The 57,671-nt window shown below is 45.8% G+C and carries 48 protein-coding genes and 1 pseudogene (2 of these 49 cut by a window edge); 35 read left to right on the forward strand and 14 right to left on the reverse strand.

The window, feature by feature from the left end:
- Nucleotides 1-146, reverse strand: the beginning of a protein-coding gene (locus DN730_RS08825) for a LysR family transcriptional regulator (protein WP_115467752.1). The gene continues 757 nt to the left of window position 1, outside the view; 146 of the gene's 903 nt are visible here — the first part of the coding sequence; the start codon lies at nucleotides 144-146; its stop codon lies off the left edge, out of view.
- Nucleotides 147-295: 149 nt separating this feature from the next.
- Here DN730_RS08825 and DN730_RS08830 point away from each other — a divergent pair, with 149 nt between their 5' ends.
- The 9 genes from DN730_RS08830 (at nucleotide 296) to DN730_RS08870 (ending at nucleotide 8,967) form a co-directional block, all read left to right on the forward strand.
- The gene (locus tag DN730_RS08830) at nucleotides 296-1,309 is read left to right on the forward strand and encodes a hydroxyacid dehydrogenase (protein WP_115467753.1); all 1,014 of its coding nucleotides are present in this window, start codon (nucleotides 296-298) and stop codon (nucleotides 1,307-1,309) included.
- A gap of 3 nt (nucleotides 1,310-1,312) precedes the next feature.
- A complete protein-coding gene (locus DN730_RS08835) occupies nucleotides 1,313-1,990 on the forward strand; it encodes an RraA family protein (protein ID WP_115467754.1) in 678 nt (225 codons plus the stop codon).
- 117 nt (nucleotides 1,991-2,107) lie between these two features.
- Nucleotides 2,108-3,061 (forward strand): Bug family tripartite tricarboxylate transporter substrate binding protein, encoded by a 954-nt coding sequence (locus DN730_RS08840; protein WP_115467755.1) that lies wholly within the window; start codon nucleotides 2,108-2,110, stop codon nucleotides 3,059-3,061.
- A 65-nt stretch (nucleotides 3,062-3,126) separates the two neighbouring features.
- Nucleotides 3,127-3,585: a tripartite tricarboxylate transporter TctB family protein gene (locus DN730_RS08845; protein ID WP_115467756.1), complete on the forward strand. Its 459-nt coding sequence runs from the start codon at nucleotides 3,127-3,129 to the stop codon at nucleotides 3,583-3,585.
- 12 nt (nucleotides 3,586-3,597) lie between these two features.
- Nucleotides 3,598-5,097 (forward strand): tripartite tricarboxylate transporter permease, encoded by a 1,500-nt coding sequence (locus tag DN730_RS08850; RefSeq protein WP_115467757.1) that lies wholly within the window; start codon nucleotides 3,598-3,600, stop codon nucleotides 5,095-5,097.
- A 128-nt stretch (nucleotides 5,098-5,225) separates the two neighbouring features.
- Nucleotides 5,226-6,197 (forward strand): TRAP transporter substrate-binding protein DctP, encoded by a 972-nt coding sequence (gene dctP, locus DN730_RS08855; RefSeq protein WP_115467758.1) that lies wholly within the window; start codon nucleotides 5,226-5,228, stop codon nucleotides 6,195-6,197.
- 1 nt (nucleotide 6,198) lies between these two features.
- Nucleotides 6,199-6,720, forward strand: coding sequence for a TRAP transporter small permease (locus DN730_RS08860; protein WP_115467759.1), 522 nt, complete (start codon nucleotides 6,199-6,201; stop codon nucleotides 6,718-6,720).
- The gene (locus tag DN730_RS08865; RefSeq protein ID WP_115467760.1) at nucleotides 6,720-8,012 is read left to right on the forward strand and encodes a TRAP transporter large permease; all 1,293 of its coding nucleotides are present in this window, start codon (nucleotides 6,720-6,722) and stop codon (nucleotides 8,010-8,012) included. Before DN730_RS08860 ends, DN730_RS08865 begins: the two co-directional genes overlap by 1 nt.
- A 4-nt stretch (nucleotides 8,013-8,016) precedes the next feature.
- Entirely contained in the window at nucleotides 8,017-8,967 is a 951-nt protein-coding gene (locus tag DN730_RS08870) for an SMP-30/gluconolactonase/LRE family protein (RefSeq protein WP_115467761.1), read from the forward strand.
- 52 nt (nucleotides 8,968-9,019) lie between these two features.
- Here the strand turns inward: DN730_RS08870 and gcvA are convergent, their stop codons facing one another.
- The 3 genes from gcvA to DN730_RS08885 form a co-directional block, all read right to left on the reverse strand.
- Complete coding sequence (gene gcvA / locus DN730_RS08875) at nucleotides 9,020-9,925, reverse strand: transcriptional regulator GcvA (RefSeq protein ID WP_115467762.1); 906 nt, start codon at nucleotides 9,923-9,925, stop codon at nucleotides 9,020-9,022.
- A 245-nt stretch (nucleotides 9,926-10,170) separates the two neighbouring features.
- On the reverse strand, nucleotides 10,171-11,661 hold the full coding sequence (locus DN730_RS08880) for a CoA-acylating methylmalonate-semialdehyde dehydrogenase (RefSeq protein WP_115467763.1): 1,491 nt from the start codon (nucleotides 11,659-11,661) through the stop codon (nucleotides 10,171-10,173).
- 65 nt (nucleotides 11,662-11,726) lie between these two features.
- Entirely contained in the window at nucleotides 11,727-12,884 is a 1,158-nt protein-coding gene (locus DN730_RS08885) for an iron-containing alcohol dehydrogenase (protein WP_115467764.1), read from the reverse strand.
- A 463-nt stretch (nucleotides 12,885-13,347) separates the two neighbouring features.
- Here DN730_RS08885 and DN730_RS08890 point away from each other — a divergent pair, with 463 nt between their 5' ends.
- The gene (locus DN730_RS08890; protein WP_115467765.1) at nucleotides 13,348-15,864 is read left to right on the forward strand and encodes a CoA transferase; all 2,517 of its coding nucleotides are present in this window, start codon (nucleotides 13,348-13,350) and stop codon (nucleotides 15,862-15,864) included.
- A 162-nt stretch (nucleotides 15,865-16,026) separates the two neighbouring features.
- Complete coding sequence (locus DN730_RS08895; protein WP_115467766.1) at nucleotides 16,027-17,760, forward strand: BCCT family transporter; 1,734 nt, start codon at nucleotides 16,027-16,029, stop codon at nucleotides 17,758-17,760.
- A gap of 216 nt (nucleotides 17,761-17,976) precedes the next feature.
- On the opposite strand, the gene DN730_RS08900 is transcribed toward DN730_RS08895, so the two are convergent.
- Nucleotides 17,977-18,633: a cupin domain-containing protein gene (locus tag DN730_RS08900; protein WP_115467767.1), complete on the reverse strand. Its 657-nt coding sequence runs from the start codon at nucleotides 18,631-18,633 to the stop codon at nucleotides 17,977-17,979.
- Between the two features lie 235 nt (nucleotides 18,634-18,868).
- On the opposite strand from DN730_RS08900, the gene glnT reads away from it, so the two are divergent.
- From glnT to DN730_RS08925, 5 genes are all read left to right on the forward strand, one after another.
- The gene (glnT, locus tag DN730_RS08905; RefSeq protein WP_115467768.1) at nucleotides 18,869-20,203 is read left to right on the forward strand and encodes a type III glutamate--ammonia ligase; all 1,335 of its coding nucleotides are present in this window, start codon (nucleotides 18,869-18,871) and stop codon (nucleotides 20,201-20,203) included.
- Nucleotides 20,204-20,246: 43 nt separating this feature from the next.
- A complete protein-coding gene (locus DN730_RS08910) occupies nucleotides 20,247-21,146 on the forward strand; it encodes a class II glutamine amidotransferase (protein ID WP_115467769.1) in 900 nt (299 codons plus the stop codon).
- 12 nt (nucleotides 21,147-21,158) lie between these two features.
- Nucleotides 21,159-21,842: a GltB/FmdC/FwdC-like GXGXG domain-containing protein gene (locus DN730_RS08915; protein WP_115467770.1), complete on the forward strand. Its 684-nt coding sequence runs from the start codon at nucleotides 21,159-21,161 to the stop codon at nucleotides 21,840-21,842.
- 18 nt (nucleotides 21,843-21,860) lie between these two features.
- Complete coding sequence (locus tag DN730_RS08920) at nucleotides 21,861-23,189, forward strand: FMN-binding glutamate synthase family protein (RefSeq protein ID WP_115467771.1); 1,329 nt, start codon at nucleotides 21,861-21,863, stop codon at nucleotides 23,187-23,189.
- 269 nt (nucleotides 23,190-23,458) lie between these two features.
- A complete protein-coding gene (locus DN730_RS08925) occupies nucleotides 23,459-24,715 on the forward strand; it encodes an ammonium transporter (protein WP_115468033.1) in 1,257 nt (418 codons plus the stop codon).
- 90 nt (nucleotides 24,716-24,805) lie between these two features.
- Here DN730_RS08925 and DN730_RS08930 read toward each other — a convergent pair whose 3' ends face one another.
- Entirely contained in the window at nucleotides 24,806-25,564 is a 759-nt protein-coding gene (locus DN730_RS08930; protein WP_115467772.1) for an IclR family transcriptional regulator, read from the reverse strand.
- A gap of 174 nt (nucleotides 25,565-25,738) precedes the next feature.
- Here DN730_RS08930 and purU point away from each other — a divergent pair, with 174 nt between their 5' ends.
- The 7 genes from purU (at nucleotide 25,739) to DN730_RS08975 (ending at nucleotide 34,169) form a co-directional block, all read left to right on the forward strand.
- Nucleotides 25,739-26,599: a formyltetrahydrofolate deformylase gene (purU, locus tag DN730_RS08935; RefSeq protein WP_115467773.1), complete on the forward strand. Its 861-nt coding sequence runs from the start codon at nucleotides 25,739-25,741 to the stop codon at nucleotides 26,597-26,599.
- Nucleotides 26,600-26,618: 19 nt separating this feature from the next.
- Nucleotides 26,619-27,476, forward strand: a complete 858-nt coding sequence (folD, locus tag DN730_RS08940; protein WP_115467774.1) for a bifunctional methylenetetrahydrofolate dehydrogenase/methenyltetrahydrofolate cyclohydrolase FolD — start codon at nucleotides 26,619-26,621, stop codon at nucleotides 27,474-27,476.
- A gap of 34 nt (nucleotides 27,477-27,510) precedes the next feature.
- Nucleotides 27,511-28,758, forward strand: coding sequence for an FAD-dependent oxidoreductase (locus tag DN730_RS08945; RefSeq protein WP_115467775.1), 1,248 nt, complete (start codon nucleotides 27,511-27,513; stop codon nucleotides 28,756-28,758).
- A gap of 10 nt (nucleotides 28,759-28,768) precedes the next feature.
- The gene (locus DN730_RS08950) at nucleotides 28,769-29,077 is read left to right on the forward strand and encodes a sarcosine oxidase subunit delta (RefSeq protein WP_115467776.1); all 309 of its coding nucleotides are present in this window, start codon (nucleotides 28,769-28,771) and stop codon (nucleotides 29,075-29,077) included.
- Nucleotides 29,074-31,989 carry an FAD-dependent oxidoreductase gene (locus tag DN730_RS08955; RefSeq protein ID WP_115467777.1) on the forward strand — a complete coding sequence of 972 codons (2,916 nt, stop codon included), beginning with the start codon at nucleotides 29,074-29,076 and terminating at the stop codon, nucleotides 31,987-31,989. The genes DN730_RS08950 and DN730_RS08955 overlap by 4 nt, the downstream gene beginning before the upstream one ends.
- On the forward strand, nucleotides 31,989-32,579 hold the full coding sequence (locus DN730_RS08960; RefSeq protein ID WP_115467778.1) for an aminomethyltransferase family protein: 591 nt from the start codon (nucleotides 31,989-31,991) through the stop codon (nucleotides 32,577-32,579). Before DN730_RS08955 ends, DN730_RS08960 begins: the two co-directional genes overlap by 1 nt.
- A gap of 1,302 nt (nucleotides 32,580-33,881) precedes the next feature.
- Nucleotides 33,882-34,169, forward strand: coding sequence for a hypothetical protein (locus DN730_RS08975; RefSeq protein WP_158541193.1), 288 nt, complete (start codon nucleotides 33,882-33,884; stop codon nucleotides 34,167-34,169).
- Between the two features lie 257 nt (nucleotides 34,170-34,426).
- Here the strand turns inward: DN730_RS08975 and DN730_RS08980 are convergent, their stop codons facing one another.
- A complete protein-coding gene (locus DN730_RS08980) occupies nucleotides 34,427-35,161 on the reverse strand; it encodes a GntR family transcriptional regulator (protein WP_211313858.1) in 735 nt (244 codons plus the stop codon).
- A 99-nt stretch (nucleotides 35,162-35,260) separates the two neighbouring features.
- Here DN730_RS08980 and DN730_RS08985 point away from each other — a divergent pair, with 99 nt between their 5' ends.
- The 6 genes from DN730_RS08985 to DN730_RS09010 all read left to right on the forward strand — a co-directional run bounded on the left by DN730_RS08985 (nucleotide 35,261) and on the right by DN730_RS09010 (nucleotide 40,971).
- Nucleotides 35,261-36,247: a TRAP transporter substrate-binding protein gene (locus tag DN730_RS08985; protein ID WP_158541194.1), complete on the forward strand. Its 987-nt coding sequence runs from the start codon at nucleotides 35,261-35,263 to the stop codon at nucleotides 36,245-36,247.
- Between the two features lie 77 nt (nucleotides 36,248-36,324).
- Nucleotides 36,325-36,846, forward strand: a complete 522-nt coding sequence (locus DN730_RS08990) for a TRAP transporter small permease (protein WP_115467782.1) — start codon at nucleotides 36,325-36,327, stop codon at nucleotides 36,844-36,846.
- Nucleotides 36,843-38,120 (forward strand): TRAP transporter large permease, encoded by a 1,278-nt coding sequence (locus DN730_RS08995; RefSeq protein ID WP_115467783.1) that lies wholly within the window; start codon nucleotides 36,843-36,845, stop codon nucleotides 38,118-38,120. The genes DN730_RS08990 and DN730_RS08995 overlap by 4 nt, the downstream gene beginning before the upstream one ends.
- Nucleotides 38,121-38,123: 3 nt before the next feature.
- Nucleotides 38,124-39,125 (forward strand): phosphoglycerate dehydrogenase, encoded by a 1,002-nt coding sequence (locus tag DN730_RS09000; RefSeq protein ID WP_115467784.1) that lies wholly within the window; start codon nucleotides 38,124-38,126, stop codon nucleotides 39,123-39,125.
- Nucleotides 39,122-40,057 (forward strand): dihydrodipicolinate synthase family protein, encoded by a 936-nt coding sequence (locus DN730_RS09005; protein WP_115467785.1) that lies wholly within the window; start codon nucleotides 39,122-39,124, stop codon nucleotides 40,055-40,057. The genes DN730_RS09000 and DN730_RS09005 overlap by 4 nt, the downstream gene beginning before the upstream one ends.
- Nucleotides 40,054-40,971, forward strand: coding sequence for a ribokinase (locus tag DN730_RS09010; RefSeq protein ID WP_115467786.1), 918 nt, complete (start codon nucleotides 40,054-40,056; stop codon nucleotides 40,969-40,971). Before DN730_RS09005 ends, DN730_RS09010 begins: the two co-directional genes overlap by 4 nt.
- 275 nt (nucleotides 40,972-41,246) lie before the next feature.
- Here the strand turns inward: DN730_RS09010 and DN730_RS09015 are convergent.
- The 7 genes and pseudogenes from DN730_RS09015 to DN730_RS09045 all read right to left on the reverse strand — a co-directional run.
- Nucleotides 41,247-41,822: pseudogene (locus DN730_RS09015) on the reverse strand (IS3 family transposase); the annotation flags it as partial.
- A 416-nt stretch (nucleotides 41,823-42,238) separates the two neighbouring features.
- Nucleotides 42,239-43,189, reverse strand: a complete 951-nt coding sequence (tal, locus tag DN730_RS09020; protein ID WP_115467787.1) for a transaldolase — start codon at nucleotides 43,187-43,189, stop codon at nucleotides 42,239-42,241.
- Between the two features lie 71 nt (nucleotides 43,190-43,260).
- The gene (tkt, locus tag DN730_RS09025; protein WP_115467788.1) at nucleotides 43,261-45,276 is read right to left on the reverse strand and encodes a transketolase; all 2,016 of its coding nucleotides are present in this window, start codon (nucleotides 45,274-45,276) and stop codon (nucleotides 43,261-43,263) included.
- Between the two features lie 181 nt (nucleotides 45,277-45,457).
- Nucleotides 45,458-46,408: a D-ribose ABC transporter substrate-binding protein gene (locus DN730_RS09030; RefSeq protein ID WP_115467789.1), complete on the reverse strand. Its 951-nt coding sequence runs from the start codon at nucleotides 46,406-46,408 to the stop codon at nucleotides 45,458-45,460.
- 97 nt (nucleotides 46,409-46,505) lie between these two features.
- Entirely contained in the window at nucleotides 46,506-47,558 is a 1,053-nt protein-coding gene (locus DN730_RS09035) for an ABC transporter permease (protein ID WP_115467790.1), read from the reverse strand.
- Between the two features lie 27 nt (nucleotides 47,559-47,585).
- Nucleotides 47,586-49,127 (reverse strand): sugar ABC transporter ATP-binding protein, encoded by a 1,542-nt coding sequence (locus DN730_RS09040; RefSeq protein WP_115467791.1) that lies wholly within the window; start codon nucleotides 49,125-49,127, stop codon nucleotides 47,586-47,588.
- Nucleotides 49,124-49,774 carry a DUF2291 family protein gene (locus tag DN730_RS09045; RefSeq protein ID WP_115467792.1) on the reverse strand — a complete coding sequence of 217 codons (651 nt, stop codon included), beginning with the start codon at nucleotides 49,772-49,774 and terminating at the stop codon, nucleotides 49,124-49,126. The genes DN730_RS09040 and DN730_RS09045 overlap by 4 nt, the downstream gene beginning before the upstream one ends.
- A 637-nt stretch (nucleotides 49,775-50,411) precedes the next feature.
- On the opposite strand from DN730_RS09045, the gene DN730_RS09050 reads away from it, so the two are divergent.
- From DN730_RS09050 to DN730_RS09075, 6 genes are all read left to right on the forward strand, one after another.
- The gene (locus DN730_RS09050) at nucleotides 50,412-51,965 is read left to right on the forward strand and encodes an FGGY-family carbohydrate kinase (RefSeq protein ID WP_115467793.1); all 1,554 of its coding nucleotides are present in this window, start codon (nucleotides 50,412-50,414) and stop codon (nucleotides 51,963-51,965) included.
- 75 nt (nucleotides 51,966-52,040) lie between these two features.
- Nucleotides 52,041-53,573, forward strand: coding sequence for a glycerol-3-phosphate dehydrogenase (locus DN730_RS09055; protein ID WP_115467794.1), 1,533 nt, complete (start codon nucleotides 52,041-52,043; stop codon nucleotides 53,571-53,573).
- A gap of 9 nt (nucleotides 53,574-53,582) precedes the next feature.
- Nucleotides 53,583-54,515 (forward strand): sugar phosphate isomerase/epimerase family protein, encoded by a 933-nt coding sequence (locus DN730_RS09060; RefSeq protein WP_115467795.1) that lies wholly within the window; start codon nucleotides 53,583-53,585, stop codon nucleotides 54,513-54,515.
- 116 nt (nucleotides 54,516-54,631) lie between these two features.
- Complete coding sequence (locus DN730_RS09065) at nucleotides 54,632-55,588, forward strand: sugar-binding transcriptional regulator (RefSeq protein ID WP_115467796.1); 957 nt, start codon at nucleotides 54,632-54,634, stop codon at nucleotides 55,586-55,588.
- A 543-nt stretch (nucleotides 55,589-56,131) separates the two neighbouring features.
- The gene (locus tag DN730_RS09070; RefSeq protein WP_115467797.1) at nucleotides 56,132-56,908 is read left to right on the forward strand and encodes a DeoR/GlpR family DNA-binding transcription regulator; all 777 of its coding nucleotides are present in this window, start codon (nucleotides 56,132-56,134) and stop codon (nucleotides 56,906-56,908) included.
- On the forward strand, nucleotides 56,905-57,671 hold the 5' portion of the coding sequence (locus tag DN730_RS09075) for a triose-phosphate isomerase (RefSeq protein ID WP_115467798.1). Its footprint extends 19 nt past the window's final position; only the first 767 of its 786 coding nucleotides appear in the window; its start codon is at nucleotides 56,905-56,907; the stop codon falls past the right edge of the window. The genes DN730_RS09070 and DN730_RS09075 overlap by 4 nt, the downstream gene beginning before the upstream one ends.

Raw genomic sequence — 57,671 nt, forward strand, 5'->3', positions numbered from 1 at the left:
TCGAAGAGCTGTGTTCTAAGTTCTTGTTCTAGCGAAACTACTTGCTGCCCAACAGCGGCCGCAGTCAAATTCACTTTTTCTGCCGCCTGCGAAAAGGTCTTGTATTTGTGGATCGCTAACAAAGTTTTAAGGTGTCTTGTATTCATAAATAAAGATAACCTTTATATATTGTAAAATATTATTCGATATACTAAAGCAAATGTTTCTCGTAGTCTATTTTCATCGAATCTCAGACGTCCTTACTTAGTGTTTGACGTTCGGGGTGATTGTTTTTCTAAACGATGATAAGAAGAATATGGCAACGAAAAATATCCTTGTTACAGGGCCTGGGCTGGCGCCTAGTGCTACCAAATTCTTGGAAGAAAAGGGTTACACCCCTATTCATACTCCTCCTTATGCAGACAGTGACACCATTGCTAGCTTACTTCGTGAGACTCAGGCTGTCGGTGTTATTTCGCGCATGGGCCGGCTTGATGCTGAAACGCTTGATGCAGGTCTTCCTCACCTTAAAGTCATTGCAAAGCACGGTGTTGGTGTAGACAACATTGATATCGACGCGGCTGCGAAGCGCAATATCCCTGTTGTTGTTGCAACCGGCGCAAATGCTGTTTCGGTGGCTGAGCATGCGATTGCTTTGATGTTTTCTGCTGTTAAGCGTGTTTTGCCGCTTGATGAGAGTCTACGAGCTGGCCGCTGGGAAAAGCCTGGATTTTCGGGAGTAGAGCTGGCAGGCAAAAATATGGGTCTATTTGGTATGGGTGCGATTGCGCAAGCCACAGCTAAAATGGCGAAAGCTTTTGGCCTTAACCTATTTGGCTATGACCCTTATGCGAGTGATGAGGTGTTTGCAGAGTACGGTGTGACACGCTGCGACAGCATTGAAGAGATGCTAGTGAATAGCAATGTTCTTAGCTTGCATTGCCCGTTGACTGATCAAACTCGCGAGATCATTAACGCAGAGAATATCGCGCGAATGCCAAAAGGTAGCTACATCGTCAATACCGCTCGTGGTGGGTTGATTGATGAAAATGCGCTGGTTGCAGCGATCCAGTCTGGTCATTTAGCTGGCGCTGGTCTTGATACGTTTGCCGTTGAGCCTCCATCAGCGGATCACCCTTTCCTTAAAGAAGACGCCATTGTGGTGACACCCCATATTGGTGGTGTGACAACAGAAGGCAGCACTCGCGTTAGTGAAGATGCAGTCGCTGGTGTCGTAGCGATTGTCGAAGGTGATCGTCTACCCGCTCATCGCATTATTAACCGCAAGTTGTTAGCAGACCCCGCACAGTTCGTGCAGCAAGGAGAATAAGAAATGTCTATTGGTTTTCAAATATTGAACCGTGAACGCAAAGCGTCAGAAGAAATGATTAAAGCTTTTACTGGTCTTCCAGTAGCAAACGTCTCTGATTCAATGAACCGCGTCTTCGCTGCTGGCCCTACATTACGTCCAATGCATGCTTCTGGTGCAATGATCGGTTCAGCGATCACTGTTAAGACACGTCCAGGCGATAACTTGATGCTTCATAAAGCTATTGATATGGCGGAGCCAGGTGATGTGATTGTTGTTGATGCGGGCGGTGATTTAAGTAACGCATTAATGGGTGAGTTGATGCTAGCTCATGCGATTAACCGTGGTGTTGCTGGTTTTGTATTGAACGGCGCTATCCGTGACTTGGATGCGTTCGTAGAAACAAACTTGCCTACATTTGCCGCTGGTGTCACTCATCGTGGTCCATACAAAGACGGCCCTGGTGAAATTAATGTTCCTGTGAGTATTGATGGCATGGTGATTCACCCAGGCGATATCGTCATTGGTGATTGCGACGGTGTACTAGCGGTTCCACTGGACCACGCGGAAGAGGTGCTAGCTAGCACGATGGCGAAGCAGGACAAAGAAGTGAAACAAATGGCTGCGATTGAAGCGCGTACAAATGACCGCAGTTGGGTTGATGTCGCGCTAAAAGAAAAAGGCTGCAAGTTTCCAGAATAAAACGCAATTTTTCGCTAGGAGGGTCATTTGAACCCCCTAGCGAGCGACGTATTTGAGCCTTGGCTCAATTTATGGGGAATCAATCCCAACTACACGCAAAATCTCAGGAGAAGACGCATGTTCAATTATAAAAAGAAAGCTGCGCTTATGAGTGCCTTGTTATTCGCATCGGGTGCTGCATTGGCTGATTACCCAGAAAAACCCATTACTCTAATTGTTGGTTTTTCTGCAGGTGGTGGTACGGACGTTATGGCGCGTAATGTTGCACCATTTGTTGAGAAGTACCTAGGTAATGATGCCAGCATTGTTGTGAAAAACATGCCCGGTGCCAGCGGACAAATCGGTATTACCGAAGTGGCCCACTCTGACCCAGATGGTTACACACTGGGTACGTATAACCTTCCAGGTATGATGGCTCGTACATTAGACCGTGAAGCGAAATACTCAGCTGACAGCTTTACCTTCCTTGCGAACATCGTTAGTGACCCGAATGTCATTGTAACGTCTAAGAAAACAGGTATTACCTCTGTTAAAGAATTGATCGATGCGGCTCAAAAAGCACCGGGTTCAATCACAGTGGGGATGTCGAGCCTTGGTGGTGATGATCATCTTGGTTTAACGAAATTCCAAAGTCTGACTGATACTAAATTCACCATCATTCCGTTTAAAGGCTCGTCGGCAGCACGTACTGCCATCCTAGGTGGCCATGTTGCAGCGGGTGTTTTGAATGTGTCAGAAGTTGCGGCGTTTAAAGACGAGTTGAATGTGATCGGTGTAGCGAAAGCTACGCGTTCTGAGTTTGCTCCGAACGTGAAAACATTCAAAGAGCAAGGCGTGGAGTTTTACAACGGAGCATTGCGTGGCTTTGTAGCGCCAGCAGGATTGCCAGCAGACGTAGAGCTTAAACTGCTTGAAGCGTTCTCTAAAGCAGCGAGTGACCCTGAAATGTTAGCCAAAATGAAAGCGACAGCCAACCCAGTTGAAGCGTCTATCGGGTTAGATTTCAAAAACCTGAACAATGAACTTTATGATTTGGCAAAACAGGCGTGGGAAACCACTCCTTGGAAATAAAACTTTTTGGTGCGGGGTGAACGTTCCCCGCACCTTTTTTTTATCCTTTTGAATAGTGGCTTGTGATGAATAATAACAATTCAAAACCATTGTTGCGGCCGATGATAGTAATTGCATTCTGCATTTTTATCGCATCAGCTGCGTTCCTCATTCCTGCGTTGAAGCTAAACGGTAACGCTTCGCTATTACCTGTTGCCATGCTTGTAGCGTTAATGGGGCTGTCAGTCATTCTAGTCGTGATTGACGTCAAAAAGGCTCTTAATAATAACGAGCCTCATAAACCGGCTCTTCAATCACCTTCGCGTGTCGTCGGAGCCTTATTGTCGGTTTTTCTCTTCGTCACTTGCGTAGATTTCTTCGGATTTTATTTAACAACCGCGATTTTCGTACCGGTGACGGCTTACCTTTTTGGCTGCCGCAGCTTAAAAGTCCTTCTTGCTTCCGATGTGATCGTGGTAGCAGGCATTTATCTAATCTTTAGTGTTGCGATGTCTAAAGATTTTCCAATGGGCTCAATTTGGTAAAGGCGACTGATTATGTACATGGATCTTATTTCTGCGCTACCAAGCGTGCTCTCATTTGATAACTTTTTTGCCATCGTAATCGGTGTTTTGTCAGGTATTGCTGTGGGTGCAATGCCAGGTTTGAGCGCTACGATGGCTATTTCTGTACTTGTCCCTTTTACATTTGGATTAGATCCTTTGGTTGCTTTAGGGCTCATGGCTGGTATCTACAATGGAGCGATGTATGGTGGCGCTATACCGGCTGTTTTACTTCGTATTCCAGGCACCCCAGCGGCCGTAGCGACCAGTTTTGATGGGTATCCAATGGCTCAAAGTGGCCGTGGTGGCTTCGCTTTGCAAGTCGCCGTTGTGTCCTCCGCGATTGGCGGTATCGCCAGTGCGTTAGCGCTAATGTTGCTGGCACCGCCATTAGCAAAAGTCACTCTATTATTTGGCCCAGCAGAAGTATTTTGGATCGCTGTATTTGGTTTATGTAGCATCATTTTCCTTCTGGGTGAAAGCCCTATTAAAGGCCTAATCAGCGCTTGTTTCGGTATCTTTGTCTCAATGGTCGGGGCTGATCCCATCACTAGTGAAGACCGCTTTACGTTTGGCCAATTGGAACTGTTAGACGGTATCAATATGGTTATCCTGCTGGTTGGTCTATATGCCATGCCTCCGGTAATCGATTTGCTGGAGCAGCCACTGGATACAAAAGAGGCGGGTAAAGCACTGAAAACCGAATCTCTATTACGTAGTTTTCCAAGAATGTTTCACTTCTGGAAGACTTGGCTACGCTCCTCACTCATCGGTATCTGGATCGGTATATTGCCGGGTGCAGGTGGTTCGATGGCAGCATTCATGTCTTATAACGAAGCGCGCCGCGCGAGTAGTAATCCTGATGAGTGGGGTAAAGGTGAGCCAGAGGGTGTTGCTGCATCCGAGACAGCCAATAACGCAGACACTGCTTCCGCGTTGATTCCAGCACTGACGTTGGGTATCCCTGGCACTGCAGTAGCGGCGGTTATGTTGGGCGGTTTGTTGGTTCATGGTTTGCAGCCTGGCCCGATGTTGTTCCGCGATAACCCAGATATTGTCTTTGGCTTTATGTGGCAGTTCCTATTCGGCGCGATTCTGCTCATTTTCCTAGGCGGCTCTTTGGCAACAAACAGTTTCGCTCATCTATTGAAACTGCCTCGTCCAGTGCTCGGTGCCATCATCATCGTATTGATGTTTATCGGCGTGTACTCGATTAATGGGCGGATGTTTGATGTGTATTTGATGCTAGGTTTTGGCTTGATTGGCTATGTGATGGATAAGTTTAAATTCCCATTACCACCCGTCGTACTTGGCTTGATCCTAGGTGGCTTTGCTGAAGAAAACCTACGTTTAACCCTATTGATAGGGCAAGGACAATGGTCATCACTGTTTGCCAACACAACGAGCTTGGTGTTGGTTGCAATGACTATCGCGGTAGTAGTTGGTCCTATGATCAAGCGTCGCGTTGTCAAGGCTCGAAAATCTGAAAGCTAATAAATAAAAGAGTATAGGAGGGGCTGGCACTTAGTGGAGTCAGGCTCTCTTTTCGTAAGTGGCCATGGAACTCATTGGCTAATGTTGTAAACAATAATAAATATATCGCAAATGTTACGGAGACTGATATGAAATTGAAAATGATAGTTGCCAGTGCTGTTATGGCTTGTACGGTTGCTGCGCATGCAACAAGTTGGACTGGGTATACCTATTCTTCTGTATCGACCACTGCTGCAGTAAAAGGTATGACTCGGATTAGCGAGCGTGTTGCCTCTGAAACCGACGGCGATTTAGACATTAAAATTCACCTTGGTAAAACCCTCCAAATTAAATCTTCTGATATCACTCAAGCGGTTGGCGATGGCATTGTTGATTTCGCTGCAGATTATTTCTTTTCTGGTAATGTCCCGATTGCGCGAGTATTGAACTTGCCAATGCTGATCGAAAATGATCAAGAATGGCAAAAGGCTTATGCTGCCATGCTACCAATGCTAGAAGAGTCGTTTGCGCAGCAAGATGTTGTATTGTTGGGGGGGTACCGCTACCCACAACAAGTATTCTTCACGACATTTCCTATCGATGAGCTAAGTGATATAGAGGGCCACAAAATCCGTGTTACGTCACCTGAGCAAGGTAAATTTGTCGAGACATTTGGCGGATTGCCAATTACGTTGTCGGGCAGCGAAGTACCAACAGCTCTAGAGCGCGGTGTCATTGATGGCGTTCTAACGGCTAGTGCAGGCGGGGCGAAGAAGTGGCATGAATTCTTACCCAATAACTATCGTTTTGCTGTGAACTACGGCAATTCCATGATTATTGCGAACATTGACTCGTTTGAGGATTTAGATAAAGACGAGCAAGCGACGTTACGTGACATTGTTGCGGATGAAGGTGACAAAATTTCTGCTGAGTTCATTGAAGATGAGAAAAAGCAGATGGCTTTCCAGCAATCTAAAGGTATGAAGATCACTATGGTTGCAGACGGCGATGCACAAAAAGCACGTGACCTGCTTCGTCCATACTGGTCTGAGTGGGCGAAAGAGAACGGCCCTCAATATGAGCAGGCTTTGTCATTAGTGCTAAAGGCGATTGGTAAGTAATATGCATTCCGAGCAACCTTTACAAGGTGCGGCCCCCGCCGCACCTTTTTTTAACCTTTTGGGTAAAAGTGTGGGCGTCGTGACCTCTTTGATCCTCAGCGCATTGGTGTTGCTGGTATCGTTGGAAGTCTTTTTACGAGCAGTGTTTGGCTATTCACTTGGGTTTGTTGAGGAAGTCACGGGCTACTTAGTTGTGGCTCTGACTTTATTCGGTGCAGCAATGGCAGTGAGAGCTAATTCACTGTTCCAAGTGCAGGTGGTGTTTGAGGCATTTCCACCCTCAGTAAAACGGTTGCTTGGCACTTTGTTTGCGCTTATAGCCATTGCCATTTGTGTGGTGTTGGCGTGGAAAACATTTGATCTAGTTGGCAGCTCCTTTAGTCGTGGAAAGTTTGCCCCCACGGTTCTACGTACTCCTTTGTGGATTCCACAAACACTTTTGCCACTGGGTTTTGTGGTCATTGGGGTCTTTTTAGTAGAACACCTGCTTATCTTATTACGTGTGAAGGAAGGTGATCGATAATGGAAGGCATTTTGATATTTGGCCTTCTTGTTGGCTTGATCGTTGGTGGTATGTGGGTCCAGTTTGCTGTTGCCAGTGCTGGTCTGACATACCTATGGGCCATCAAAGGGTTCGCAGGCTGGAAAGCGTTAGGTATTGTTAGCTGGGGGTCAGCAAATAGCTTTACTCTGGCCGCTATTCCGCTATTTATACTCATGGCAGAAATCTTATTGGGCTCGGGGCTTAGCTCCCGTTTGTACAACGGTGTTTCTCCATTTGTTCGCCGTTTGCCTGGTGGTTTGTTGCATACGAATATCGCGGGTAGTGGTATTTTTGCAGCGATCTCGGGTGGCAGTGCACCAACTGCGGCAGCGATGTCGACGGTGGCGTTACCTGAACTGTCATCACGTGGCTACAACATTCGCTTAGTGTCAGGCTCATTGGCGGCAGGGGGGACGTTAGGTATTCTGATCCCGCCCTCAATCACTATGATCATCTATTCAACGTTTACTGAAACGTCCATTGCACAACTATTCTCTGCAGGTATGTTGCCAGGTATTTTGCTTGCTGCATTTTATATGGGGCTAATAATGATTCGTTGTACGTTGAATCCAAGTTTAGTGCCAGTGGATAAAAGTAAGCTGACATTTAAAGAGCTCTACACCGCATCACTTGACGTACTTCCATTTCTAATGCTCATCTTCATCGTATTGGGTAGCATTTATGGCGGTATTGCCACGCCGACTGAAGCGGGGGCTGTAGGCGTGCTAGGTGCGATGCTGGTAGCAGGCATTTATAAACGTTTAAACGTTGCCTTGTTACGTAACGCGCTCACTCGTACGATCAAAATGAGCGGTAATATTTTGTTTATCGTTTTCACCTCAATGATCTTCGCCTACGCGACGGCTTTGTCGGGAGCCGGTGAGACATTAGTTAATTATCTCCAAGAAGCAGACGTTTCGCGTTTCGCTTTTCTTGTGATTGTCATGGTGATTTTTGCAATCTTGGGTTGTTTTATGGAAGGCCTAGGTATGATTGCGATCATCGTTCCGGTCATTTTCCCAGCCTTGATGGCCTTAGACATAAACCTCATTTGGTTTGGTGTGTTTGTTGTTATTCTGGTGGAACTGGGTCAACTGACTCCGCCGCTGGGTGTGATCTTATTCGTCGTCGCTAGCTCGTCAAAGAAAGTGAAAGTCGAAGATGTCGTCATGGGAACACTGCCTTTCTTTATCGTGATCGTGGCATTCCTTTTCCTATTGATGGCGTTCCCAGAGATCGCTTTGTATTTACCCTCATTAACAACAGGTTGATAACATGACGTATCCTCTTCCAGAGCCTGCCATTTTTGATGCAGAAGTATTTACTGAGTTGCCAGAGTCTTTGCGTCGCCCTAATTGTTCTTCTTACTGGGCGACTCGTAATAAACGAGGCGCTACGGTAGACAGTTTCATTGAAGGTCCATCATTTGATCGAGACGGCAATTTATACTTTGTTGATATCCCATTTGGACGCATTATGCGAGCGGACCCTGCCGGGAAAGTGGTTCAAGTTGCTGAATACGATGGTCAGCCAAACGGTCTAAAAATCCACAAGGACGGACGTATTTTCATCGCCGATTTTCAGAATGGCATTATGCAGCTCGATCCGAAGTCAGGCGAGGTGAAAGGTGTTCTGAAGGACTGTGATTCAGAAGGCTTTAAAGGGTGTAATGATTTGCACTTTGGCCCAGATGGTTCGTTGTACTTTACTGATCAAGGTCAGACTGGACTGCATGACCCGACTGGCCGGGTATACCGCTGGCAGCCTGAGACGGGAGAGTTGACCTGTTTGATTGATACGGCTCCAAGTCCCAATGGTTTGGTGTTGGATGTAAACAGCCATGTACTGTATCTAGCCGTCACGCGCGCTAATGCGGTATGGCGTTTGCCGATGTCGGAAAGCGGGCGTGTTAACAAGGCGGGTCTGTTTTTACAGTTCAACGGCGGGCGCGCAGGTCCTGACGGGTTGGCATTAACAGCCCAAAATGGCGTTGTCGTTTGTCAAACGGGTATGGGCTTAGTTTGGATTCATGACAATCTAGGTCGCCCCGTAGCGGTGGTTCGATCTCCAAAAGGCTTGGGTACCACAAACTGTGCGTTCGGTGGTAAAGATCTGCGTACGTTATATATTACCGAGTCGGATAGTGGGTCGATTCTGAAAGTTGAGTTTCCAGAAGAACTCAATATTTCAGGGCATCCGATGTATTCCGGTTACATAGGTAGCTAGCGTTTAGCTACCTAACTCCTCCACTTTATGGCAGGCTTTAAGCATAAGTTTATTAGTGCGCCCAATGACTTTTAGCCTGTTCAACCTCTTCTAAAATCCAAGCGCGAAATAATTCCGCATGCGGATGGTCAAAGCCCTTATTAGAGCTTAGTAGATAGAATGCTTCGCTAGTCGGTAGCTTTTGTTCAAATGGGGCTACGAGTTGTCCTGTGGAGGTCATTTCCTTAATCAAAGAGCTACGACCTAATGCGATCCCTTCGCCAGATTTGGCCATTTCAAAGGCCGATATCAAGGTGTCAAAGTGGATGCCTTGAGATGAATCAATATGTTGAAATCCTGTTTTATTAAGCCAGTAGGCCCACCCTTCGTTGTAACCGTCTACATGTAACAGAGTGTAGTTGGCAAGCTGATTTGGGGTGATCAATGGTACCGGAGTACTTAACAGTGAAGGGCTACAGACAGGGATTAAGTAGTCCCAAGTGAGTCGATCGCACTGCATGCCAGGCCAATCCCCCATCCCGTAGCGAATTTCCATATCTGACTCTCGATCAAGGTTCTCTGCCCAAATATTAGTAGGTAGTCTCAGATTGACTTCAGGGTGAGCCTTCCGAAAACGCCCAAGCCGAGGCGCTAGCCAAGTTGTAAAGAAAATCAGACTAGAGCGAATGGTTAACGGCCGCGTCTGCCCTTGGCCAAACAGTTCGTCTGTTACTTCCGCTAGTCGTTCAATGGATTCATGAACAATAGGGACATAAGCTCGCCCAGACTTTGTCAATTCTAGGCCTCTTGGTAAGCGTTTAAAAAGCTGGGTACCTAATTGCGCTTCTAAACCTTTTATTTGTTGGCTGACTGCTGCTTGAGTCATGTTAAGTTCTTGAGCTGCCTGGGTGAAATTTAGGTAGCGAGCTGAAACTTCGAATGATCTAAGCCAATTTAGGGGAGGAAGTTTTTTTTTCATTTTTATTCTACTTAAGTTTACTAGGTTTGGAGTATTTAAATGTGCGCATTGCCAGCCATTCAAATCCTAAGTAACAACGCTTGAATTATCGTTTTTATTAGTCTGTTCATATCTAACTATCTGCGCCATATCACTTCACCAAAACGACGTATTAAAGCCCAAGTAGGCTATCTATTTCTGAGCCCCAAAGCAAAAAAACTAGGCCAGTAGATACTGACCTAGTTTTTTATGGCTTAGTTCATCTACTAGCTTGGGAACGCAAAGGAAACACCTTCGCGCACGCCGCTAGAAGGCCAGCGCTGAGTGATGGTTTTACGCTTGGTGTAGAAACGTACGCCATCAGGACCGTATGCATGAAGATCACCAAACAGTGAACGCTTCCAACCACCAAAACTGTGGTAAGCCACTGGCACTGGAAGTGGAACGTTGATACCAACCATACCTACTTGAATGTGGTTAGAGAAGTAGCGTGCTGCTTCACCGTCACGAGTGAAGATACATGTACCGTTACCGTATTCGTGGTCGTTAATAAGTTGCATTGCCTCTTCCATGGTTTTAACACGAACAACTTGCAGAACAGGTCCAAAAATTTCTTCTTGGTAGCTTTGCATTGAAGGCGTCACGCCATCGATAAGTGTTGCGCCTACAAAGAAGCCATTTTCATAACCCGAGATACTCGGCTCACGGCCATCAACGACTACTTTAGCGCCATCCGCTTCAGCGCTGTTGATGTAACCGACCACTTTTTGTTGATGTTGACGGGTAATCACAGGACCAAAGTCGTTGTTTTTATCGCTGTACTCACCGACCGTTAGGTTTTCCATAGCGGTTTGCATTTTCGCGACTAACGTATCAGCAGCATCATCTCCGACCGCAACAGCCACAGATAACGCCATGCAGCGCTCGCCTGAAGAGCCAAATGCCGCGCCTAATAGTTGGTTAACCGCGTTGTCCATGTCTGCGTCAGGCATTACAATCGCATGGTTTTTCGCACCACCTAATGCTTGGCAACGCTTACCATTCGCACAAGCGGTTGAATAAATGTATTCCGCAATAGGCGTGGAGCCAACAAAGCTTACGGCTTTAATTCGATCGTCAGACAACAGCACATCAACCGCTTCCTTATCACCATTGACAACGTTTAGTACGCCATCTGGCAAGCCTGCTTCCTGTAGCAATTGAGCAATGTATAGCGTTGAGCTTGGATCGCGCTCCGACGGTTTCAGAATAAAGGTATTGCCGCATACAATGGCCAGTGGGAACATCCACATCGGTACCATAGCAGGGAAGTTGAAAGGCGTGATACCAGCGACCACTCCTAATGGCTGAAACTCGCTCCAAGAATCAATGTTTGGGCCAACGTTTTTGCTGAATTCACCTTTTAGTAGCTCCGGTGCGCCACACGCATATTCTACGTTCTCAATGCCGCGTTGCAGTTCACCTGCCGCGTCATGACATATTTTACCGTGCTCTTCACCGATCATTTGGCAAATTTTATCTGCGTTTTGCTCAAGTAATTCTTTAAAGCGGAACATAACACGCGCTCGTTTTAGCGGTGGTGTATCGCGCCAAGCAGGAAAGGCTGCTTCTGCTGCGGCAATGGCTTCTTCTACGGTCTCTTTAGGTGCTAGCGCCACCTGCTTGGAAACCGAACCAGTAGCAGGGTTATAAACATCTTGCATACGCTGTGCAGTGTTTACTAATTGACCATTAATTAAATGTCCGATCGTGTTCATTACTGTTCCTCAAATTTTGTTTGCATGGCATTTAGTTATTTAGGTAAAGCATCAAGTCGTTGCTTTCACCAAAGTTGTTTATAGATGTCGATGATTTGTTCGGCTGTTGGCACGATAGGGTTATTATTTGGCGAACCTGAGGCCAACGCTTGCTCTGCCATGGTTGGCATTAGATCGAAAAACTGTTGTCGATCGATGCCAAATTGCTCAGGTGTTGGTACCTGCAACTCGTCATTTAAAGCGCGCAGTTCTGCGATAAGTTTACGATTGGCTTCTTGATCAGAGTCCGCTTGAGTTGCTACGCCAATCGCGCGAGCACAGTCGGCGTATTTTTCTTCCGCACTTGGAATAGAGAATTCAGTCACCGCTGGCAATAACATGGCATTAGAAAGTCCATGAGGAACGTGAAATGCTGCACCAATAGGTCGGCTCATTCCATGTACCAAGGCCACAGAAGCATTAGAAAAAGCAACACCTGCGAGCGTTGAACCCAACATCATAGCTTCTCGAGCTTGGTTGTCGCTGCCGTCGTGATAAGCACGGCGTAGATTAGGCCCGATCAACTTCATTGCAGCAATGGCTTGACTATCACTATATGGGCTTGCTTTTTTGCTGACGTAGGCTTCCATTGCATGGGTCAAAGCATCAATACCTGTATCGGCAGTGATTCGAGCGGGTAAACTCAGCGTCAGTTTGTAATCGACAAGCGCCGCAATTGGCATAAAACCAACACCAACGCACAGCATTTTTTCGTCGTTGGTCTCGTCGGTAATGATGGTGAATCGTGTTACCTCTGTGCCTGTTCCTGCGGTGGTGGGAACAGCAATGATAGGAAGGCCCTCTTCGTTTACGATTCGCGGGAATTTATAGTCGCGCATTTCTCCGCCAAACTTCCCGAGGATACTTATGGCTTTCGCGCTATCTATTGGGCTGCCGCCCCCTAAAGCAATAATGCTGTCGTAACTACCATTACGAACGGTCTCTACACCGGCTTGTATAGAGCTTACGGTCGGCTCAGGTACCGTATCATCGAAGACTTCTGAGATGATTTGATGCTCTTCTAAGCAAGATTGAACTCGTTTAGCGTAGCCAAGTTCAACCATCATTTTATCGGTGATGATGAGAGGGCGAGAACACCCCAAACTGCCTAGAATGGTCGGAATTTCTAAACTGGCATTTTCTCCTACCTGTAATATGCGAGGTAGAATGATTTGGTTAGACATATCGGCTCCACTTATTGTTATTTTATTTGTCTATCTCTAAACGCCTTTAAACCATATTTGTTGGCGTTAGGACACACCCAGATTCACCGCAACCATAGGCTACGAAACAACGTCATTGTTATGAATAAGTTGAGGCCTTTAAAGCAATAAAAAATCACCCTTAGTGCTAAGTATTTTTATAGCTGTGCCTTTGTTACCCCCTCGCCAAAACAATATTTCTATTAATATCAGTAATTTGCGTTTTTAGTAGGTTTTACAGTCTCTTAGGTATAAAAAAAATTCACCCATCGATCTCGTTTTTATTGCTAGTAGCCGCCTAGGCCCAATTCTAGTATGCCCCCTGTGCTGATGTTAGCAGTACTGATGAGGTGGCCTCGCCCCGATAACAAAAATAAGTCAATAAACACATACGTACTGAGCTTCTCAATATAGCTGGGAGCTCTTTTACATAGGATCAATAGAGATGAATAATAACAATCAACTACCTCTTATTGGTGTCCGAGTCGTGGACTTTGGACAACAAATTGCTGCTCCAGCTGTTGCCATGACGCTCGCCGACCTTGGTGCAACAGTTATTCATATTGACCCGCCACAAGGCCCACAATGGGATAGTCCCGCAAACGCAGTATTAAATCGTAACAAGCTGTGTATCACCTTAGATTTGAAAACTTCGAAAGGACTTGATGAAGCACTGCAATTGATTGATCAAGCAGATATTGTTATCGAAAACTTCCGTCCAGGCGTTTTGGCGAAGCTGGGGATTGATTTTGAAGAGTTGAGAGAAATACGTCCTGAGCTCATTACTTTATCAGTGCCAGGATTTGCAAGTAATGACATGTTGAGGAGAGAGTGGAAAGCGACTGAAGCGATCATTGCGGCGACGTCTGGCGCTTTCACTGACATGGGTTTTAACCGCGTGCTAATGGGGATAGAGCCAAGTTTTTCTCCAGTGCCTTTAGGGTCTTCCTATGCGATTTCGCTAGCTGCCAGTTCAGTTGTTATGGCGTTGTATGAGCGAGCTAACACTGGACATGGTGATCATATCGAGGTGCCTGTCGCGGCTGCGCTGATGGAAGGGCTTTCTTATAACTCATTTGTTATAGATAAGTTGCCAGAGCGCTACAAAACTATGCGTGAGCATGAAATAGAGCACCGTCAAATGTGTAACATCGATATGAATCTGAGTTACGAGGAGTTGCAAGAGTACTTGGATCCATTCTTCCGTACCTATGATTGTGCTGATGGTAGAAAGTTTTACTGTGTTTGTCCGTCACACCGCAACCACGCGAAACGTGCTCTGCAGGTTCTAGGTATTTACGACGAGGTGATGGAAGAAGGGTTCCCAGAAGTGCAGGACTTGCATGCACCCATCGCTGAATGGGATGGCGAAACGTCACTAGGCGTCTATCCGCTACCCCCTAAATGGGCCAGAGTCATCTCTGAAAAAATGAAGGCCGCTTTTCTTACCAAGCCAGCCAGTGAATGGGATCGAATCTTTGGTGAAACGGGAATCCCTGGTGCGTCACAACGTACTACTAAAGAGTGGCTAAATGACGAGCATACGAACAAGGCTGGTTTAATCATAGAGGTCAATGACCCTGAATACGGTTTGATGAAGCAACCTGGGCCCTTAGTTTGGTTTGAACACAATGCGTCAGCTTTCATGCAGGCGAAGGCGCGAGAGTTTGTCAATTTTGACATTGCTCTGGATCGTTTGTGCAGCGCCATATCTCCATTTACCCAAAGCCTACCTCGAAGAGAAGAGCTTGCTAACAGCCCAGAACCGAAAGGCTGGCTAGATGGTAAGAAAGTACTTGATCTGACTAATGTAATTGCTGGCCCACACTCGGCAGCTTTTTTAGGAAGATTTGGTGCAGAGGTTATTAAGTTAGATCCTGTGAAACCTCTATATGATCCGCTTATTGGATGTCTATACAGTTTTCAAACTGACATGGGGAAAAAGAAAGCGCTTGTTAATATCATGACTGATAAAGGTCGTGAAGTCCTCAATCGTCTGATTAAGTCAGTTGATTTGGTTCTCATTAATGCGCCTGAGCGACAGCTTGCACACCTTGGTTTGGATTCAGAGAGCCTACTTGCGGTTAACCCAAATGTTCTATTTTGCCGTTTAGATTGTTTTGGTGGACCACTTAGAGGGCCCAAAACGGACTACATCGGCTATGACGACATCATTCAGGCAAACAGTGGCATTATGATGCGATTTGGCGGAAATGAAACGCCTGAAGAGCATGCACACGTTGGAACGTTGGATGTTAACTGTGGCTTTGCTGCAGGCATGGGAATGGCGCTTGCTATGTACCATCAATTGATAACGGGTCAAGTTAGCCGGGTTAGAACTTCTCTTTCTGCGGTGACAAATATGGCGCAAATTCCGTTTATGTTTGATTACGAAGGTAGAGGCCCATTTGATGAAGCGTCAGGCCGCGAAGTGTTAGGCAATCATCCTTTGTCGCATTTTTATGAAACAATGGATGGTTGGATCTTCCTTGATTCTGATCACCGTGAATTTGAAAAGTTGAAGTCGCTAGAAGGCTTAACAGAGCTTGGTGACACGCCGGATCTGCATGAGTATTTGAAACATGCCTTTAAGCAAGCTGCCACGTCGCATTGGCTTAACTTACTTAGAGGGGCTGATGTTGCGGTAGCAGAGCCAAATTCGATTGAGACTTTGCGTCATGACTACAGCCGTATACACGACGGAGAAGTCGGTACGCATTTTGGTAGCTATGCGTTCTCTGTCTACCCAGATCACCCAAGTGGCCACTGTTTCACTCAAATTGATCACTATTCAATTCGACCAACTAGGGCGGCATTAAAGGCCATTGCACCCACTGAGAAGTTTGGGCACTCAACCAAAGAAATCTTAGCGAATGTTGGCTATAGCGAGTCTGAAATAGCCTCCATGATCGAGTCTAACGTTGCCAGCTTAGGCTGGAGTAAAGAATATCTGCCCAGTTAGCTGGGCAGTTATTACCAAAGGAGCAAAGGAGGATTGAAATTTTTGCCCATTTCTGTAAGACATTAATTTTGTTATGAAAAGACCCCATTTTTCTAGTTTGTGATGTCTGGTTTAGATTAATAGGATAACAGTGGTACAATAAAAAAAATAACGAGGTTACTAATGCTTAAAGATAAACAAATCGATGCCCTCATATCCCAGAGGGGAATACTAAAAGGGCTCAATGTGACCCTTGGAATAACCGCTCTAGTGATGGTTGTTGTGTTTATTCTCTATACTATTTTGCTCGGTGAAGTTGCTAGTAAGCAGTTCATTGGGCTTAAAGGCTGGATAGAGGAAACTCTGGGTTGGTATTACATCATTGTCATGCTGCTAGCGTTCGTTGTGTGTGCGACGTTAATGGTTAGTAAAGTGGGTGGCATACGATTAGGACGAGATAACGAAAGGCCAGAGTTTTCTAACTTTGCTTGGTTCTCGATGCTTTTCGGCTGTGGTACTGGTGCCGGCATGCTTTTTTTCTCTATGTCAGAGCCCATGATTCACTTTGCCAGTGGATGGAGTGGCGGTAACCCTTTCATGAGTACCGAAGTAAAAACTGCCGTGAGCAGTTTTTTCGAAGCGAAACAGGCAGCACTTGCGGCAGGCTTGCAGCCTGGCGATGCTGGCTTTCCTATTCCTAATGATCTAGTCGCTGAAGCGGCTGTAGGCGGTTTGACCCTTACAGTATTCCATTGGGGAGCTGTTGCGTGGGCAATGTATGCGATTGTCGGTTTGTCGTTAGCGTATTTCTCCTTCCGTAAAGGGCTTCCACTTTCTATTCGCTCTGCATTGTACCCTTTAATTGGTAATAGAATTTACGGACCGATTGGACACGCTGTGGATATCCTAGCCGTTTTCGGCACCATATTTGGTATCGCTACGACTCTTGGGTTAGGTGTAGAGCAGATTAGCTCTGGATTGATTTCACTAGATATTTTGTCTGAAAGATCCACTACGGTTACCGTTCTATCCATTGTCTTTATTACGATAATTGCGACGTTGTCAGCGACAAGTGGTGTTGCCAAAGGCATCAATATGCTTTCGCAGTTCAACAGTTACATCTGTATCGCCATTATTTTGTACTTCTTACTGGCGTCAAGTGGTAACTATTTGATTGCAAACAGCTTGACGACTTTAGGTGATTACGCGTCTCAAGCGATTTCGATGACTCTTTGGACGGCACGAAGCAGTGAAGAACAAACATGGCAAGGTGGCTGGACGATCTTCTACTGGGGATGGTGGATTGCTTGGTCTGCATTCGTTGGTATGTTCATCGCGCGTATCTCTCGTGGTCGTACGATCCGTGAGTTTGTAATGGGTGTGGTATTCATTCCAACAATAGTCTCGTTAGTGTGGTTCAGTGTTATTGGTTCAGCAGGTATTTATGAGTCCATTTATGGTGCAGACATGAGTATCTACAATACATCTGTTAACAACTGGGATTACGCTGGCACCTTATTTACCGCGTTTGAGGTACTTACTCCTGGTGTTGCTGCGACGATTGCAAAAGTCTGTGCGTTGATTGTCGTAGTTGTATTTTTTGTTACCGCAGCAGATTCTGGAACGCTAGTGTTGGGTCGTTTGTTGTCTTTTGGTCGTCGCCCTCCAATTCAACAGCGTATTCTATGGGGTAGCTTGCTGGGTGTGGTAACGCTGATGATTCTTCTAATGGGTGGAACTGAAGCGCTGAAAGCTCTGCAGGCCGCATCAATTGCGGGAGCGCTGCCTTTTACCTTTGTTATCATCGCAATGATATTTGGTCTAGTGAAATCGCTACGCAAAGACAGTGAAAACTTTGTCGCCGATGAAGAACAAGTAAAGAAATTAGTAGAAAGGGAAATTGCTGACCTTTCATAGAAAGATCATTACAAATTTATTGTTTTGACTTTTGTCCAAAAAAACCCTTACCAACTTATTGGTAAGGGTTTTTTTATTGATATTACATTTATGATCAAACCCTATAACGCCTCCAACCTGTAGAACACATTTTATCTCGATTGCTGCCATAGATAGGCCAGCGCTACTTCTCCGTAAAAGCTCGTGTATGGGGAAGGTTTAATTTCTAATCACGGATTAACTTTCTTGATGATCGTGTGTGATGAGCGATAGCAGCTTGATTGGGACCTGTAGTAGTTCTTCCGGACCGTGAGGAATACCTGAATCAAAAAAGAGAGAGTCTCCTTGCTCTAAATGGTAGAGCTTATTGCCATGTCGATATAGGATCTCGCCTTCCAAAATATAGATGAATTCTTGTCCAGGGTGCGAAAACGTCGGAAAGATTTCACTCGCATCATCCATCGTAATTAAAAAAGGTTCGATGAGCTGAGCTTCGCCGCGAGTGTAGTTCAGCAAATGATAGGTGTGGCCTTTTTCAGTACCACGTCTCACAACCTCCATGCCCTGGCCGGACTTCGTGTGCTGGGCTCCGCCTTCTGGACGATCATAGTCTGCAAACAGCTGGGAAATAGATAGTCCGATAGCGTCACATAATCGTCCTAGTGTTTCGAGGCTAGTGGATACTTGAGCATTTTCTATTTTACTTACCATTCCTTGGCTTAATTTAGCGATGCGTGCCACGTCTGCGATCTTAAGGTCTTGGGCGATGCGCTTACGTTTCACTTGCATAGCGATATAGTCTTCGAGCCGTAGGCGAGGTGACCCGACACGTTCTTGGCTGATTTCGCCCTCTTTTAGCGCCTTGATGTGCCTTGATGGTGCGTTGTTTGTCATTTTATGGCCCTTTAACTTCGATATTTCCATTGTACCAGCTTATTGAGATTTAAGGATATCGCCTTAAAAGCCTGGTTATATTCACTTCAGGAAAAAAATATAACTATCAGTGCATCTTTGGCAAGAAGTTTGCTTTACTAATAAGAATATTAATTTCCTTGTGGGAAACATTGTCTTCCGTTACTATGGCGTCAAGTCTTCCATGAGTTGCACAAACTAACTTAGGAGTAATGCAATGCAATCTACTGAAGTCACAAATTTTTTAGAGTCAAATCAGATCAAATATGTGCTTGCCCAGTTTGTCGACATTCACGGTGTAGCAAAGACTAAGTCGGTTCCAGCTAAAAACATTTTTGATGTGGTTGAAAAAGGAGCAGGCTTTGCAGGTTTCGCTGTCACAGGTCTTGCGATGGAGCCCCATGGTCCTGATTTCCTTGCTCGTGGTGACCTTTCTACGTTAAGCATTGTTCCTTGGCAGCCAGGTTATGCGCGGCTTGTGTGTGATGGCTATGTGAACGACGCTCCGCACCCTTACTGTTCACGCGTGGTGCTTAAAAACCAACTTCAGCGTTTAGAAAATAAAGGATGGACTCTTAACACAGGGTTAGAGCCAGAATTTTATTTGTTCAAAAAAGGTGCCAGCGGAGAGCTGCTTCCAGTAGATGATTCCGACACGCTGTCAAAGCCATGTTATGACTACAAAGGTTTATCTCGTTCAAGAGAGTTTCTAGAGCGTTTGGTGGAAGCTTTGCAGGCTGTAGATTTTGATGTTTACCAAATCGACCACGAAGATGCCAACGGGCAGTTTGAGATTAACTACACCTATGGCGAAGCATTGGAGTCTGCGGATCGTTTTACATTTGTGCGTATGGCAGCCGGTGAAATCGCAAACGATATGGGCATCATCTGTTCTTTCATGCCGAAACCCGCTGCGGACAAAACCGGTAATGGCATGCACTTCCATTTATCGATTACGGACGAGTCTGGCAAAAACCTGTTTGGTGATGATAGTGATCAGCATGGGATGGGACTATCTAAAATGGCCTACCATTTCACTGCAGGCATTTTAGCGCATGCTAAAGCCATCTGTGCTTTTGCGGCACCGACAGTGAATTCATACAAACGCCTTGTTGTTGGCGGCAACAGCTCTGGTGCAACGTGGGCTCCTGCGTACGAGTGTTACGGCGATAACAACCGATCTGCGCTAGTGCGTGTGCCATACGGCCGTCTTGAGTTCCGCCTGCCTGATTCAGGCTGTAACCCCTACCTTGTTCATGCCGCTTTGATCGCTGCAGGGTTAGACGGTATTGAGCGCGAGTTGGATCCTGGTGAGCCAATGAACATCAATCTGTATGACCTTTCCCTAGAAGAAATTATCGCGAAAAACATCTCGATTTTACCGCAGAGTCTTGGTGACGCCCTTGATGAGCTAGAGAAAGATTCGATTTTCGTAGAGGCCATGGGCAGCGATATCGTTGCAGAGTTCTTAAATGTTAAGCGAGCTGAATGGGGCGAATATTTACGCCATGTTTCTGACTGGGAAGTCGAGAAGTACTCAGAATTTTTCTAAGCGCTATTTGTTAGCAAAATTTAATTAAATAGAGGTTTCTACCATGTGTGGAATAGTTGGTCTTTACCTAAAAAATGATAAATATGAGAGTAAGTTAGGCGAACTTTTTGAGCCAATGCTGATCGCCATGACCGATCGCGGCCCAGATAGCGCGGGTTTCGCCATCTATGGCGATGATGTGGCGGAAGATTGGGTCAAGCTGACACTTCGTCACCCAAGTGACGCCTTCAATTGGGCAACCTTTACGGATCAACTTGCGACCGCTTTGGGGTGTGAAGCGGATTGGATGCAAAACGCTAACGTTGCTGTGCTGAAAGTAAAAGCTTCTGAATCGACGGTACGTGACTGGATTGCATCAAATGCTGAAGATGTACTTGTTCTAAGTGCAGGTCAGTCTATCGAGATTTTGAAAGAAGTGGGTTTGCCAGAAAATATTGCCTCTAAGTTTAACCTGAGCGGTATGAAAGGGAGCCACATTATCGGTCACACTCGAATGGCAACAGAATCTGCAGTCACTATGGAAGGTAGCCATCCGTTTTCAACAGGTTCTGATCTATGTTTGGTTCACAACGGGTCTCTATCAAATCACAACCGCCTACGTGACAAGCTAAAGCGTGAAGGAATCACCTTTGAAACGGAAAACGATTCAGAAGTGGCTGCGGGTTATTTAACTTGGCGTCTAAATAATGGCGACACGTTGCAAGGTGCTTTGGAAAACGCGTTAAAAGATTTAGATGGTTTTTTCACTTTTACGATTGGTACCAAAGATGGCTTTGCAGTGATGCGTGATCCGATTGCCTGCAAGCCTGCCGTGCTAGCGGAAACAGAAGACTATGTTGCCATGGCTTCAGAGTACCAAGCACTCGCATCATTACCTGGCATCGAGAACGCAAAAGTTTGGGAACCAGAGCCAGCGACATTCTACATATGGGAACGCAAGTAGTAGGGGAATACCATGAAAAAAATTGATTTAGCCAACAGCAGCATTCGTGAACTTAACCAAGCGCTGCATGCACAACAAGCGTCTCTTACTGAAAAAGAATGGAGCGTTGCCAATCCTAAAGGTGAACATAACATCGCCGTGGGCCTTGATGCAGACCTGCATGTCGATATCCACGGCCATGCTGGCTACTTTTGTGCAGGCATGAATAAGACTGCGAGCGTGACAGTTCATGGTAATGCAGGCCAAGGTCTAGCGGAAAATATGATGTCAGGAGTCGTTCGCGTTAAAGGTGATGCTTCTCAAGCTGCCGGAGCTACGGCGCAAGGCGGCTTGTTGGTGATCGAAGGTAACGCTGGCGCTCGCTGCGGTATTTCCATGAAAGGTGTCGACATCGTGGTGAAGGGCAGCGTTGGCCACATGAGTTGCTTCATGGGGCAGTCAGGCTCCCTAGTAGTCTGTGGTGATGCGGGTGAAGCCTTGGGCGACTCACTCTATGAAGTACATATTTATGTGAAAGGCGAAGTGAAGTCTCTTGGGGCAGATTGCATTCAAAAAGAAATGCGTCCAGAGCACCTAGAGGAGCTTAGTGGACTCTTGGCGAAGGCAGGCGTGGACGAAGATCCTGCGGCCTTTAAACGCTACGGCTCAGCACGTCAGCTTTATACATTCAAAGTTGATAACGCGTCTGCATACTAAATTTGAGAGGTTAGAACAATGAGTAACGATTCCAACTACAACGCAAGCCTAAAAGAGTCCGCCACCTTTGATCGCGCCACCATGGCTGAAATCCGTCGTGCAGCAGACACTGGCATTTACGACATTCGTGGCTTTGGTGCAAAACGTAAAGTTCCGCATTTTGATGACCTACTTTTCTTGGGAGCGAGTATGTCACGCTACCCATTGGAAGGTTACCGCGAGACGTGTAACACATCGGTGGTACTCGGTGATCTGTTCGCAAAGAACCCAATCAAACTGGATATCCCAGTAACGATTGCGGGAATGAGTTTCGGCGCTTTGTCTGCAAACGCTAAAGAGGCACTTGGCCGAGGTGCGTCGATTGCGGGTACATCGACAACTACGGGTGACGGCGGTATGACGCCAGAAGAACGAGGACAGTCTAAGAAGCTTGTTTACCAGTACTTGCCATCACGTTATGGAATGAACCCTGATGATCTGCGTAAAGCGGACGCCATTGAAGTGGTACTAGGTCAAGGTGCTAAGCCAGGTGGTGGTGGTATGTTGCTAGGACAGAAAATCACTGATCGTGTAGCGAAGATGCGAAACTTGCCAAAAGGCATCGACCAGCGCTCGGCTTGTCGCCACCCAGATTGGACCGGTCCAGATGACTTGGCTATCAAAATTCAAGAGCTTCGCGAGATCACGGATTGGCAGGTACCGATTTACATAAAAGTTGGGGCGACTCGTACTTATTATGATGTGAAGCTTGCAGTAAAAGCGGGTGCAGATGTAATTGTGGTGGACGGTATGCAAGGCGGTACAGCAGCGACTCAAGATGTATTCATTGAGCACGTGGGTATTCCTACGATGGCGGCCATTCCTCAAGCGGTTCAAGCGCTGCAAGAAATGGGCATGCACCGCAAAGTGCAACTTATCGTCTCAGGCGGTATTCGTAATGGTGCCGATGTGGCTAAGTGTATGGCGCTTGGTGCGGACGCTGTCGCAATCGGCACAGCGGCGTTAGTTGCGCTAGGCTGTAATGATCCGAAATGGGAAGAAGACTACCAAAAAATTGGTTCTGCTGCAGGTTTCTACGACGACTACCAAGAAGGTAAAGATCCCGCAGGGATCTCAACACAAGATCCAGAATTGATGAAACGTCTCGACCCTATTGCCGCAGGTAACCGTTTGGCGAACTACCTAAGAGTTTTGACTCTTGAAGCGCAAACATTAGCGAGAGCATGTGGTAAGAACGATCTTCGCAACTTGGAGCCAGAAGACTTGGTTGCTCTTAATGTCGAAGCGGCAGCCATGGCGCGCGTGCCGCTAGCAGGTACGACTTGGATCCCTGGGCAACAATATTAATCTTTGCTCCCCTTATCTTAAGGTTTAGCCACACCAAGCGTGTGGCTTTTTTTTGCGTAAAAAACGTGCACCCCGTGTGCTATATCAGTGCCTTCTATTCTTACTTTTTATACCTATATGAAAAGTACTATCTGGATATCAAAGATAATAAAAAAACTTATTTATATTCAATTACTTAGAAAAACATGGCCCAGAAATTGTAATTATCCTATTAGGAAATTAATTTTCCCCATAGTGATTCATTTTAATTTGCTTGGAGATAGATGTTTATGGGAAACATGGTGATTGAGGTCAGTTACGCACTGGATACCTTCTATTTTTTGATGTGTACCGCGCTGGTTATGTGGATGGCTGCAGGCTTTGCCATGCTAGAAGCTGGTTTAGTTCGTGGTAAGAATACAGTAGAGATTCTAAACAAGAATGCCTTGCTCTATGGCATCGCTTGTTTCGTATATCTATTGGTTGGCTACAACGTTATGTACCCTGGTGATCCAATTAGCGCTTATGTGCCAGGCATTGATTTTTTACTAGGCGCTGATAACTCTACCGATGCGGTGGTGAATGGTGGAGAGGATGCACCGTATTACTCTTCTATGGCGGATTTTATTTTCCAAGCTGTGTTCGCTGCTGCCACCATGTCTATTGTGTCTGGGGCCGTTGCTGAGCGTATGCGTCTTTGGCCTTTCCTCGTTTTTGCTGTGGTGATGGTTGGCGTGATTTACCCAGTAGAAGGTTACTGGAAATGGGGCGGTGGTTTCCTTGACCAATTAGGCTTCCAAGATTTTGCTGGCTCGGTTGTGGTTCACATGGCAGGTGCATCTGCTGCATTAGCTGCGGTACTCATGGTTGGCCCACGTAAAGGACGTTATGGCAAAAATGGTGAAGTGCGTGCTATCCCTGGCGCCAACTTGCCTTTAGCGACATTGGGTATGTTTATCCTATGGATGGGGTGGTTTGGTTTTAATGGTGGCTCTGAGCTGAAAATTGCGAACGTTGAAGAAGCCAATGCAGTTGCCAAAATCTTCGTTAATACCAATGCCGCAGCGGCCACAGGTATGATTGCGGCGGCGCTGCTTGCACGAGCTATATTTGGTAAAACGGATCTCACTATGACTATTAACGGCGCTTTGGCAGGTTTGGTAGCGATTACAGCTGAGCCGTTAGCGCCGTCTGCGGGCGTGGCGTCTATGATCGGGGCTGTCGGTGGTATTGTGGTTGTAGTGTCTGTTCTGATGTTGGACAAACTGAAGATTGATGATCCAGTTGGGGCCATTTCAGTGCATGGCTCAGCAGGCATCTGGGGGATCTTCGCCGTTTTGATTACGAATGATGATGCAACGTTTATGGGGCAATTGATTGGTACTGTGACGACCTTTATTTGGATGTTTGTTGCAACCTTGATCACCCTTTTCGTTATTAAAAAGGTAATGGGTCTACGTGTTAGCGAAGAAGAAGAGTTAGAAGGCATGGATATGCACGAATGTGGCATGCATGCGTACCCTGAGTTTGGTCAAGAGACCAAATAACAGTGTCTTAGGATGCTGTGCTTATGTTGCGCCCCCCTAAGTGCAACGTACAACAAAAGCCCCGACAAGGGGCTTTTTTTTGTGGTCGTTTTAGGCTGGAGCGACTTCTGAAATGGCGTGGGCTGTTTTAAGGAGCTGATTCTTGGCAAGGTCAAATTTCTCTGGGTCATTCATCACTTGATCGGCACCCGATATGTTGATGGAGGCAATGGTTTTCCCCAAGTAATTTTTAATCGGAGCGGCGATGGCGGTTGCGTTATCAGAGCGGTTGCTGGAATAGCCTTGCTGCCACTCTTCTCGCAATAGTCGTTTTAGTTCTGGCAGAGTTTGAGGGTGAGGGCGCGGGTACATGTCGAGCTGCTGAGTCTGATACATGGCGCTGAGTTCAATGTCACTTAGTTGCTGTAAGAGTACGCGTCCCATGGCGCTGGTGTGGCAGGGTAGGCGCGTGCCGAGAGGGATGTTTACCGACAGTCGCTGGGAGGCTTGTGCGCGATAGATATACAAGGTGTCTAAGCCGTCGCGAATGGCTAGATGGCAAGAAATCGATGTCTCGTCTCTGAGTAAATTTAAGTGCGGGGCAGCCACATCAATCAGATCTTTTCCTGCGAGATAGGCAAAGCCTCGAGAAACGATTTGCGGGCCGAGCTCATAGGCATTACGCGCTACTTTTTTCAGATAGCCCCGGTCCAGCAGGGTTTGCACGATGCGATAGGTTGAAGACGCGCTGACATTCAAATGGTCTGCGAAGTCCTGTGTACTCAAAACACGATGCTGTTCATCAAAGAGTTCAATGATGTGAAGCCCTCTGGCGAGAGCAGGTACATGATAATCGGTGGATTGTGTCATTTTCTCTCCATATACGAATGCGTTTTTTCTATAGGTATTAAATCCAGGCGGTTTCTGTTTATTTCGGTTATTAAATTGCCAATAACATTTCTTGTCAGTATATTTAATTTACCATTAATAAACAAACCTGATCTTATTTTCGTTGTTTTGGGTTAGCGTGATCTTGGAGGGAATATGTCGCGATCAACAGAATTTGTACTTAAGGCATCGTGTGATGCCACCAGTGGTATTGTTTCGGCCGTCTCCTCATATTTAGCCGGGCTAGGGTGTTATATTTCGGAAATGCATCAATATGATGACGAGGAGAATCAGCGCTTTTTCATGCGTGCAGTATGTCGTATTCAAAAACCTGAGACGTCATTGGATACCATTCGCGAAGGTTTCGATGCCCAGGTTTCAAAATTCAATATGCAGTGGGAATTGTTCGACGCCAACAAGCCAATGCGGGTGTTATTGATGGTGAGCAAGTTTGATCATTGTTTAGATGATCTCTTGTATCGCCACCGTAAAGGCGAACTGCCAATGGACATTACGGCGATCGTATCCAACCACAAAGATCTACGTCCCATGGCGGAGCGGGAAGGAATTCGCTTTGTGCATTTACCCGTGACGAAAGAGAATAAGCCTGAGCAAGAAGCAGCACTGATTGAAATTGTAGAAGAGACCCATACCGATTTGGTGGTCTTAGCGCGTTATATGCAAATCCTGTCCGATAGTCTGTGTAAGGAGCTACACGGACGCGCGATTAATATTCACCACTCTTTTTTACCTGGCTTTAAAGGTGCAAAGCCCTACCACCAGGCCCACACTCGCGGAGTCAAGCTAATCGGCGCCACGGCGCATTACGTGACTTCCGACCTTGATGAAGGTCCTATTATCGAGCAATCCGTACAGCCTGTTGATCATACGTTTTCACCTGATCGCTTAGTCGCTGTTGGGCGCGATACAGAAACCGTTGCTCTGGCCACTGCCGTACGTTTGCACTTAGAACATCGTGTATTCATGTATGGCAATAAAACAGTCGTCTTTAAATAGCGCTTAGAGGAACTGAGTCATGCACGTAATTGATGGAAAAAAATTGGCTGATGACATCATCGCTGAAGTAGCGCTTGATGTGAAACAGCTTGTTGAACTAGGTAAGGCGGCTCCTGGGTTGGCTGTTGTCTTGGTTGGGGAAGATCCAGCGAGTGCTATTTATGTGCGCAATAAAATAAAGCGTGCACAGCAAGCTGGGATGAAGTCTATTGAAAAACGCCTTCCCGTAGACTGTTCACAATCCGAATTAGAAGCCGTGGTTGAAGAGCTTAACCAGCGCCACGATGTGCATGGCATCTTGGTGCAGTTGCCCTTGCCTAAACATCTATCAGAAGAGCGCATTATTCGCCTGATTGCGCCGCATAAGGATGTGGATGGATTTCATCCTGAAAATGTTGGCCTGCTCGCAACGGGTCAAGCCAGCTTGATTCCCTGTACGCCATTAGGGTGTTTGGAGATGTTGAAGCGTGAGCTTGGCGATTTATCGGGAAAACACGCTGTGATCGTTGGTCGTTCTAATATCGTGGGTAAACCAATGGCCAATCTATTGCTGCAAGCCAATTGCACTATCACAGTGGTGCACTCTCGTACATCTAATGCCAGCTCTCTGGCGCGACAAGCCGATATTTTAGTTGCGGCGGTGGGTGTACCGGAGTTAATCGATGAAACTTGGGTTAAGCCAGGCGCTGTGGTGATTGATGTGGGGATTAACGCCATCGAGCGAGACAGTAAGCGCAAACTCGTTGGGGATGTGAATTACGAAAAAGTGGCACCTTATACCCGTGCTATTACGCCAGTGCCGGGGGGAGTAGGACCAATGACGATCGCTTGCTTGATGAAAAATACTCTGGTAGCGGCACAACACACTGCGCATTAACTACACAAAATACCGGTAAACGAGGGGTACTGTTATGCCGTTTTCACTACTGAAATATGGTCTTTCGAATGACTATCCATTTGAAAAAGACGCTGACTTGCCAGCTCCCACGGAGCTTAAACGTCACTACGATGTGGTGATCATCGGGGGTGGCGGTCATGGGGTTGCGACGGCCTATTATCTTGCCAAATACCATGGCATGACGAATGTTGCGATTTTAGAGAAAGGCTATCTGGGTGGCGGAAATACTGCTCGTAATACAGCGGTGATTCGTTCGAATTACCTTACATCCGAAGGCGTTAAATTCTACAAGCAATCCGTAGATATGTTTCAAGGTTTGTCGAATGAGTTTGACTTCAACATTATGTATTCCTCGCGCGGTCAACTGACATTGGCGCATACGGATGCGACAGTGCGATCTTTTCGACAACGAACAGAGGTAAATAAGCACTTTGGTGGCCGCACTGAGTTGATTGACCCTCAACAGATCAAAGAGTTGGTACCGACGCTCAATATGAACCCTGCTGACATGCCTATTCTGGCAGGCCTATGGCACATTGATGGCGCGACCGCTCGACACGATGCTGTTGCTTGGGGATACGCGAAAGGCGCGACACAGCGCGGAGTGGAGTTGCATCAATTAACGGAAGTGACCGGCGTTACCGTTGAACAAGGAAAGGTCACGGGTGTCACGACTAATCGTGGCGCGGTCAGTTGTGGTTGCGTTGTCCAAGCCGTTGCGGGGCATAGCTCATTGGTAGCCTCGATGGCAGGGATAAGAATGCCGATCACGACTTATCCATTGCAAGCCATGGTGACTCAACCAGTGAAGCCATTTTTAGACCCTTTAGTCAGTTCATCAGCGCTGCATTGTTATGTACAGCAAACGGGACGAGGCGAAATAGTATTCGGCGGCGGATCCGACCCATACCCTCTTTATAACACGCGTTCTACTTTGGATTTAAAAGAGAGCTTGCTGGCCAGCGCTGTCGAGATGTTCCCGTTTATGGCGAATTTAAAGCTCATGCGTCAATGGGCTGGTATCACGGATATGACGTCTGATTACAGCCCTATTATGGGGTTAAGCCCAATCAAAAATTACTACTTGGATGCAGGCTGGGGCACATGGGGATTTAAGTCGACACCGATCTGCGGCAAAACCATGGCTGAGTTAGTCGCCAGTGGCGGCAAAGTACCTGAGTTGATCGCCCCTTTCTCCATGGACCGTTTCGATGTGTTCCGTCAAGTAAATGAAATGGGTGCAACGGCCGCGAGTCACTAGGAGACGAATAATGAAATTAATGACTTGTCCTTTAAATGGTCCTCGGAACATTAGTGAGTTTGTTTACGGTGGCGAAGTTAAAGCAATGCCAAACCATAAAACGTGTAGCGACAAAGAGTGGGCCGACTATGTTTTTTACGCCGATAACACTATCAAGATCATTCAGGAGTGGTGGTTTCACTCGCCATCAGGCTATTGGTTTATTGCGGAGAGGCATACGGCATCGGATGAGATTTTACGAACGTTTGATCCGAGCGAATTATACCAAGAGCGGATTGATTTTGGACACGAAGAGGGTGTGAAGGGAGGTGTAGTATGAGTGGTTTAGATCGTTTACCCGCACCATTAGGGTCTTTAATTGACCGTACAAAAGAGATCCGCTTTGAATTTGAGGGTCAGAGTTATCAAGGCTTCGACGGCGACACCATCGCTAGCGCATTAGTCGCAAGTGGTCAGTGGTTGATGTCTCGTTCGTTTAAATACCACCGTCCTCGTGGGCCACTGACGATGGCAGGGCAAGACGCCAACACATTGGTGCAGTTGCCTGATGAGCCGAATGTATTAGCAGATCGCAGTGAACTTCGCGCCAATACCTCGGTGATGGGACAAAATTATAATGGCTCACTAGAGCATGATAAGGACGCCAAACTAAGCTATGGCGCTCGCTTTATGCCCGTCGGCTTTTACTACCGAGCATTCTATAAACCCAAAGGAATTTGGGATAAATGGGAACCATTTATACGTAAAAAAGCGGGGCTTGGTACCGCGAATTTGAACTTTAAGCCGACCTACCACGATAAGGCGTATGCCTTTTGTGATGTAGTGGTAGTTGGGGCTGGTCCTGCTGGGTTGGCGGCGGCGATTGATGCTGCACAAGGCGGTGCTAGTGTTATTTTAGTTGATGAGAATAAGCAACTTGGTGGCGCGTTGACGTACCATCGTTTTGATGCAGACGGTCGTCAAGCGGCGCAAATTCTATCCGATCTAGTCGGGCAGGTTGTTGGGCATCCCAACATTCGGGTATTAACCAATGCAACCTGTAATGCTTGGTTTGCTGATAACTATTTACCAGTCATTCAAGGTAACCGAATGTTTAAGGTGCGTGCCAAACAATGTGTGGTGGCATCGGGGGCGTTTGAGCAGCATGTGGTGTTTCGTAACAATGATCTGCCCGGAATTATGATGTCGAGTGCGGCCATGCGTTTAATGAAGCATTATGCCGTCCGGCCCGGTCAAAAAGCAGTGGTGCTGACGGGGAATGATGATGGTTATTTGGCAGCGATTGAGATGGCACAGCACGGTGTGGATGTCCCTTTAATTGTGGATATGCGTAAAGACGGTGTTGAGCCCTCACTTGAAGCAGCAGTGAAAGCATTGGGGATCAATGTGAAATGTGGCGCGACCGTTTACGAAGCCATACCAAACAGTGATAAGAAGCATCTGGCAGCGGTTAAGATCCATACCATTAAAGCTCAAGGCGAAGTGGCTATGGATGGCGTGATGATTCCGTGCGATACCTTGTGTATGTCGGCAGGTTACATGCCGACGTATCAATTGCTCTGTCAAGGCGGCGCAAAATTACAATACGACGACCGCAGTGCACGATTTGCTCTCACTGGGTTGCCAAAAGATGTCTACATCGCTGGGTCGGTCAATGGTATTCATGACCTTAATAAGGTGTTGCAAGATGGCAAGCGAGCGGCGGCTCAATGTCTTGTCGCTTTAGAGCTATCTAATGATGTGCCAGCGTTAGTGCAATGTGACCGCGTTACCAATTTTGATTGGCCAATATTTAAACATCCACAAGGTAAAGATTTCGTGGATTATGATGAGGACTTGCAAGCCAAAGACATCATTAATGCAACGCGTTTGGGTTATCGCGATATACAGTTGGTGAAGCGCTTTTCAACGGTTGGAATGGGACCATCCCAAGGCCGTCATTCAGCGCTGCCGACCGCTCGTTTGGTTGCTAAAGCGACCCAGCGAACGGTGAGTGAAACCGGTGTGACGACGGCGCGTCCGCCGTTTGTGCCCGAAAAGCTGGCCAATATTGCCGGACGCATCTTTTCGCCACATCGTTATACGCCGATGCATAAACGCCACCTTGAGCTCGGGGCGCATATGATTCCAGCGGGGATTTGGCGCAGGCCAGCGTTCTATGGGCCGAAGCATCAACGTGCGGAGTTGATCCAGCAAGAAGCACTCGCAGTACGTAATGGGGTGGGCATCATTGATGTGAGTACGCTCGGCGGTATCGAACTGCGAGGGCCGGATGCCGCTGAATTTATGAACCGTATGTATACCTTTGCGTTTCTCAAACAACCGATTGGCAAGACACGTTATGCGGTGCTGACGAATGAACAAGGCGTTGTGATTGACGATGGCGTAGCGTGTCGCATTGGCGAGGACCATTTTTATGTGACTGCTACAACTGGTGGTGTCGATGCCGTATACCGTGAAATGACCAAGTGGAATGCTCAGTGGCGTCTAAATGTGGACATTGCCAATGTGACGTCAGCGTTTTCCGCCGTGAATGTGGCGGGACCTATGGCGCGCAAAGTGCTGCAAAAAGTCTGTACTGACGTGGATTTGTCTAATGAAGCGTTTCCTTATCTGGGATATCGCGAGGGTACCATTGAAGGCATGCCAGTGCGTTTGCTTCGAGTCGGTTTTGTCGGCGAACTCGGCTATGAAATACATATGCCAAGTTTGTTTGCATTGAAGATCTGGGACCTCCTCATGGTGGCGGGGGATGAGTTTACAATGCGGCCGTTTGGCGTGGAGACACAGCGTTTATTGCGCCTTGAAAAAGGCCACATCATTGTAAGTCAAGACACAGATGGTATGTCGCATCCAGGGGAGCTATCGTTGGAATGGGCTATCGCACGCAAAAAGCCTTTTTATGTTGGCAGTCGTTCCGTTGATATCGTTATGGCGCGAGAGCAGACTCGTAAGCTGGTGGGTTTTAAATTAGATAAAACTGTCGCGAAACCAGAGGAAGGACACATAGTGCTAGATCGTGTAGGAGGCGGTGCTAACATCACTGGGAATGTGACGTCCTGTGAGTATTCTCCAATACTGGATGCGTTCATTGGTTTGGCATTTGTTGGGATCGCACAGCAAGACGTTGGGCAGCAGGTTCCGATTCGTGTGGACGGTAAAGAAGTCCTTGCGACGGTGGTGAAGCTGCCATTTTATGATCCGGAAGGTGCTCGTCAGGAGGTGGCCTAATGTCAGAGTTTATTATCAGTGCACATGCTATGTGCCGTCAAAGTCCGATTGATGCGAGTCTGTGCGCGCAAGATTCGCAAGTCGTGATCGAAGATAAAACGCATACAACGCGGGTTGGCGTTCGAGGGGTTGCAGCAGAATCTTTCCTTAAACGCCAGGGAATGATCGTCCCCGATCAGCCTAACCAAGCAGAGTATTCAGAAAATGGTTTGATTGTGCTGCGCTTGAGCCGGACTGAGTTTTGGCTCATCGATGTGGCCCAATCACATCAAGCTGCGCTGGAGGCATTGGAGCGGCAAGCTCTGAGTGAAGAGGGTGTTTATCGACTTTATTGCCAGCACAGCCACGCTTTGTTTGAGTTAAAAGGCGAGTATAGCGCTGAGATGTTTGCCAAACTTTGTGGCGTTGACTTGTCTCATGGTGCTTTTGCAGCACAGAGTATCGCACAAACATCGGTGGCGCGTGTTAATGCCATAGTGGTCAATACATCCTTATCTGCGCAACGCTCGGACAATTATCTGATATTAAGTGACGTGTCGAGTGCTGAGCATCTTTGGGACGCTTTGTTGGATGCGTCTCAAGAGTTTTGATCTGTTTATGGGCTCTTATGTTTAAGAGCCCATTTTGTTTTGCCACTCTCCCCAAGTTCCTTCCTTTTTATAGCTTCTCGTACTTGATCCTCCTGTGATCAGAGCGTTGTGCGCATGCTTCTTACATGATGATTGAGGACAGCGCGTATCTTGTGTTTCATCGATGCTGATATGTGTGTTTAAACCAAAGAATCGTTGTTTCCCTTTTTTACGTTTTTTGAAAAGCAAGATATAGGTGCAGAAAAGCTGGTTTTTGGTTAGTTAGAATCTTAGTAGTCTCAGTCGGCAAGATTGACTCATACCATTGCTTTTATTGCGTAGTTCTAAGGAGGCTTGTAATAAACTTAGTGTTCGAACGTCAAATATTGGTTACGTAGGGAGTACAAGTGAGTTGAGGTAGGAGAGTACTTAAGAAAGTGGTACGCCCGAAAGGATTTGAACCTTCGACCTTCGCCTCCGGAGGGAACTGCACAAGATTCTGTAGAAGCTCATCAAGGTACTTAAATGCATATAAATCAATGCTTTTATGTTAACTGTGATTATTAAATTATGCGTATTAAAGTACATCGAAGTGTAATTTACGGTCACTTAATGAGAATGGTGACTTTGCAATTTCGTTTGGGTTTCAGGAATGCTTCATCTGACATTTTGAGCTCAGATGTCAGCTTGGTGAGGAATTTTACGGGTATCTTTTTCTGGTTATCCTACGATTACAAAATTATCTCCAAAGTATTTAGCTCCACTCTGCCAGATGCCATCAACACCACGTTATTGCCTAATGTTACTTCAAAAATTAGTGGTTGTATTTCAGCTAACCTGAATCTGCGACGAATCGGTGACATTGTTAATTAAACGAGACAACTCGAGCCCTTTAATAAAAATGCTGTTACTTGAGTGAGTTGCTAGTATTGAATGTCCTTTGATCAAGAAATAGTGTCGGGAGTGAAATGTATTATGTCGGTGCTTATCGTTATTTCTCAACGGGTGAAGGTGTAACAATTTATGTATTCAGTGGAAGTGAAGAATCAATTCGAGAAGCGATTTCTGAATTTTATCTTCAAGGGCTGACCTGACCATTTTAACGCCTACTGATTGGATCAAAGCTGCTGAAGAAGAATGCACAAATGAATATTACTAGTCGGATGCAGAAGTGCTTAAGGTCTATTTGCCGATGTTATGGAACCAGATTGAAGAGGTGGCATTAGGGCGAGGCTGTTACCCGGATTTTTTATGAAGTATCACTTTAACTATTCTTAACTTCAGTTGGAACTCATGAGGTATATGATAAAGAAGATAATGACCATGCAATCTGTGAGATTTAAATGTATTTTTGATGTCCTCGGCGAAAACTCAGAAACGACTGAGAATCTTAAACACCGCTCAGAACTCATGATCAGAGCGAGAAATTTGATTAAAGATGCCAGTGGTATACTTTTTGAAAATGATGCGGAGCAGTCCTCTGCAGTATTCAAAGTGCCAACAGCAAATTGTGATTTTCTAATGTATCAACTGGATGACTTAATGCTTGAGAATACCATCCAATTTCGCAGAGGTTTGGAAAAGGTAGAAATTCTTATAAATGATCTATGAGAGTTTTTCAGGCCACAGTCATTCCAGCCTAGAACAGTGGGGCAGCACTATGACTTTTATTGAATCAATCATACGGGGTGATACTAACAGCATCATTCGAGCTTGAGTGTATTCCCATAACGTATTCATTCCTTTGAGGTGTGTCATGCCATATGAACGCCTCAAAAGAGATGAAACTATTTGAGTGGCTGAATTGGAATAAGATAGGTTAGCAAAGTTGAAAACGTACTACCCTTTACTGAGCTGAAATTCTTTTTCTAAATCGTGCCTCCCAGTGCCAATGTCAAAGAGTTGTTCAGATGTTCTTCAAGCTTTATAGCCGCTAGTTTTTTATCTCCTGCTGCTAAGGGGCGTAGAAAAGATAGATGTTCATTTATGACTCGATGCCCATTAAAAGGCGTAACTTTAATTCTTGATTGAACTGCCATACGTATTTTTATTGCTGTAATTCGATAAACATTCTCAACTAGAGTGTTGTTGCCTGCGTTGACTATTCTTGAATGCATATCCCAATCTAGTTTTTGTATTTCTTCGGATACTTCTTCGTCTTTATTATCGATAATTTGTTCTAGAAGTTTCTCGTGTTGCTTAATCCAATTTTCAATGATTGATTTTGGAATCATATCCGAAGATCTTTCTAACGTTCCTACTTCTATTAACTTTCTTAGTTCGTATGCATTACGAACAAATGTTATATCCAAACTGGGAACCATGAGACCTCGTTTGGGAAGCGTTTGTAGTAGCCCTTCAGCTTCCAATCGAGAGACAGCCTCTCTAATAGAGCCAAGTGTTGAATCTGTTAGCTCTACTAATTCTCGTTGTGACACGACTTGACCAGGAGTTAGAGTTCCAGTGTTAAGGAGCGCTTCAATTCGTTCATAAGCAGTCTTTCTCAAGAGGGGACTGTCATTTGTTTTTGTTGCCGTATTTTGCATATTAAGAACCTGATTTTTTTGCATAGTATTCATCATATTAAGAGAACTATCAAACATTTCATTGACATGTTAGATGTATGTTAGTAGTGTCTGCCCGTCAATAATAAGAAAGCTAGGTGAAATATGTTTGTTAATATGTCTTTTAAAAAGCCTTTAATGGCAGCAGTTTTTATGTGCTCAATGGTAGGCGTTGCGCAGTCTGAAACTCTAAGGTTTGCGACGACATTACCGGAGGCTGATAACCCAGAAACCCACGCAATGAAAGCCTTTAAGAAATATGTGGAGTTTCATTCTGATGGTGAGGTTGACGTCCAGCTTCTTCATGGTGGTGTTGGTGGTGATCGCGAACTATTAGAAAGCGTACGTAGCGGAATATTCCAAATGACTGCTACAACAGATGGGGCATTAGCGTCCTTTTACCCAAAGGTTCAAGTTTTCTCCACGCCTTATCTATTTAGCTCTGTGCGATCTGCAATGAAGTTTATGAACGAGTCTGAAGTGATGGACGACTTTGTTGAGGATGTATCAGAGGAAGCAGGATTACAGATCGTAGGATTTGCTGCCGATGGTTTTCGAAACTTTGTTAATAACAAACATCCAATCCGTACTCCTGAAGACGTTCAGGGTTTAAAATTACGCTCTATGGAAAGCCCTGTCATGATCTCTCTTATGAAGAGTCTAGGTGCTGCTCCGACCCCAATCCCGTTTCCTGAAAGTGCTATGGCAATTCGCCAAGGTGTCGTAGATGGTGGTGAAAACCCGCCTTCAACCGTGATCAATGGCGGATGGTCTGATGTAATCAAATATATGTCTCTTGATGAGCATATTTTCTCTGCTGTTTTTGTTTATTCTAATCCTCGCTTTTTAGAAAAATTAGACGATCAGAGTCGTCGTGCTGTACTTGATGGTGTGCAGTTGTATGAGTCGATAATGTTGGCTGGTAAAGGACAAGGGTATTTAGATGATACACAGCGTATTCGTGACAAAGGTGTTGAAGTCTACGTCAATACAGCGGATGAAAAAGCACTTTTCAGAGAAAAAGCTCAAGCTCCTGTTTTGAAGTTCTTATCTGACGAATTGGGCGCTGACTATGTGAGTAACTTCATTTTAGCTGTAGAAGAAAATGAGGATTCGCTTTATTAAATAACAAGCGATTATCTAACTCTAAGAACACACTGACCAAGATATTTGGTCAGTGTGGTTTTTCATAGGAATTTACTATGACAATAAAAGAAGCGTCTAAAGTGGTGACTTTTTTTTTGCGCTTTAGTGCAACCATCGCTCGTATTTGCGATGTTTTGTCTGCAAGTATTCTAGCCGTAATCATTTCTATTAATTTTTTATCTATCGTAGCGCGATATGTTTTGAACTCCCCAATTGGTTGGGGCGAAGAGTTCATGCGTTATGGAATTATTTGGGCTGTTTATATCGTAGCCGGAACTACTTTTCGTTATAGCGAGCAAATGGTAATAGATCTAATAGATTTAATACCTAGTGCACTAGTTCGAAAATTAGCTGCTTTCATTTCTTTAGTAGCAACACTTATCTTAGCTGCAGTTGTTGTGTCTCTAGGCTTTGTTTTTATTCTGGATACAGGGCAAGTCTCTCCTTCAATGCGTATCCCAATGTGGATACCTTATAGTGCGGTCGTTTTAGGTTATCTGTTAATAGCTATTCAGGCTTTAGCGGCTTTTATTGAGACGATTATGAAACCTACTAGCGCTGTTGGAGAATCATCATGAGTCCTGCTTTGGTTTTTGTAAGCTTTTTCTTTCTTGTTTTGATCGGAGCACCTATTGCGATCGCTTTAGGCTTAACTGGCGCCTTGACCTCTTGGTTTTCTGGTTTCCCTATGGTGCTGATACCGACACGTTTTTTTAGTTCTCTTGATAATTTTGCATTGTTGGCCGCACCGTTTTATATCTTTGCCGGTGAGTTGATGAACCGTGGTGGAATTACCGAAACGTTAATAACGGCCGCAGCAAAAGTGACGCGAGCAATTCGAGGCGGAGCTGCCTACGCGAATATTTTGGCTTCGGTTTTCTTTGCTGGCATATCAGGGACGGCGATTGCTGATACTGCTGCACTGGGTAAAATCTTTATTAATGGCATGCCAAAACAGGGCTACAGTCGTGAGTTTTCTGCCGCTGTTACGGTAGCAAGTTCGATGATTGGGCCTATTATCCCGCCATCGGTAATTATGATCGTTTATGCTTCGATTGCCCAAGTTTCAATCATAAAGTTATTTGTCGCAGGTATTGTTCCGGGTTTGTTACTTGGTTTTGCTTGTGCGGTGGTTGTCTTTATCACTGGGGTAACAAAGGGGCTTCCTAAAGGCGAAATTAAGGTTGTTGAAAAGACCAGCAGTAAATTAGCTTTAGAAAGTTTGCTAGTTTTTTCTATCCCTCTGTTTATCGTTTTTGGGACGCTTTCTGGTGCCTTCACTGCAACCGAAGCCGGTGGTGTAGCGTGTGTTTATGCAATGTTACTTGGCGTTTTTGTATTAAAAACACTTAACGGTCGATCGATCTTTGATGCGCTAAAACACTCAATGCGTACGACATCGGTGCTTTATCTAGTGATAGCGGGAGCATCGGTTTTATCTTATACACTGACGGTTACAGGTGCGATAGGTGAAATTCGTGGATTGACATCATTGTTTGCTAACGACCCAACGACCTTTCTGTTTTTTATTCTTGGTGTGCTTTTAATTGCAGGATTTTTCTTGGAGCCTGGTGTTCAAGTTCTATTACTTGCTCCGATCTTTCTGCCAATATCCAGAGCTTTAGGCATCGATGATATGCAATTCGCAATGGTATTTCTGTTATCAGGAACCATCAGTCTAATAACTCCGCCAGTAGGAATTTGTTTGTTCGTGGCTGCCCAGATAGGCCAAATTCCCATAGGTAGAATGTTTGTTGCGGTTTTACCTTTCCTAATTGCTCAAGTTATTGCTATAGGGCTTCTAATTTTTTGGCCAAGCCTATCAACGTTCCTTCCAAATTTAGTGGAGTAATCAATGTCAAATAAAAAAATACTCGTTCTGACAGAGCAGTTTAATAATCAAAGTACTCTTTTTGATCCCTTAAGGAATGCTGGGTACGAAGTAGTTGTTAATGAGTCGGGTCGCTTGCCTTCTGAAGCGCAGTTAAAAGCTATGCTGACGGAAGATGTTGTTGCGACCATCGCTGGCGGTGAGCCTTACACGCCAGAAGTCATTGCTGCTTCCTCTTTAAAAATCATCGCACGTTGGGGGGTAGGGTATGACCAAGTAAATGTGCAGGCCGCTACATCAGCGGGTATCCCCGTTGCGATGGCATTTGGCGAAAACCATGAGAGCGTTGCTGAATATGCACATGCGATGGCTTTATCACTGGCCTGCAGAATTGGTCAACGTGATGAAATGGTCAAAGAAGGCGAATGGTATTTTGACGGTTTTCACCCTGGTCTTTGGGGTCGCACCGCAGGTTTGATTGGTCTTGGACGCATCGGTGGAGCGATGGCGCGACGTTTAGTTGGCCAAGGGATGACCGTTTTGGTGGCTGATCCTCAACTGAGCCAAGAGGCAGCAGAGGCTGCGGGCGTTAAGCTTGTAGATCTAGACATTCTCTTGGAGCAATCTGATTTGGTGTCTGTCCATGCGCCTTCTACGCCGAGTACACGTCATATGATGAATGATGAAACCTTCGCGAAAATGAAGCCAGGGGCCATTATCGTGAATACTTCACGCGGACCATTGATCGATCAGGCAGCACTTTTGCGTGCTTTAAAGAGTGGTCACCTCGGTGGCGCTGGGCTTGATGTGTTTGAAGTGGAGCCACTTCCTGAAGCTGATGAGTTACGTCAACTAAGCAATGTGATTTTAAGCCCTCACGTTTCAGGTATGGATCGCATGGCTGAGAAGTTAGTTACTAACCGATGCATCAGTAATATTTTGGCATGGTTGCATGGTAATCCATCCGACTTAGTACCTTATGTAGTAAACCCAGAAACATTACCTTTGAAGGAAATTACCAAGTGACTATCACAGTAGACGGAATTGTTCCGGTTATGCTTACTCCTTTTACCCAAGACAATAGTATTGATTGGGATGGGTATTCTCGTTTAATCGATTGGTATCTGGAAAACGGTGCAACAGCGCTGTTTGCGGTGTGCCAATCCTCTGAAATGCAATTTCTAAGCCTTGAAGAGCGTATTGCTTTAGCAAAGTTCACAGTGAAGCAAGTGGCCGGAAGGGTTCCAGTAGTGGTATCTGGTCACGTTTCTGATAAATTTTCGGATCAAATTCATGAGCTAAATGTAATGGCCGAAACGGGGGCTGATGGTGTAGTTTTGGTGACTAATCGTTTAGCTGCTGAAGAAGATACATCCGACATTCTAATTCGCAATGTTGATGCAATAATCGATGTCCTCCCTGCTGACATTACCCTTGGTTTATACGAATGCCCTGCGCCATTTCGTAGACTACTAAGTGATAATGAACTGGAGCATTGTGCGCAAACGGGGCGCTTTTCTTTCTTAAAAGATGTGTCTTGTGATTTGGATGTTGTTAAGCGCCGAATAGGTATAGTTAAAGGTACACCTTTAGGTATTGTGAATGCGAATGCCGCAATCGCTTGGCCTGCTATGCAAGCGGGTTCAACTGGTTTCTCTGGTGTTTTTAATAACATCCATCCAGATCTTTATGCATGGTTATATCATCATGGTTCCGCTTACCCTGAATTGGCAGAGGAATTAGCGACCTTTTTAGTTCTTGCTGCGCAAGCAGAGTCTATGGGGTACCCAAAATTTGCTAAGCATTATCATCAGCGACTTGGTACTTTTTCAGAAGCTGTGAGCCGCGTTCAAGATTTTGATATTTTTGAGCGCTTTTGGGGGGTTTCTCCGATCATGGATCGTATCGCCCAAGGAAATGACTTTTATCGTCGAAAGGTTTCAGGCTTAGTTAAATGAGTATCACGACTTACGGCTCAATTAATTTAGATATAACAACTTATGTGCAAGAGTTTCCGGATCCAGGTGAAACGGTTCATGCAAGTAATTGTTCCTTTGAATTAGGGGGAAAAGGCGCTAATCAAGCCGTTGCAGTACAAAAGCTTTCTACTGACGGCGGACGTTTTGTGGCGGCCGTTGGGAACGATGCATTTGGTGATAAGGTATGTGAGGAGCTGAAGAGTTTTAATATTTCTCTTGATTATGTCATAACGGTACCCTCAGCCACAGGCCTTGCGCTGATTCATGTAAATGAATCAGCGCAAAATACTATCTCTATTGTTGGTGGTGCCAACATGAGCTGGGCGGATAGTGGACCATCCCCAGAAGTTTTTCGTGGTACTCAAGTTCTTTTAGTGCAACTTGAGACGCCTTTACAATCAGTTCGATCTGCTATGAGTGAGGCGCGTGATAACGGGGCATATGTCATCCTTGATCCAGCGCCTGCTAGCGATATTAATGAAATTAAGCATTTAGTAGAGTTAGCCGACGCGATCACACCTAATGAAACTGAATGTGAGGCGATAATTGGGTGGCGTCCTGAAACGAGGGAAGAGGCAGAAAAAGCGGCTAAGGAACTACTCACTTATGGTTTACAGTTAGCCATAGTGAAACTTGGTTCGCAGGGCTTGTCTTATGCTTGTTCTGATGGAACATCTGGCAGTCTTCCTGGCTTTATCGTTGAGGCTTGCAATACTGTGGCTGCTGGCGATGCTTTTTGTGGTGCATTGGCTGTTGCGCTATACGAAAAGATGCCTGTAATAGACGCTCTTCGTTTTGCCTCCGCTACTGGCGCCTTAACTGCGACTAAACCTGGCGCGGCAACCTCTATTCCTACCAGGTCAGAGGTTGATGCGTTTCTCTTGAGAAATTAAGAGTATTTGAATAAGTCGGCGGATTTAAGAGAATTTCGCCGACTTAGTCATCACTACTTTTATACGTCCTATGATTTACAGCTCCAAGACTGCTCATCTTGGTTCCACATTACGTATGTAGGGAGCTCGCACATTGGACGTGTTCGCTCTGGTTGACCGCCATGGATTTGCATATTGTGTTCTTCATTTTCTTCAACCCAGGCAACAATATTATCAACAAGCACAGGGAAAATACTTGGGCCGACTGAATCGACCAGACTTTACTAGACCATCTCTTACTTATAGAATCCTAGCTTTTTGAATCGCCACAAGTTCAGTAGACACCTCTCAGTCATCTTTTCGAACAGTTTCTCATACTCAACAGATGACAACATATCATTAGTGCTATGGCGTCTGATAGGGTTATAAAACATTTCTATATAATTAAAAATGTCTTGTTTTGCTTCGCCCCTTGTCGAGTAAATCTTTCGCTTCACTCGCTCTCTCTTTAAAAGCTGGAAAAAGCTTTCAGCAAAAGCATTATCATGACAGTTACCACGTAGACTCATGCTGGCTTGTAAGTTGTAATCGTCCAAAAATCTATGCCAATCATAGCTGGTAAACTGACTGCCTTGGTCTGAGTGAATCGTCACCCTATGCTTTGGCTTTCTTCTCCATACCGCTATCATGAGTGCTTCAAGAACAAGCTCCTTCACCATTCTTGGTCCCATACTCCAGCCTATTATTCGACGAGAATAGAGATCGAGCACGACGGATAAGTACAGCCAGCCTTCATGTGTTCGGATATACGTAATATCAGTAAGCCACGCTGTATTTGGACTTTCTGGATTAAACTGTCTTTCAAGCACGTTGCCGACTTATTCGCATGTTCCCTAAGCGATTAGCGACTTCAGCAACACTAAAAGCCTGCATCAGTCACTTGCTTAACTACTTCAATTTTGAATTGTTCTGGGTAACGTGTTTTGCTCATAAATACCTCTCAATTAGATCATTTTATCTAACTAAAAAGTGTCTAGCTAACTAGTGGCGATTCAATTGAAGCTGTGAAGGTTAACTCTGCAGCGCTCTAGAACCTATGGTCTAGTATCGAAGTATGCATCAAGCGTATCTCTCCGTCGGCTTAGAAAACAACAGTAGGGCAATAGATGAAAGGTAAAAAATTCCATCTATCGCGTCATTTGAGGTCCGTTCGAAATACATTTGGTAGCAATTACATAGATAAGCCAAGCTTTATCTTCCAGATTTTGAATGTGAAATTCGCGGGAACTTAAAGTTTGGCTCTAAGCATTGCTTCCAATTTTCGTTGATCGGCTGCGAAGTTACGGATGCCTTCTGCTAGTTTCTCTGTTGCCATTGCATCTTCATTTAACATCCAGCGGAAGTTATGCTCAGTAATTGGCTTATCAATTGAAGAGATGTTTGATGTTGGCACCAGTTTACGTTTTAGCGTTCTTTCATCTGTCTCTAGTTCTTCAAGTAAATTCGGACTAATTGTCAAACGATCACAACCTGTAAGTTGCTCAATCTCACCTATGTTTCGGAAGCTTGCGCCCATAACGATGGTTTTGTAGCCATGTTTTTTATAGTAGTTGTAAATTTCAGTGACTGAAACAACGCCAGGATCAGTTTCTGCCGTGTACTCTTCTCCTGTTGATTTTTTGTACCAATCTAAGATTCGGCCAACGAATGGGGAGATCAAAAATACTCCCGCCTCAGCGCAGGCTTGAGCTTGAGCAAAAGAGAAGAGTAAAGTGAGGTTACAGTTTATGCCTTCTATTTCTAATTCTTCTGCAGCTTTTATTCCTTCCCAAGTCGATGCAGCTTTGATTAGTACTCGATTTTTTGAAACGCCTGCATCTTCGTAAAGCTCGATGAGACGGCGCGCTTTTTGAACTGTTGCATCTTTATCAAATGATAAGCGTGCGTCTACTTCTGTAGAAATTCGACCCGGTATGTACTTAAGTATTTCAGTTCCTATAATTACTGCTAGTTTGTCACCAGCATCGATTATCTGTTGTTCTCTGTGGTCGCTCTGCTCTTTTGCCCAAGACATCGCTTGATCAATAAATTGTGCGTATTCTGGGATCTGGGCAGCTTTAAGCATTAAGGATGGATTTGTGGTCGCATCTTCCGGACGATATTTTTTAATTGCAGTGATATCACCTGTATCAGCAACAATTGTAGTAAATTCTTTTAGCTGAGATAACTTATTACTCATTGATTCATACCTTTGTGTATTTTTTAAATGTATCGCTAGGTTGTATGCCCCAGCGATACTAAATTTGTAAATTAATGGGTGTTTTGTTGAATGATGCGTATGCTAGTTTCAACGACTTTTTCTTGAGTGAAGCCAAACATTGTCATCAGTTCTCCTGCTGGAGCGGATTCACCAAAACGGTCAATGCCGATGACTGCTCCGTCGATTCCTACAAATTTGTACCAGTAATCACTGTGGCCACATTCAATGGCTACACGCGATCTATTGTCTTTTGGTAAAACCTTCTCTTGATATGATTTAGGCTGCTGAGCGAAGCGTTCAGCACAGGGCATAGAAACCACCTGAACTTCATAGCCTTTTTGCTCTAAATTAACTGCACTATCCATGGCCAAGGCAATTTCTGATCCAGTAGCTATTAAAATTAGGTCTGGTACGCCACTACATGCCTTTAGAATATATCCGCCCTTTGCGATATCTTGCTGTTGTAAGCTATCTCGCTTTTGTTGAGGTAAATTTTGACGAGATAATATGAATGCGCTGGGTCCTTCATCTCGTTCAATGGCGGTTAGCCATGCTACAGTGGTTTCAAATTGATCACATGGACGCCAAGTTTGTAGATTGGGGGTCACACGCAAAGCAGTAATTTGCTCCACAGGTTGATGAGTAGGCCCATCTTCACCTAATCCGATAGAGTCGTGGGTGTAAACATGGATCACTCGTAGGTTCATTAGTGCGGACATACGTACAGCATTGCGGGCATATTCCATAAACATCAAGAAAGTACCGCCATAAGGTATAAAGCCGCCATATAGTGCAACACCATTCATAATGGCGGTCATACCGAACTCCCGGACGCCATAATGCATATAGTTACCGTTAGGGTGTGCAGGAGAAATTGCCTCAGACCCCTTCCACATGGTCAGGTTGGAAGGCGCTAAATCCGCAGAGCCGCCTAACAGTTCTGGAATTTTTTCGCCCAACAACTGTAGGATGTTTTGCGAGCATTTTCGGGTAGCCGCAGCATCCGTCACACTCGCTTGCTGTTCGAAGATTTCTTTCTTTATCTCGCCCCAGTTTTCTGGCAAAGAGCCTTCAATACGACGCAAGAACTGTTCGGCCAACAGAGGGTATTTGGCTTGATAGCTTTCAAATAGTTGTTTCCAAAGGGCTTCTAACGTTTGTCCTTTATCAATGGTATTCCAAGCATGGGAGACATCTTCTGGAACTTCAAATGGACCGTGGCTCCAACCTAGTGCCTGTCGTGTCGCTTGAATCTCTGCCTGGCCCAAAGGAGCACCGTGGCAGTCATGGCTACCGGCCTTGTTAGGGGAGCCAAAGCCAATGGTGGTTTTACAGCAAACCAAGGTGGGTCGAGATGTGTCTCGGCGGGCTTCTTCGATGGCTGCAATAATGGCTTTAGCGTCATGGCCATCCACATCACTGATCACTTGCCAATTATAGGAACGGAAGCGGGTAGGGGTATCGTCTGTGAACCAGCCTTCGATTTCACCGTCAATGGAGATCCCGTTGTCATCGTAAAATACGATAAGTTTACCTAACTCTTGAGTTCCTGCCAGAGAGCATACTTCATGGGATATACCTTCCATAAGACAGCCATCCCCCACAAAGGCGTAGGTGAAATGGTTGACCACATCAAATCCTGGTCGGTTGAATTGCGCCGCCAGTGTTTTTTCTGCTAACGCCATGCCTACCGCATTGGCCAGTCCTTGCCCTAAAGGTCCGGTAGTAGTTTCCACCCCTTCAGTGTAGCCGTATTCAGGATGACCTGGTGTTTTAGAATGAAGCTGGCGAAACTGCTTTAGGTCCTCTTTGGTCAGAGGATATCCGGACAAATGGAGTAGACTGTAAAGCAACATGGAACCATGACCGTTAGACAGTACAAAGCGGTCGCGGTTGGGCCAGTGAGGGTTAGCGGGGTTGTGTTGTAAATAGTCTCGCCATAAGACTTCGGCGATATCCGCCATGCCCATCGGGGCACCGGGGTGACCAGAGTTTGCTTGTTGTACCGCGTCCATACTTAAGGCGCGAATTGCGTTTGCGAGGGTTCTTCGTTGTAAAGTGCTCATCAATAGTTTCCTACAGCATCTTTTTGCTGAATGGCTATGTCGTAGATCAGGCAGCCGAGTTGGCCCTGTGTTTAAAGGGCGACACAGTGGTTGGAGAAAAATCGGTTAAGGTCGAAAAAGAAGGGCTACGTGAGTAGCCCTAAAACGTACTTTGGAGAGTGCCCTGATAAGAGCGTGGTGCTTAGTATTCAGACAATGTGAATGCTGACGTGTAGTTAGCAATGTTGTCTTTAGTGATTAGGTAACAATCAAACAGCTGCTTCTCTGAATCTGCACCAGTAGTGCCGTTTTTGATGAAGTTGTCTGCTTGGCGAATGGCTTCAGCAGCAAAGATCGCCACTGGTTGAAGTACCGTGTATTCCATTTCGCCGTCCAAAATTGCGTTGGCAGCATCTGGAGATCCATCGAAACCGCCTACTTTTACTTGATCAAGCTTGCCTGCTTCTTTAAGCGCTGCGATAGCACCTAGAGCCATCTCATCGTTTCCGGAGATCACGCCTTTGATGTTTGGGTTCGCTTGCAGGATAGACTGCATTTTGTTGTACCCTTGGGTACGGTCCCAGTTTGCCACTTCTCGCGCCACTTTTTTCAAGTCTGGGTACTGAGTAAGAACCGTTTCAAAACCATTTGAACGTGTCGCTGCATTGTTATCACTTGGTGCACCGAAAAGTTCAACATAGTCTCCAGAGTCACCAACTGCTTCGACCCATTGCATTGCGCCTAGTGCAGCACCTTGTGCGTTGTTCGAAACCAGTTGTGCTTTTGCTAGGCCACTTTGGTTCAGTTCTGCGTTGATAATGATAACCGGAATGTCTGCAGCAATTGCTTTACGCACCGCGCCGATAGAACCGTCTGCGTTTGCAGGATCAAGAATTATCGCTTTCGCTTGGTTTGTAATAGCAGTATCAATAAGCTTACTTTCAGTATTGGTGTCGCCTTTGTGAGCGGCTACGTTAGCGTCGTAGCCCATGTCCTCGGCAGTTTGTTTTGCTACCTGACCCTCAGTGTACCAGTAAGGGTTTGAAGGATCATTGACGATAATCGAAATCAAGCCATCAGCCCACGCACTGCTTGCCATGAGAGTCAAACTAGCGGTAGAGGCGACTAACAAACGCTTAGTTGTTTTAAACATTGTATTACTCCGATTTATTATTTTACGAGTTGCCGAAGGTCGGCGAGTTGTTTGCAGTAGCGATGGATGGTTTACCTATTACTACTGCAAGGTTCATTTAACGATTCTTTCCTGAAGTGCCGTATTGCAAGCTATTCAGCAGAACCGCTAAAACGATTACGGTGCCGGTAAATACTGTTTGCCAGTAAGCCGAAACCCCAATAATGACAAGACCGTCTGATAGGTAGCCAATGACTAACGCACCCAAGATGGTGCCTCGGACCGTTCCACGACCACCTGTCAGAGCAGCTCCCCCAATAACTACTGCAGCGATGGCGGTCAGTTCGTAGGTCGTACCCGCGGTTGGTCCAGCAGAGGTCAATTGTGAAGACAATACCAAGCCGGCTAGAGCAGCACAGACACCAGACAGTAGGTAAACCGTCACTTTTACACGTTTGATGGGTACACCAGATAGATCTGCAGCAGTTTCATTACCGCCAGAAGCGTATAGCCAACGACCGAAGGCCGTACGGCTGATCATCAAGCCACATAGCACAGCGACCACAATTAAAACGATGACACTGATTGGGATACCTGCTAAGCGGTTAAAACCTAGCCATTCAAAACCTGTATTTCCAAGTTCCGGCTTACCTTCTAGTTGGTTGTACGTCAGGCCATTAGTCATGAGTAGGGCGATGCCGCGGGCAACGTACATAGTGCCTAACGTTGCCACGAATGCTGGGACTTTGAAGTGTGCGACCAGCACACCATTGACTGTACCCACAGCTGCGCCCAATAGGCAGGTCAAAACCACCACGACCCAAAGCGATGGATAAAAAGTCATCCCCAGGAATTCGATGTTAACTCCTTGCATCAAAAAGCCTGCAAAGACGCCGCACAGACCAAGTGTAGAGCCCACGGAAAGGTCAATGCCGCCATTTAAAATAACCAGCAACATGCCTAAGGCTAGGAGTCCAAAAATGGCCACATGGGATGACATGATTAGGAAGTTGTTAACCGTAAAATAGTACGGCGACATAAGTGAGAAAAAGATGATAATCGCAATTAAAGCAAAGAATGCGCGTCCTTCAAGTAATAAGCGACCAATATCAAGTTTCTTCGGTGCAGCACTTACGCCTTGCACAGTTTGTTTTTGAGCCGTTGCAGACATGGTGTAACTCCAGTTTTTCTTATTGTCTTAATGGGTAACCGATTCGCCAGAGGCGGCCATAATTTGTTCTTTTGAAGCCGTATGATCGAATTCCGCAGAGATTTTGCCCTTGTGCATCACTATGATTCGATGGGCGATACTCAAGCACTCCGCTACTTCAGAGGTGGAATAGACCACAGCAAGGCCCTGTTTGGCGCGTTCTGCTAACAGCTTGAAAACTTCCGCTTTAGCGCCAATGTCGATGCCGCGGCTGGGCTCATCCAGAAGCAAGACTTTCGGGGCTGTTGCAAGCATTTTGCCGATCACAACTTTTTGTTGGTTGCCGCCAGAGAGGGAACCAATGGCCGCTTCAGCACCAGAAGTCTTCACAGTGACGGCTCTAATGGATTCGTCAATTAAGCTGTCTTCGTCCGCTTTAGAGGTCAGTAACTTGTGCGTAAATTCTCCTATGCTTGCTAAAGACAGGTTCTGCCCCACAGTCATGGTTTGTACCAGACCATCTTTTTGACGATCTTCGGGGACTAATGCCAAGCCAGCTTGAATGCGCTCTGCGATTGAGAGTTTATTAACGTCTTCATCGCCCAATAGAATATGACCTTGTTGAGCTCTTAAACGGCCTGCCGCACATTCCATAAATTCTGAACGCCCAGCACCCATTAGACCGTATACACAAACGATTTCACCGGCTTTGACATCAATGGATAAATTATCGACGACGTTGTAATCACCGCCTCCTGAATCTTTGATAACTAGGTTTTTGACGTGCAGAGCTGTATTGCCAAACTCATAGCCCGTTGGAGGAGAACCTAAATCGAAGTTTTCCCCCACCATGTTGCGTACGATCCATTCAAGGTTGATGTCCTTACGTGGCGCATAGGCGGTCATAGTACCGTCTCGCAGTACCACTGCGTGATCTGTAATCGTAAGGGCTTCTTCTAAATGGTGAGAGATATAGACAATTGAAACACCCTTAGTGGTAAGGTCACGAATCACTTTAAACAATACTTCTACTTCTGCGGCACTGAGGGCAGAAGTGGGTTCGTCCATGATGAGGATGCGTGACTTCTGAGAAATTGCGCGGGCTATTTCAATGATCTGTTGTTGACCTAGGCGCAATTCTTCTAGTGGTGTCAACGGGTCGATGTCTTCTTCAAGTTCGGCCATCAATTCACGGGCCTGGCGCTCTTCTTCCGCGAAGTCCACTTGCCCACCTTTGATGATCTCTCGACCCATAAAGATGTTGTCGCGCACATTCATGTTGGGGGCGAGACTTAACTCTTGGTGAATGATGGAGATGCCTTTGGCACGAGCTTCGTTGGCGTTGTTAAAGAGGATGGATTCACCATCTAAAACGATTTCACCGGATGTAGGAGTAATCACTCCTGATAAAATTTTCATCAGGGTTGACTTACCGGCGCCGTTTTCACCAAATAGGGTCGTGACTTGCCCTCGGTGAATATCAAAGTTCACCCCTTTGAGAGCGTGGGTGTTACCGAAAGACTTGGCAATATTGCGTGCTTCCAGAACCACTTCATCTACAGTCGGAAGGTTATCGTAGGCTAGGATCATTTCACATCCATCCCTACTGGCGTAATAAGCCAGTTTTTTGCATTGATTAAGCGAAATACGCCTGTAACTGCTACGTTCTTGTTCACCAAGTTTTCGCGGTCTATATCTTCTAGGATCTCTGCCTTCATCGCTCGGTTGATCGCAGCGCCCACATCTTGGTATTCGATTTGATTTTTGAACTCGCCAAATTTGATTTCCCCGTTAGCGTCACGCAGGTCAGTGCCGTTTAGTGCTGGGCCAGTTTGAACTCGTACTGTTTGATTGTCTGGGAAGCTAGGAATGCTTATTTTGAAAATGCCTGAACGGCCTTCGGTAACTGTGCCTTCTAAGGTGACAGGGATAACTGGACCAATGCCGCCACCGACACCGTACTTTTGACCTGCTGCTTTTTTGTCTTCTCGTAACGCGTTAAGAAGAACTGTTGCGTCGACCGCGTTGTTCTCAACATACTGCTTGATGTCTGGGTAATGAATTTTGGCGTAGTTGTCAGGGGAAAACGCTTGTTGACGTAAGTCCTCAATAGAACCATTGACGATCACTTTCGTATCGACGGCCATTGCTCCTATAACTGCCACAGTAAAAATGCCTGAAACAAGTAGCTGCTTACGTTTTTTAGCCGCTAACTGATTAGAAAGTTGAGTTTGCATGGCAACCTCCACCAATTAGGGTAAACAATTGAGTCGATTCAACCTGCGTCAAACGCGATAGCGCTAGACGATAGTTGGGTTGCACAGTGGTGTTTATCATTTTTATTTTACTCCGGCTATTTTGCCTCTAAAACTTGTGTCCTGCAGGGATATAAGTCTTTGATCGAGCCAAGATCATCAATTTGTTTTTAGAGGTCTGTGTGATCTTTGTAATTACAATGGGATAAAAATAAATAACTGTCAATGAAATTTATTGCATTTATTACAAAAAATATCTTTTTTTGATTTTCTCTTTTTTTGGGAGTGGAGTGATTGCAGCCCTTAAAAAGGGCAATAAGTAACTTGTTAGAATACCACTAATTTTTATTAAGATATTGATTTATATTGATTAATTCTGGTGTTTATTAGTTTTTTCGCTGCTCTATTAGATTCCTTTAGGCTGCTAAAGTAGAGGTTATGTTCAAAATAAAGACAGAGTTTGAGTTGACAGATATTAAAAATATAGAAATAATTATCAAAACAAGAAAAATATTTCACATCGAGCTTGGGTTCGTTGTTACAAAAAACGGGTATCAATCATGCTTCTAATAATAAAGTTGCCCCTCTTCACTTGCCTTCACCATAGGGAGGGTCATAAGTGAGCTCACAATTGATCGTTGGTATTGATGCAGGCACCTCAGTGGTTAAAGCGGTGGCTTTTACTATCAGTGGTGAACAAGTTGCCACAGCATCAATACGCAATTCCTATCAAACGGGCCTTGAAGGCTCCGCGACACAATCCTTATCTCAAACTTGGTCGGACTGCATTAATGCCATGCAAGGGCTTAGCGAAAAAGTTGAGCACTTTAAAGAGCGTGTGATTGCTTTATCTGTAACGGGGCAGGGAGATGGCACTTGGCTAATCGATGAGGCTGGTAAGCCAGTTGGCGATGCATGGCTTTGGCTGGATGGTCGAGCTTCTACAACTGTGGAACGCCTCAACAAGTCAGCTTCTGAGCGTCAGCGATTTGAAAAAACGGGCACAGGTTTGAATACCTGCCAACAAGGAGCGCAAATGGCTCACATGGCGATGCACTGCCCAGAGTTATTGCAACAAGCCAGTACGGCGTTTCATTGCAAAGATTGGTTGTTTTTCAATTTAACCGGGCAGCGGGCAACGGATCCTTCAGAAGCGTCATTTACCTTTGGTAATTTTCGTACCCGTGAATACAGTGATCTCGTGATTGAAAGTCTAGGTCTTAGTCAGTTTAAGTCGTTACTTCCTCCTATTGTAGATGGTTCCAAGAAAACCTTTCCTTTGACCACTGAGGCGGCTGAACTGACTGGTTTGGCTGCAGGAACTCCGGTATCTCTGGCTTATGTAGATATGGTGATGACAGCCCTTGGGGCTGGTGTGCATACCGGCGAGGATAATGTCGCATGCTCTGTCATTGGATCTACGGGAGTGCACATACGTTCAGTGTCGGATCAAGAGGTGTTTTTAAATGAAGCGGGTACAGGCTACGTCATTGCTTTTCCTGTTGAGGGGCGCGTGACGCAAGTACAAACCAACATGGCATCTGCCTTAAACCTTGATTGGTTGCTGAATGTGGCTGCGGATTTATTAAAAGATTTTGATTGTGAATGCACTAGTCATGGATTGGTGGACCGAGTAGAAAACTGGCTTAAGCAAGCTGAGGCCGGTCAGCTGCTATATCACCCCTACATTTCGGATGCGGGAGAACGTGGTCCCTTTGTGAACGGCCAAGCTCGCGCAAGTTTTACTGGTTTGACGTATCGCCATCGTTTTCCTGATTTGGTTCGTGCTGTTGTAGAAGGTCTAGGAATGGCCATGCGCGATTGTTATGAAGCTATGGGAGGCACGGCTGCGGAGTTGCGGTTAAGTGGCGGCGCTGTTCGTTCTGTCACCCTGCGTCAAATATTAGGTGCCTCAGTAAATTCCAAAGTACGTGTGTCTGCCCGAGAAGAAGCTGGCGCCGCAGGGGCGGCCATGATGGCAGCGGTGGCCATTGGGTTATATCCCAACATGGATGATTGCATTAAAGAGTGGGTGTCGCCCCTGTTGGGCACAGCGGAAGCGCCGGATCAGACTTTAGCTGAAAAATATGAACGCTTGTTTGAGGTGTTTTACCGACAGCGCCAATCTTTTCCGTCTACTTGGGCAACCATGGAGCACATCAAGACGATGTAGTTAATAGAACGCAATCAAGAGAATTCACAGACAGATCGCCAGCACGATCTGCGGCGATTAAGTAAGAGGTTCGGTATGAGTAATGAACAAATGTTAGATCTGTTTGTAATCGGTGGTGGTATTAATGGTGCGGGCATCGCACGGGATGCGGCTGGTCGTGGATTGTCAGTGGCGTTATGTGAAAAAGATGACCTTGCTCAAGGCACTTCCTCCCGCTCGGGGAAATTGGTTCATGGTGGTTTGCGTTATTTAGAGTACTACGAGTTTCGATTGGTACGTGAGGCTTTGATTGAACGTGAAGTGCTATTGAATTCAGCAAGCCACATTATTTGGCCGATGCGCTTTGTGTTACCCCACAGTAAAACGGATCGTCCTGCTTGGTTAGTACGTTTAGGCTTGTTTCTTTATGACCATTTAGGAGGTCGTAAGCGTTTACCAGGTACTCGTGCTTTAGATCTGCATCGTGATCCAGAAGGTGCACCTATCAAAGATCAATACACAAAGGGGTTTGAATACTCAGATTGTTGGGTGGATGACTCTCGTTTAGTTGTGTTGAACGCCGTAGCAGCGTCGCAAAAAGGCGCAGAAGTTTTGACTCGCACCCGTTGTGTGGCGGCCAAGCGAAATCCTGAAGGGTACTGGGATGTAACCACTGAAAATGAGCTGACCAAGGAAGTTCGTACCTTTAAGGTTAAGTTATTGGTCAATGCTGCTGGACCTTGGGTGCGTAAAATTGTTGATGATGTGGCCAGTTCTAAAAGCTCTCGAAATATTCAGTTGGTCAAAGGGTCGCACATAATCGTGCCAAAGTTTTGGCAGGGGCAGCAGGCATATTTGGTTCAAAACTATGACAAACGTGTCATTTTTATTAACCCTTACGAAGATGACAAAGCCTTGATTGGTACGACGGATATTCCCTACGAAGGCAAAGTGGAAGACGTTAAAGCGGATGAGAGTGAAATCGAGTACTTGTTAGCTGCGGTGAATCGATACTTCAAAGAAACCCTTCGTCGTCAGGATGTCATCACCACTTTCTCTGGGGTGCGTCCTTTGTTTGATGATGGCCAAGGGAACCCTTCTGCGGTCACACGAGATTATGTATTTGATTTGGATGAAACCCAAGGAGCGCCTTTGCTGAACGTGTTTGGTGGGAAGTTAACCACCTTCCGTAAACTCTCCGAACATGCCATTCAAAAGATTGAAAAATACTTCCCTGATATGGGGGGTAATTGGACAAGCGGGGCAGTGTTGCCGGGTGGAGACATTCCCAATGCTGATTTTCAATCTTACATGCAAGCCTGCAAAGAATGCTATCCGTGGATGCCTCGCGATTTGCTGGTTCATTATGGTCGTCACTATGGCTCCATTATTAAGCAAATCGTTTCAGATGCTTCATCTATTGAGGGCTTGGGGCAACATTTTGGCGGCAATCTATACGAAGCAGAAGTGCGCTATTTGGTTGCCCATGAGTGGGCCATGACCCCAGAAGATGTACTTGAGCGCCGTACTAAGGAAGGGTTGCACCTATCTACAGAACAAAGAGCCGCTTTCGCTTTGTGGTTTGAGAGTGAGTTTATCAAACACAACACTGATCGTAAGATCTCATAAGGAGTTACCATGGCTTTAACTTTAGGCTTGAATACGAACCCCTTGGTCAATCGCTTTGCTGAGCCAAAGCATTTAATTGAGATCATTGCCCACGAGATTAAAATACGTGACGTACAGCTGACCCATGAATTTATTAATCCCAGCTGGCCAGCATCTCTTATTCGTCGTCTGACTCGTGAGATGCAATCGGCTTTGACGCAGACGGGTGTTCGCATTACCTCTGGTATGACTGGGCCCTATGGCCGCCTAAATCACTTTGGTCATCCTGATAAGGAAGTGAGACGTTATTATATAGAGTGGTTTAAAACCTTCGCGGACATCACAGCTGATTTGGGTGGGGAAGCGGTTGGGACTCAATTTGCCATCATGACCCATCAGGATTTTGATGACCCGAAACGTCGTGAAGAACTCACACAGATTGCCATTGATTGTTGGGCAGAAGTTGCGGAGCACGCTAAGAAGGCGGGTTTAAAGTATGTTTATTGGGAGCCTATGAGTGTAGGGCGTGAGTTTGGTGATACCATCGCCTCAGCCATGGCGTTACAGCAACGCTTAACGGACGTCAATATGGCAGTCCCTATGTGGATGATGGCCGACATCGACCATGGTGATGTCATGTCTGATAATCCTGCGGACTATGATCCTTATGCCTGGGCCGAAGCGGTACCAAAGGTTTCGCCGATTATTCATATTAAGCAAAGCTTGATGGATAAAGGCGGTCACCGTCCGTTTATTGAAGAGTACAATCGTAATGGGCGAATTCAGCCGGGAGCTTTGTTAGACACTCTGGCAAAAGGTGGGGCGAAAGATAATCAAATCTGCCTTGAGTTAAGCTTTAAGGAGCGTGAGCCCACAGACCATCAGGTGGTAGAGCAGGTTGCTGAAAGTGTTGCCTTCTGGGCACCTCACATAGACAGTGGGGCTCAGGACCTGAACATCTGATCCTGAATTTAGGCTGGCATATGATATATCGAAGTTTGATGTCGGTTAGTGTACAGTTCATTTCCCATAGGCAATCTAGGAAGTCTATCGCCTAACCTTGATACCGGAGTAGAAGTTTGGATACGAAAAAAGGTCTTGTTGATTTTGACGACTCGTTAGCAATACGGGCTGCATGGCTGCATTACGTGGGCGGTTTGACTCAAGCCGCAGTCGCTAAGCGTTTGGGGCTTACGTCTGTGAAGACCCATCGCCTTATATCAAAGGCAGTCTCAGAAGGCGCTGTAAAAGTCACCATAGATGGGAAAATCACCGAATGCGTGGAGCTAGAAGAACGTATGATCGCCAAGTTTGGTCTTAAGCAGTGTATCGTTGCGCCGGATTTGGGCGAAGAAGGGATTCCTTTGAAGACCCTAGGTCAAGCTGGGTCAGCCTATCTTAAGAATCTACTTACCTCGAAATCAGATATTACCATTGGCTTGGCCCTAGGGCGCGCTTTGGCGGCCGTGGTACACCAGCTACCAAGGCTGGAGACCTCAAATGTTAAGTTTGTTTCCCTATTGGGGGGCTTAACACGAGATTACTCCATCAACCGCGACGACGTCCTCCATTGGATTGCGGCTAAAACCGGGGCTCCTTCTTACACTATGCCTGTACCATTACTGGCGAATTCAGTGGAAGATCGCTCCGTTTTGTTGGCACAGAAAGGCGTAAAAGACGTGTTTACCATGGCGAACAATGCGGATCTTAAATTTATTGGTATCGGTACGGTGGCGCAGACAGCGCAATTGGTTGCCTCTGGGCCAATTAAGCCAGAAGAAATTATTGAAATTGCCAGAGCGGGCGCTGTGGGTGAAGCCATGGGGCATTTCTTTGACGAGAAAGGGACGGTTATTAACACCTCTCTCAGTGCCCGCATGTTGTCAGTCTCCCTTGAAGGCAACAGAGGGGATACTATTGCCATTGCTGGTGGCGAGGAGAAAGTAGAAGCCATCAGAGCGGTGCTTAAAGGTAATCTTTTAACTGGTTTAATTACCGATGAAGTGACCGCTAGGGCGATTCTAGACGCTGTATAACCCTAATCGCATTATTGTGGTGATCTAAGGTCTTTAACTTCTTCGATCATTAATAAGCAGAACCTTTGGGTTTTGCTTTTTTGTGGCCCTAAGGCCAGTACAAAAATATCCCGCAGTACCTTCAGGAGGACTGCGGGACTAAGGTCGAGGAAGGTACTCAATGAAATTATGTGACGAGATGTTAAAATGTTATTTTGTTAGAAATAACACAAAAATACTCTGTTATCTCACTGGCTGTGACATCTTGGCCTCAGGGTGATCAAAGATCCGCACAAAATATCCCAGAAAGACCCCATCAAAGCTCCATTATTCCGTCTTTAAGTCCCCAAATATCTCTTAAGATGATATTCTTTTGTCCATTAGAGCGGCGTAGTAGCGTCGTTTTAGCACAATAATGTGATAAAACCCTCATTTCTCTTGAGTACGATGTTAAGTTAACACTTAAAATCACAAAGTAAAACAAATAATGTTAAAAATAACTTTTAAAATGTGATTTTAGGGTTTATAACATACTCAAGAGATTTGCTATCAAGGCGAGTTGTTATGAAACGAGACGAACGAAGACAGCAAATTATCGATCTGTTAGTAGAAAACGGTGTGGTGGACTTAGAGGAATTAGGCCTGCGCTTTGATGTGTCTAAGATGACCATTCACCGTGATCTCGACGAACTGGAAGCGGCGGGCTTACTGAGGAAAGTCCGTGGTGGTGCCACCATCGAAGCAGGCATGCAGTTTGAAAGTGATTTCAGGTTGCGTGAACGCCAAGGTGGCCAAGGCAAGGAGCGAATGGCTGAACAAGCTTTAACACTTGTTGAGCCAGGCATGACAGTGATGGTGAATGACGGCTCTATGGCTGCAGTGTTAGGTAAATTGTTACCTAGCAAAAAGCCTCTGACCGTGATCACCAACAATGCGGCCATTATGGAAGCTCTTAAGTTCGAAAATGGTATCGATTTGATTGCACTCGGGGGAGAGTATTCCGCCAAGTACAATGGCTACTTCGGCGTCCTAGCGGAGCAGAATTTAACCAGTTTGCGTGCAGACATTGCATTTTTGTCGAGCCCAGCGGTATCCGGAACCCAAGTGTTCCACATGGATGCGGATGTGGTACGAGTGAAAAAAGCCATGTTGGGTGCAGCCGTTAAGACCTGTTTGCTGGTAAATCACACTCGTTTTGATCGCGTGGCATTGCACGTTTTGGCAGATCTCGAAGATTTTGACTGGGTCATCACAGACCAGGTTCCAGAGTCGGCCATTGCAGAGCATCTGTCTAGTGCCGGCATTCAGTTAACGATAGCGAGATCACCGGAAGCCACATGACAACGACAAAGCAATTTTGGGTAGGCACAAGTTGGAAAATGAACAAAACCCTAGCTGAGGCACAAGCCTTTGCGGCGGCTTTGAAAGAATTCGATGGGCAAGCTGAGGACTGCATTCAACGATTTGTGATTCCTTCTTTTACCAATGTTCGTGATGTCAAACAGATCCTCAAAGGGACATCGGTCAAAGTGGGCGCTCAAAATATGCATTGGGCGAATCAAGGGGCGTGGACGGGTGAAGTATCCCCCTTAATGTTGAAAGACTGCGAGCTGGATATTGTTGAGCTTGGCCATTCGGAGCGCCGTGAGCATTTTGGTGAAACCAATGACACAGTGGGACGAAAGGTTGAGGCGGCGATTCGTCACGGGTTAGTGCCTTTGATTTGTATTGGTGAAACCTTAGCGGACAAAGACAGCGGCAAGGCTGCCGAAGTATTGACAGAAGAAGTGCGTGGTGCACTGCAATATCTGACTGATGCGCAAAAATCCGCGCCGATCTTATTTGCTTATGAGCCTGTATGGGCTATTGGTGAAAACGGTATCCCAGCGTCTGCCGACTATGCAGACGCGAGACAAGCTGAAATTCTGGACGTGGCTCATAGTGTATTAGGGCGTAAGGTGCCTTGTTTATACGGTGGCTCAGTGAATCCTCAAAATTGTGAAGAGCTCATCGCCTGTGAGCACATTGATGGCCTGTTTATCGGTCGTTCTGCTTGGGATGTTGAGGGTTACGTAGACATTCTAAGTAAGTGTGCAGCAGTTGT

This window comes from Marinomonas piezotolerans (assembly GCF_003362755.1).
In the GTDB taxonomy this organism is placed as follows: Bacteria; Pseudomonadota; Gammaproteobacteria; order Pseudomonadales; family Marinomonadaceae; genus Marinomonas; species Marinomonas piezotolerans.

Bases quoted from the DNA above. Each gene is read 5' to 3' on its own strand.
- DN730_RS08865 (WP_115467760.1), top strand. From the start codon at position 6,720: ATGGAAGGCATTTTGATATTTGGCCTTCTTGTTGGCTTGATCGTTGGT.
- DN730_RS08870 (WP_115467761.1), top strand. From the start codon at position 8,017: ATGACGTATCCTCTTCCAGAGCCTGCCATTTTTGATGCAGAAGTATTT.
- DN730_RS08835 (WP_115467754.1), top strand. From the start codon at position 1,313: ATGTCTATTGGTTTTCAAATATTGAACCGTGAACGCAAAGCGTCAGAA.
- DN730_RS08915 (WP_115467770.1), top strand. From the start codon at position 21,159: ATGAAAAAAATTGATTTAGCCAACAGCAGCATTCGTGAACTTAACCAA.
- DN730_RS08955 (WP_115467777.1), top strand. From the start codon at position 29,074: ATGAGTGGTTTAGATCGTTTACCCGCACCATTAGGGTCTTTAATTGAC.
- DN730_RS09030 (WP_115467789.1), bottom strand. From the start codon at position 46,408: ATGTTTAAAACAACTAAGCGTTTGTTAGTCGCCTCTACCGCTAGTTTG.
- DN730_RS08990 (WP_115467782.1), top strand. From the start codon at position 36,325: ATGACAATAAAAGAAGCGTCTAAAGTGGTGACTTTTTTTTTGCGCTTT.
- DN730_RS08985 (WP_158541194.1), top strand. From the start codon at position 35,261: ATGGCAGCAGTTTTTATGTGCTCAATGGTAGGCGTTGCGCAGTCTGAA.
- DN730_RS09000 (WP_115467784.1), top strand. From the start codon at position 38,124: ATGTCAAATAAAAAAATACTCGTTCTGACAGAGCAGTTTAATAATCAA.
- DN730_RS08980 (WP_211313858.1), bottom strand. From the start codon at position 35,161: ATGTTTGATAGTTCTCTTAATATGATGAATACTATGCAAAAAAATCAG.
- DN730_RS08910 (WP_115467769.1), top strand. From the start codon at position 20,247: ATGTGTGGAATAGTTGGTCTTTACCTAAAAAATGATAAATATGAGAGT.
- tal (WP_115467787.1), bottom strand. From the start codon at position 43,189: ATGAGTAATAAGTTATCTCAGCTAAAAGAATTTACTACAATTGTTGCT.
- DN730_RS08850 (WP_115467757.1), top strand. From the start codon at position 3,598: ATGTACATGGATCTTATTTCTGCGCTACCAAGCGTGCTCTCATTTGAT.
- DN730_RS08890 (WP_115467765.1), top strand. From the start codon at position 13,348: ATGAATAATAACAATCAACTACCTCTTATTGGTGTCCGAGTCGTGGAC.
- tkt (WP_115467788.1), bottom strand. From the start codon at position 45,276: ATGAGCACTTTACAACGAAGAACCCTCGCAAACGCAATTCGCGCCTTA.
- gcvA (WP_115467762.1), bottom strand. From the start codon at position 9,925: ATGAAAAAAAAACTTCCTCCCCTAAATTGGCTTAGATCATTCGAAGTT.
- DN730_RS09035 (WP_115467790.1), bottom strand. From the start codon at position 47,558: ATGTCTGCAACGGCTCAAAAACAAACTGTGCAAGGCGTAAGTGCTGCA.
- DN730_RS08945 (WP_115467775.1), top strand. From the start codon at position 27,511: ATGCCGTTTTCACTACTGAAATATGGTCTTTCGAATGACTATCCATTT.
- DN730_RS08930 (WP_115467772.1), bottom strand. From the start codon at position 25,564: ATGACACAATCCACCGATTATCATGTACCTGCTCTCGCCAGAGGGCTT.
- DN730_RS08920 (WP_115467771.1), top strand. From the start codon at position 21,861: ATGAGTAACGATTCCAACTACAACGCAAGCCTAAAAGAGTCCGCCACC.
- glnT (WP_115467768.1), top strand. From the start codon at position 18,869: ATGCAATCTACTGAAGTCACAAATTTTTTAGAGTCAAATCAGATCAAA.
- DN730_RS08895 (WP_115467766.1), top strand. From the start codon at position 16,027: ATGCTTAAAGATAAACAAATCGATGCCCTCATATCCCAGAGGGGAATA.
- DN730_RS08880 (WP_115467763.1), bottom strand. From the start codon at position 11,661: ATGAACACGATCGGACATTTAATTAATGGTCAATTAGTAAACACTGCA.
- DN730_RS09040 (WP_115467791.1), bottom strand. From the start codon at position 49,127: ATGATCCTAGCCTACGATAACCTTCCGACTGTAGATGAAGTGGTTCTG.
- DN730_RS09010 (WP_115467786.1), top strand. From the start codon at position 40,054: ATGAGTATCACGACTTACGGCTCAATTAATTTAGATATAACAACTTAT.
- purU (WP_115467773.1), top strand. From the start codon at position 25,739: ATGTCGCGATCAACAGAATTTGTACTTAAGGCATCGTGTGATGCCACC.
- DN730_RS08830 (WP_115467753.1), top strand. From the start codon at position 296: ATGGCAACGAAAAATATCCTTGTTACAGGGCCTGGGCTGGCGCCTAGT.
- DN730_RS08845 (WP_115467756.1), top strand. From the start codon at position 3,127: ATGAATAATAACAATTCAAAACCATTGTTGCGGCCGATGATAGTAATT.
- DN730_RS08975 (WP_158541193.1), top strand. From the start codon at position 33,882: ATGCAATCTGTGAGATTTAAATGTATTTTTGATGTCCTCGGCGAAAAC.
- DN730_RS09070 (WP_115467797.1), top strand. From the start codon at position 56,132: ATGAAACGAGACGAACGAAGACAGCAAATTATCGATCTGTTAGTAGAA.
- DN730_RS08950 (WP_115467776.1), top strand. From the start codon at position 28,769: ATGAAATTAATGACTTGTCCTTTAAATGGTCCTCGGAACATTAGTGAG.
- DN730_RS08995 (WP_115467783.1), top strand. From the start codon at position 36,843: ATGAGTCCTGCTTTGGTTTTTGTAAGCTTTTTCTTTCTTGTTTTGATC.
- DN730_RS08960 (WP_115467778.1), top strand. From the start codon at position 31,989: ATGTCAGAGTTTATTATCAGTGCACATGCTATGTGCCGTCAAAGTCCG.
- dctP (WP_115467758.1), top strand. From the start codon at position 5,226: ATGAAATTGAAAATGATAGTTGCCAGTGCTGTTATGGCTTGTACGGTT.
- DN730_RS08925 (WP_115468033.1), top strand. From the start codon at position 23,459: ATGGGAAACATGGTGATTGAGGTCAGTTACGCACTGGATACCTTCTAT.
- folD (WP_115467774.1), top strand. From the start codon at position 26,619: ATGCACGTAATTGATGGAAAAAAATTGGCTGATGACATCATCGCTGAA.
- DN730_RS08900 (WP_115467767.1), bottom strand. From the start codon at position 18,633: ATGACAAACAACGCACCATCAAGGCACATCAAGGCGCTAAAAGAGGGC.
- DN730_RS08840 (WP_115467755.1), top strand. From the start codon at position 2,108: ATGTTCAATTATAAAAAGAAAGCTGCGCTTATGAGTGCCTTGTTATTC.
- DN730_RS09060 (WP_115467795.1), top strand. From the start codon at position 53,583: ATGGCTTTAACTTTAGGCTTGAATACGAACCCCTTGGTCAATCGCTTT.
- DN730_RS08885 (WP_115467764.1), bottom strand. From the start codon at position 12,884: ATGTCTAACCAAATCATTCTACCTCGCATATTACAGGTAGGAGAAAAT.
- DN730_RS09045 (WP_115467792.1), bottom strand. From the start codon at position 49,774: ATGCAAACTCAACTTTCTAATCAGTTAGCGGCTAAAAAACGTAAGCAG.
- DN730_RS09055 (WP_115467794.1), top strand. From the start codon at position 52,041: ATGAGTAATGAACAAATGTTAGATCTGTTTGTAATCGGTGGTGGTATT.
- DN730_RS08860 (WP_115467759.1), top strand. From the start codon at position 6,199: ATGCATTCCGAGCAACCTTTACAAGGTGCGGCCCCCGCCGCACCTTTT.